The sequence below is a fragment of the Thalassobacillus cyri genome (assembly GCF_900107755.1).
GTDB lineage: Bacteria > Bacillota > Bacilli > Bacillales > Halobacillaceae > Thalassobacillus > Thalassobacillus cyri.
In genome coordinates this window covers 57,672-106,515 of the sequence record NZ_FNQR01000013.1, presented here as the reverse complement: position 1 = coordinate 106,515, position 48,844 = coordinate 57,672, and the positions used below count along the sequence as shown (strand labels likewise).

At 43.2% G+C, this 48,844-nt stretch carries 54 protein-coding genes (1 of these 54 running past the window's edge); all 54 read left to right on the top strand.

Annotated features, from left to right (window positions below; translation table 11 throughout):
* Nucleotides 1–388: 388 nt before the first annotated feature.
* Nucleotides 389–1,549: an ADP-forming succinate--CoA ligase subunit beta gene (sucC, locus tag BLV00_RS15210; protein ID WP_093045828.1), complete on the top strand. Its 1,161-nt coding sequence runs from the start codon at nt 389–391 to the stop codon at nt 1,547–1,549.
* Nucleotides 1,550–1,565: 16 nt separating this feature from the next.
* Nucleotides 1,566–2,468, top strand: a complete 903-nt coding sequence (sucD, locus tag BLV00_RS15205; protein WP_093045827.1) for a succinate--CoA ligase subunit alpha — start codon at nt 1,566–1,568, stop codon at nt 2,466–2,468.
* A gap of 80 nt (nt 2,469–2,548) precedes the next feature.
* On the top strand, nt 2,549–3,421 hold the full coding sequence (gene dprA / locus BLV00_RS15200) for a DNA-processing protein DprA (RefSeq protein ID WP_093045826.1): 873 nt from the start codon (nt 2,549–2,551) through the stop codon (nt 3,419–3,421).
* A gap of 166 nt (nt 3,422–3,587) precedes the next feature.
* Nucleotides 3,588–5,663 carry a type I DNA topoisomerase gene (gene topA / locus BLV00_RS15195; RefSeq protein ID WP_093045825.1) on the top strand — a complete coding sequence of 692 codons (2,076 nt, stop codon included), beginning with the start codon at nt 3,588–3,590 and terminating at the stop codon, nt 5,661–5,663.
* 140 nt (nt 5,664–5,803) lie between these two features.
* Nucleotides 5,804–7,111, top strand: a complete 1,308-nt coding sequence (trmFO, locus tag BLV00_RS15190; RefSeq protein WP_093045824.1) for an FADH(2)-oxidizing methylenetetrahydrofolate--tRNA-(uracil(54)-C(5))-methyltransferase TrmFO — start codon at nt 5,804–5,806, stop codon at nt 7,109–7,111.
* A 64-nt stretch (nt 7,112–7,175) separates the two neighbouring features.
* A complete protein-coding gene (gene xerC / locus BLV00_RS15185) occupies nt 7,176–8,084 on the top strand; it encodes a tyrosine recombinase XerC (protein ID WP_093045823.1) in 909 nt (302 codons plus the stop codon).
* Nucleotides 8,085–8,097: 13 nt separating this feature from the next.
* On the top strand, nt 8,098–8,643 hold the full coding sequence (gene hslV / locus BLV00_RS15180) for an ATP-dependent protease subunit HslV (RefSeq protein ID WP_093045822.1): 546 nt from the start codon (nt 8,098–8,100) through the stop codon (nt 8,641–8,643).
* 14 nt (nt 8,644–8,657) lie between these two features.
* Nucleotides 8,658–10,052, top strand: a complete 1,395-nt coding sequence (gene hslU, locus BLV00_RS15175) for an ATP-dependent protease ATPase subunit HslU (protein ID WP_093045821.1) — start codon at nt 8,658–8,660, stop codon at nt 10,050–10,052.
* Nucleotides 10,053–10,081: 29 nt separating this feature from the next.
* Nucleotides 10,082–10,861: a GTP-sensing pleiotropic transcriptional regulator CodY gene (gene codY / locus BLV00_RS15170; protein WP_093045820.1), complete on the top strand. Its 780-nt coding sequence runs from the start codon at nt 10,082–10,084 to the stop codon at nt 10,859–10,861.
* Nucleotides 10,862–11,304: 443 nt separating this feature from the next.
* Nucleotides 11,305–11,700 carry a flagellar basal body rod protein FlgB gene (flgB, locus tag BLV00_RS15165; protein WP_093045819.1) on the top strand — a complete coding sequence of 132 codons (396 nt, stop codon included), beginning with the start codon at nt 11,305–11,307 and terminating at the stop codon, nt 11,698–11,700.
* Between the two features lies 1 nt (nt 11,701).
* Nucleotides 11,702–12,160 (top strand): flagellar basal body rod protein FlgC, encoded by a 459-nt coding sequence (flgC, locus tag BLV00_RS15160; RefSeq protein WP_093045818.1) that lies wholly within the window; start codon nt 11,702–11,704, stop codon nt 12,158–12,160.
* A 15-nt stretch (nt 12,161–12,175) separates the two neighbouring features.
* A complete protein-coding gene (gene fliE / locus BLV00_RS15155; protein ID WP_093045817.1) occupies nt 12,176–12,481 on the top strand; it encodes a flagellar hook-basal body complex protein FliE in 306 nt (101 codons plus the stop codon).
* Between the two features lie 64 nt (nt 12,482–12,545).
* Entirely contained in the window at nt 12,546–14,147 is a 1,602-nt protein-coding gene (fliF, locus tag BLV00_RS15150) for a flagellar basal-body MS-ring/collar protein FliF (protein ID WP_093045816.1), read from the top strand.
* 12 nt (nt 14,148–14,159) lie between these two features.
* Nucleotides 14,160–15,170, top strand: coding sequence for a flagellar motor switch protein FliG (gene fliG / locus BLV00_RS15145; RefSeq protein ID WP_093045815.1), 1,011 nt, complete (start codon nt 14,160–14,162; stop codon nt 15,168–15,170).
* A complete protein-coding gene (gene fliH / locus BLV00_RS15140; RefSeq protein ID WP_176791598.1) occupies nt 15,163–15,933 on the top strand; it encodes a flagellar assembly protein FliH in 771 nt (256 codons plus the stop codon). Before fliG ends, fliH begins: the two co-directional genes overlap by 8 nt.
* Nucleotides 15,923–17,242, top strand: coding sequence for a flagellar protein export ATPase FliI (gene fliI / locus BLV00_RS15135; protein ID WP_093045813.1), 1,320 nt, complete (start codon nt 15,923–15,925; stop codon nt 17,240–17,242). The genes fliH and fliI overlap by 11 nt, the downstream gene beginning before the upstream one ends.
* A complete protein-coding gene (fliJ, locus tag BLV00_RS15130; protein WP_093045812.1) occupies nt 17,242–17,691 on the top strand; it encodes a flagellar export protein FliJ in 450 nt (149 codons plus the stop codon). Before fliI ends, fliJ begins: the two co-directional genes overlap by 1 nt.
* Before the next feature lie 4 nt (nt 17,692–17,695).
* Nucleotides 17,696–18,277 (top strand): MotE family protein, encoded by a 582-nt coding sequence (locus tag BLV00_RS15125; RefSeq protein ID WP_093045811.1) that lies wholly within the window; start codon nt 17,696–17,698, stop codon nt 18,275–18,277.
* A 30-nt stretch (nt 18,278–18,307) separates the two neighbouring features.
* On the top strand, nt 18,308–19,636 hold the full coding sequence (locus BLV00_RS15120) for a flagellar hook-length control protein FliK (RefSeq protein ID WP_176791595.1): 1,329 nt from the start codon (nt 18,308–18,310) through the stop codon (nt 19,634–19,636).
* Between the two features lie 9 nt (nt 19,637–19,645).
* A complete protein-coding gene (flgD, locus tag BLV00_RS15115; protein ID WP_093045809.1) occupies nt 19,646–20,089 on the top strand; it encodes a flagellar hook assembly protein FlgD in 444 nt (147 codons plus the stop codon).
* Nucleotides 20,090–20,108: 19 nt separating this feature from the next.
* On the top strand, nt 20,109–20,480 hold the full coding sequence (locus tag BLV00_RS15110) for a TIGR02530 family flagellar biosynthesis protein (protein WP_093045808.1): 372 nt from the start codon (nt 20,109–20,111) through the stop codon (nt 20,478–20,480).
* Between the two features lie 88 nt (nt 20,481–20,568).
* Nucleotides 20,569–21,417 carry a flagellar basal body rod protein FlgG gene (gene flgG, locus BLV00_RS15105; protein ID WP_093045807.1) on the top strand — a complete coding sequence of 283 codons (849 nt, stop codon included), beginning with the start codon at nt 20,569–20,571 and terminating at the stop codon, nt 21,415–21,417.
* 47 nt (nt 21,418–21,464) lie between these two features.
* Complete coding sequence (locus tag BLV00_RS15100; RefSeq protein ID WP_093045806.1) at nt 21,465–21,680, top strand: flagellar FlbD family protein; 216 nt, start codon at nt 21,465–21,467, stop codon at nt 21,678–21,680.
* Nucleotides 21,677–22,099 (top strand): flagellar basal body-associated protein FliL, encoded by a 423-nt coding sequence (fliL, locus tag BLV00_RS15095; RefSeq protein ID WP_093045805.1) that lies wholly within the window; start codon nt 21,677–21,679, stop codon nt 22,097–22,099. Before BLV00_RS15100 ends, fliL begins: the two co-directional genes overlap by 4 nt.
* A 35-nt stretch (nt 22,100–22,134) precedes the next feature.
* Nucleotides 22,135–23,139 (top strand): flagellar motor switch protein FliM, encoded by a 1,005-nt coding sequence (gene fliM / locus BLV00_RS15090; RefSeq protein WP_093045804.1) that lies wholly within the window; start codon nt 22,135–22,137, stop codon nt 23,137–23,139.
* Nucleotides 23,129–24,340, top strand: coding sequence for a flagellar motor switch phosphatase FliY (gene fliY / locus BLV00_RS15085; RefSeq protein ID WP_093045803.1), 1,212 nt, complete (start codon nt 23,129–23,131; stop codon nt 24,338–24,340). Before fliM ends, fliY begins: the two co-directional genes overlap by 11 nt.
* A 24-nt stretch (nt 24,341–24,364) precedes the next feature.
* Entirely contained in the window at nt 24,365–24,727 is a 363-nt protein-coding gene (locus BLV00_RS15080; RefSeq protein ID WP_093045802.1) for a response regulator, read from the top strand.
* Nucleotides 24,728–24,746: 19 nt separating this feature from the next.
* Complete coding sequence (locus BLV00_RS15075; protein WP_093045801.1) at nt 24,747–25,421, top strand: flagellar biosynthetic protein FliO; 675 nt, start codon at nt 24,747–24,749, stop codon at nt 25,419–25,421.
* Nucleotides 25,414–26,079, top strand: a complete 666-nt coding sequence (gene fliP, locus BLV00_RS15070; protein ID WP_093045800.1) for a flagellar type III secretion system pore protein FliP — start codon at nt 25,414–25,416, stop codon at nt 26,077–26,079. Before BLV00_RS15075 ends, fliP begins: the two co-directional genes overlap by 8 nt.
* An 18-nt stretch (nt 26,080–26,097) precedes the next feature.
* Nucleotides 26,098–26,367: a flagellar biosynthesis protein FliQ gene (gene fliQ, locus BLV00_RS15065; protein ID WP_093045799.1), complete on the top strand. Its 270-nt coding sequence runs from the start codon at nt 26,098–26,100 to the stop codon at nt 26,365–26,367.
* A 3-nt stretch (nt 26,368–26,370) separates the two neighbouring features.
* Nucleotides 26,371–27,150, top strand: a complete 780-nt coding sequence (gene fliR / locus BLV00_RS15060) for a flagellar biosynthetic protein FliR (RefSeq protein WP_093045798.1) — start codon at nt 26,371–26,373, stop codon at nt 27,148–27,150.
* Between the two features lies 1 nt (nt 27,151).
* Entirely contained in the window at nt 27,152–28,231 is a 1,080-nt protein-coding gene (flhB, locus tag BLV00_RS15055; protein WP_093045797.1) for a flagellar biosynthesis protein FlhB, read from the top strand.
* Between the two features lie 17 nt (nt 28,232–28,248).
* Nucleotides 28,249–30,282, top strand: coding sequence for a flagellar biosynthesis protein FlhA (gene flhA, locus BLV00_RS15050; RefSeq protein WP_093045796.1), 2,034 nt, complete (start codon nt 28,249–28,251; stop codon nt 30,280–30,282).
* On the top strand, nt 30,279–31,409 hold the full coding sequence (gene flhF, locus BLV00_RS15045; RefSeq protein ID WP_093045795.1) for a flagellar biosynthesis GTPase FlhF: 1,131 nt from the start codon (nt 30,279–30,281) through the stop codon (nt 31,407–31,409). The genes flhA and flhF overlap by 4 nt, the downstream gene beginning before the upstream one ends.
* The gene (locus tag BLV00_RS15040; protein ID WP_093045794.1) at nt 31,402–32,274 is read left to right on the top strand and encodes a MinD/ParA family protein; all 873 of its coding nucleotides are present in this window, start codon (nt 31,402–31,404) and stop codon (nt 32,272–32,274) included. Before flhF ends, BLV00_RS15040 begins: the two co-directional genes overlap by 8 nt.
* A 5-nt stretch (nt 32,275–32,279) precedes the next feature.
* Complete coding sequence (locus BLV00_RS15035) at nt 32,280–32,921, top strand: CheB methylesterase domain-containing protein (RefSeq protein WP_093045793.1); 642 nt, start codon at nt 32,280–32,282, stop codon at nt 32,919–32,921.
* Nucleotides 32,922–32,933: 12 nt separating this feature from the next.
* The gene (locus tag BLV00_RS15030; RefSeq protein ID WP_093045792.1) at nt 32,934–34,970 is read left to right on the top strand and encodes a chemotaxis protein CheA; all 2,037 of its coding nucleotides are present in this window, start codon (nt 32,934–32,936) and stop codon (nt 34,968–34,970) included.
* Between the two features lie 30 nt (nt 34,971–35,000).
* On the top strand, nt 35,001–35,471 hold the full coding sequence (locus BLV00_RS15025; protein ID WP_093045791.1) for a chemotaxis protein CheW: 471 nt from the start codon (nt 35,001–35,003) through the stop codon (nt 35,469–35,471).
* Nucleotides 35,472–35,477: 6 nt separating this feature from the next.
* Nucleotides 35,478–36,110: a chemotaxis protein CheC gene (locus BLV00_RS15020; protein ID WP_425441690.1), complete on the top strand. Its 633-nt coding sequence runs from the start codon at nt 35,478–35,480 to the stop codon at nt 36,108–36,110.
* Nucleotides 36,103–36,606, top strand: coding sequence for a chemotaxis protein CheD (locus BLV00_RS15015; RefSeq protein ID WP_093045790.1), 504 nt, complete (start codon nt 36,103–36,105; stop codon nt 36,604–36,606). The genes BLV00_RS15020 and BLV00_RS15015 overlap by 8 nt, the downstream gene beginning before the upstream one ends.
* Nucleotides 36,606–36,914, top strand: a complete 309-nt coding sequence (locus BLV00_RS15010; RefSeq protein WP_093045789.1) for a hypothetical protein — start codon at nt 36,606–36,608, stop codon at nt 36,912–36,914. Before BLV00_RS15015 ends, BLV00_RS15010 begins: the two co-directional genes overlap by 1 nt.
* 49 nt (nt 36,915–36,963) lie before the next feature.
* The gene (locus BLV00_RS15005; RefSeq protein ID WP_093045788.1) at nt 36,964–37,740 is read left to right on the top strand and encodes a FliA/WhiG family RNA polymerase sigma factor; all 777 of its coding nucleotides are present in this window, start codon (nt 36,964–36,966) and stop codon (nt 37,738–37,740) included.
* 21 nt (nt 37,741–37,761) lie between these two features.
* Nucleotides 37,762–38,352 carry a flagellar assembly protein A gene (locus BLV00_RS22700; RefSeq protein ID WP_093045787.1) on the top strand — a complete coding sequence of 197 codons (591 nt, stop codon included), beginning with the start codon at nt 37,762–37,764 and terminating at the stop codon, nt 38,350–38,352.
* A 50-nt stretch (nt 38,353–38,402) separates the two neighbouring features.
* Nucleotides 38,403–39,134 carry a FapA family protein gene (locus BLV00_RS22695; RefSeq protein WP_342722862.1) on the top strand — a complete coding sequence of 244 codons (732 nt, stop codon included), beginning with the start codon at nt 38,403–38,405 and terminating at the stop codon, nt 39,132–39,134.
* 125 nt (nt 39,135–39,259) lie between these two features.
* On the top strand, nt 39,260–39,676 hold the full coding sequence (locus BLV00_RS14990) for a DUF6115 domain-containing protein (protein ID WP_143030734.1): 417 nt from the start codon (nt 39,260–39,262) through the stop codon (nt 39,674–39,676).
* Between the two features lie 154 nt (nt 39,677–39,830).
* Nucleotides 39,831–40,574 carry a 30S ribosomal protein S2 gene (gene rpsB / locus BLV00_RS14985; RefSeq protein WP_093045784.1) on the top strand — a complete coding sequence of 248 codons (744 nt, stop codon included), beginning with the start codon at nt 39,831–39,833 and terminating at the stop codon, nt 40,572–40,574.
* 187 nt (nt 40,575–40,761) lie between these two features.
* A complete protein-coding gene (tsf, locus tag BLV00_RS14980; protein WP_093045783.1) occupies nt 40,762–41,646 on the top strand; it encodes a translation elongation factor Ts in 885 nt (294 codons plus the stop codon).
* Between the two features lie 127 nt (nt 41,647–41,773).
* The gene (gene pyrH / locus BLV00_RS14975) at nt 41,774–42,496 is read left to right on the top strand and encodes a UMP kinase (protein WP_093045782.1); all 723 of its coding nucleotides are present in this window, start codon (nt 41,774–41,776) and stop codon (nt 42,494–42,496) included.
* A 2-nt stretch (nt 42,497–42,498) separates the two neighbouring features.
* On the top strand, nt 42,499–43,056 hold the full coding sequence (gene frr / locus BLV00_RS14970) for a ribosome recycling factor (RefSeq protein WP_093045781.1): 558 nt from the start codon (nt 42,499–42,501) through the stop codon (nt 43,054–43,056).
* A 238-nt stretch (nt 43,057–43,294) separates the two neighbouring features.
* Complete coding sequence (locus BLV00_RS14965; protein WP_093045780.1) at nt 43,295–44,062, top strand: undecaprenyl pyrophosphate synthase; 768 nt, start codon at nt 43,295–43,297, stop codon at nt 44,060–44,062.
* Between the two features lie 14 nt (nt 44,063–44,076).
* Nucleotides 44,077–44,868 carry a phosphatidate cytidylyltransferase gene (locus BLV00_RS14960; RefSeq protein WP_093045779.1) on the top strand — a complete coding sequence of 264 codons (792 nt, stop codon included), beginning with the start codon at nt 44,077–44,079 and terminating at the stop codon, nt 44,866–44,868.
* 30 nt (nt 44,869–44,898) lie between these two features.
* Nucleotides 44,899–46,044 (top strand): 1-deoxy-D-xylulose-5-phosphate reductoisomerase, encoded by a 1,146-nt coding sequence (gene dxr, locus BLV00_RS14955; RefSeq protein ID WP_093045778.1) that lies wholly within the window; start codon nt 44,899–44,901, stop codon nt 46,042–46,044.
* A 15-nt stretch (nt 46,045–46,059) separates the two neighbouring features.
* Nucleotides 46,060–47,316, top strand: coding sequence for an RIP metalloprotease RseP (rseP, locus tag BLV00_RS14950; protein ID WP_093045777.1), 1,257 nt, complete (start codon nt 46,060–46,062; stop codon nt 47,314–47,316).
* Nucleotides 47,317–47,435: 119 nt separating this feature from the next.
* A protein-coding gene (locus BLV00_RS14945) for a proline--tRNA ligase (protein WP_093045776.1) crosses the window boundary here: on the top strand, nt 47,436–48,844 show its 5' portion. Its footprint extends 295 nt past the window's final position; only the first 1,409 of its 1,704 coding nucleotides appear in the window; the start codon lies at nt 47,436–47,438; its stop codon lies off the right edge, out of view.

Sequence of the window (48,844 nt, the reverse complement as noted above, 5' to 3'; positions counted from 1 at the left end):
AGAATTCAATGGGAAGTCCTCCTTTTGATGTTTGTATTTGGTTGTACAAATGCATCATAACGGAGGGCTTTTTTTAATACAAGGACCCCTCTATTGAATCCCACAGGAATCTCCCGCGGGAGAAGGGTCTAGGCGAGATCCCGCAGGGCTTTAGCCCGAGGAAGCTTGCCAGGTCCCCCGCAGGAAAGTGAGTTGTTTCCCGGACCATCCCATTCCTCTCATGGTAACGGACTCAACTATAGGAGAAATTAAGTTAACATAATCATATTATAGTCTTTTCAACGCCGTGTATGTCACTTTTTCGACAAGTTCCCGACGCTTACTGTGGACAATTCCCGACGTTTTTTTATACAATGGTAATGCAGTTAAAATGATGGGAGGATGGAACATGAACATTCACGAGTATCAAGGGAAAGACATTCTACGCGAATTTGGCGTTTCTGTACCAAATGGTCATGTGGCATATACCGTAGATGAAGCTGTTGAAGCAGCTGAAAAATTAGGTTCTGGTGTCACAGTTGTGAAAGCACAAATCCATGCGGGAGGCCGCGGTAAAGCCGGCGGTGTCAAGATCGCTAAAAATGCTGATGAAGTGCGTACATATGCCGATGAAATCCTCGGTAAAACGCTCGTCACTCATCAAACCGGGCCAGAGGGCAAGGAAGTAAAGCGCTTACTGATCGAAGAAGGGTGCGACATTAAAAGTGAGTATTATGTCGGGCTCGTACTTGACCGTGCTACCAGCCGTGTAACGATGATGGCGTCTGAAGAAGGCGGTACGGAAATCGAGGAAGTAGCTGCTGCAACTCCTGAAAAAATATTTAAAGAAGTCATTGATCCGGTAGTCGGATTGACTCCATTCCAGGCACGTCGTCTGGCATTTAATATCAATATTCCGAAAGAGCAAATTTCAAAAGCTGTTAAATTTATGATGGGACTATACAAAGTATTTGTCGAAAAAGATTGTTCTATCGCTGAAATCAACCCACTGGTTACAACTGGTGACGGAAATGTCATGGCGCTAGATGCTAAGTTGAACTTTGACGACAATGCCCTTTATCGTCAAAAAGACATCCAGGAACTTCGCGATCTGGATGAAGAAGACCCGAAAGAAGTGGAAGCATCCAAATATGATCTCAGCTATATTGCGCTTGATGGTAATATCGGCTGTATGGTCAATGGTGCTGGTCTTGCGATGGCTACGATGGACACCATCAAACACTATGGCGGCGATCCTGCCAACTTCCTTGATGTAGGGGGCGGAGCCACTACGGAAAAGGTAACCGAAGCATTCAAAATCATCTTGTCTGACGAACATGTCAAAGGAATTTTCGTCAATATCTTTGGCGGTATCATGAAGTGTGATGTCATTGCTGAGGGTGTTGTAGAAGCTACAAAACAGATCGGATTGACACTTCCATTGGTTGTTCGTTTGGAAGGTACGAATGTCGAGCAAGGTAAGAAAATTCTTGATGAATCCGGTTTGAACATCACTTCCGCGGATTCAATGGCAGACGGTGCACAAAAAATAGTAGAACTAGTGAAGTAGAAAGGCGGGGAATCAGATGAGTGTATATGTTAATAAAGACACAAAAGTAATCGTACAAGGAATTACAGGTTCAACAGCCCTTTTCCATACGAAGCAAATGCTGGAGTACGGTACGAAAATCGTAGGTGGTGTCACACCAGGCAAAGGCGGCACAGAGGTTGAAGGTGTCCCTGTATTCGATACCGTTTCTGAAGCAGTTGAAAAGACTGGTGCCAATGCTTCTGTCATTTACGTCCCTGCACCTTTCGCAGCGGATGCCATCATGGAAGCGACAGATGCTGAAATGGATTTAGCTATCTGTATCACAGAGCATATTCCTGTACTTGACATGGTCAAAGTGAAACGTTATATGGAAGGGAAAAAGACACGCTTAGTAGGGCCAAACTGTCCTGGTGTCATTACTCCAGAGGAATGTAAAATTGGTATCATGCCAGGTTACATTCATAAAAAAGGACATGTCGGGGTTGTTTCCCGTTCTGGTACCTTGACCTATGAGGCAGTACATCAGCTTTCAGAAGCAGGAGTTGGCCAGTCTACAGCCGTAGGTATTGGTGGAGATCCAGTAAATGGAACAGACTTTATTGATGTTCTGCATGCGTTCAACGAAGATGATGACACAGAAGCAGTCATCATGATCGGTGAAATCGGAGGTACTGCAGAAGAAGAAGCGGCAGAATGGGTTAAAAGCAACATGACCAAACCTGTGGTCGGCTTCATTGGTGGTCGTACTGCACCTCCAGGAAAGCGTATGGGCCATGCCGGTGCTATTATTTCCGGCGGTAAAGGTACTGCTGACGAAAAGATTCGTGTCATGAATGAATGCGGTATCCAAGTAGCAGAAACACCATCCGTAATGGGAGAAACATTGATTGAAGTGCTTAAAGAGAATGGACTTTATGACAAGTGTAAAACGCATTAAAAGCTAGGTAATTAACCAAGATCGTGCATGGCAGCTCCGTGCACGATCTTATTTCTAATGGAAAAAAGGAGTGGTTCTGATTGGATGAAACTCGAAAATTGTTGATTTTTCTTCACAATAACCCCCACGCCAGCCGACCTTTACTTCGTAAAATTCTTCAGCAAGATCCCAGTTTAACTACTATTTTCACCCTGTCTCCTCAAAACATTTCTACCAGCTACGCTATCCCCTTGAAACGTGCAACTGCCTTCCATCATCAGCTCCATTCTGAGAATAATAGGTATAAGATTGAACAATTTATGAAAGAATTCTCCATAATGACGATATTAGACAAGGACTACCCGACGCTGTTAAAAAATATACCAGATCCTCCATTAGTCCTGTACCTGGCTGGAAATCGGGCACTGCTCAGTCATCGACCTGGTTTGAGCGTGGTCGGGACAAGAAAACCGACGGAATCAGCATTTCCGGCAATGGACAGGGTTCTTGCCCCGCTTATTAAGGCGGGGTGGGTAATAGTAAGCGGACTTGCGGTTGGGATAGATAGGTTTGCACACCTGTTGGCTATACGCTATCATGGTACAACAGTTGGAGTCATAGGATCGGGTTTCCATCATATTTACCCGAAACACAACATATCTTTATTTCAACAAATGGCAGAAAACCATCTGGTCATTTCCGAATACGCACCTGATATTCGACCTCAAAGGTACCATTTTCCTGAGCGGAATCGTATCGTTAGTGGATTGACGGAAGCTACCCTTGTGGTGGAAGCGAAGGCGAGGAGCGGGTCTTTGATCACCGTGGATCAGGCACTGGAGCAAGGCAGGGAAGTTTTCGCATTTCCGGGTTCTCTTTTGCAAGAGAACAGTGAGGGATGCAACCATATGATCCAGGAAGGTGCTAAAATGGTTCTAAATGCCCAAGATATTATGGATTCCTGGCCGGAATAGCACCTCTTACATTGTCGAAAATTGACAAATGTTATTTATTATCTCTTTGTTTTGAAAAAATTCTGACCAATGAAGTTTGACAAATGAAAAGAAAGTATTTAATAATAGGGAAAGTTTATCAATGAAATATGCATAAGGTGCACACACCTCTATGGGAGGAACAGTTATGGCAGATTATCTAGTTATCGTCGAATCACCCGCAAAAGCCAAGACTATCGAAAAATACTTAGGGAAAAAGTATAAAGTAAAGGCTTCACTTGGACATGTCCGTGACTTGCCTAAAAGTCAAATGGGTGTAGATGTCGACAAAGAATATGAACCTAAATATATTACGATACGCGGGAAAGGTCCCGTACTGAAAGAATTGAAAACCGCAGCAAAAAAAGCGAAGCGCGTTTATCTCGCAGCCGACCCCGATAGAGAAGGAGAGGCAATCGCGTGGCACTTAGCGCATAGCTTAGATATTGATGATAAATCAGAATGCCGGGTAGTCTTTAATGAGATCACTAAAGACGCAGTCAAGAATTCATTCAAGAATCCGAGAACCATTGACATGGACCGCGTCGATGCCCAACAGGCAAGGCGTATCCTGGATAGGCTGGTGGGATATAATATCAGTCCTATTCTATGGAAGAAAGTTAAAAAAGGGCTTAGTGCCGGCCGTGTACAATCGGTAGCCGTCCGTTTAATCATTGATCGTGAAAATGAAATCAATAATTTCAAGCCTGAAGAATATTGGTCAATAGATGGCACCTTCCTGAAGGGGAAAGAAAAATTCCCGGGTGCTTTTTATGGAATCGATGGAAAAAAACAAGAATTAAAAACGAAAGATGATGTCGATAACATCTTGAATAAGATGAAGGGGAAGGAATTCCGAATCGACAAAGTCAATAAACGGGAACGTAAGAGAAATCCTTCTGTCCCATTTACTACCTCATCCTTGCAACAGGAAGCAGCCCGTAAGCTTAACTTCCGGGCGAAGAAGACAATGATGATCGCCCAGCAGCTATATGAAGGGATCGATTTAGGAAAGAAAGAGGGAACTGTTGGTCTGATCACGTATATGCGTACCGATTCTACACGTCTGTCAGACTCCGCAAAAGGTGAGGCCCAAAGCTACATCGAAGGTCAGTTCGGTAAGGAATTTCTCGGTGGCAATAAGAAAAAGAAACAAAAGGAAGGCGCTCAGGATGCTCACGAAGCAATCCGTCCTACCTCTGCCAACCGGGATCCTAAAGCAATGAAAAGCATCTTATCCCGCGATCAATATCGCCTGTACAAATTAATCTGGGATCGCTTCATTGCCAGCCAAATGGCCCCGGCAGTGATGGACACCATGACAGTGCATATGACCAATCAGGGTGTCGAATTTCGTGCCACAGGCTCAAAAGTGAAATTCAAAGGATTCATGAAAGTATATATCGAAGGAAACGATGATAATAAAAAGGAAGAAGATAAAATGCTTCCTGAACTGGAAGAGGGAATGACCGTAAAAGCGGATGCGATTGAACCTAATCAGCACTTTACCCAGCCGCCTCCTCGATATACAGAAGCGCGATTGGTTAAAACCTTGGAAGAATTAGGAATCGGAAGACCTTCCACCTATGCTCCTACATTGGATACGATTCAGCGGAGGGGCTATGTCGCGCTCGATAATAAACGGTTTGTACCGACTGAACTTGGAAGTATTGTACATGAGTCAATTGAACAATACTTTCCTGAAATTATAAATGTGGACTTCACCGCAAAAATGGAAGAAGATCTCGATGCTGTTGAAGAAGGAAAAGTAGAATGGGTAAGGATCATCGATGATTTTTACAAAGGTTTTGAACCACATTTAGAAAAAGCAGAACAAGAAATGGAGAAAGTCGAAATCAAAGATGAACCCGCAGGTGTGAGTTGTGAAAATTGCGGGCATGAAATGGTCTACAAAATGGGCCGTTATGGAAAGTTTTTGGCTTGCTCAAACTTTCCTGACTGCAGAAATACAAAACCGATCCTTAAGAAAGTTGGTGTCACCTGCCCGAAATGTAAAGAAGGGGAAGTGGTGGAGCGAAAGAGTAAAAAGCGCCGGACATTCTACGGCTGTGACCGTTATCCTGAATGTGATTTCATATCGTGGGATAAGCCGATCAGCAGACCTTGTCCAAAGTGCAGCTCACTCCTGGTTGAGAAGAAATCGAAAAAAGGGGTACAAATTCAGTGTACCGAATGTGATTATAAAGAAGAGGCCCAAAAGTAAGCGCGAAATTTGCGCTTGCTTTTTCTTTTTGTTATGTATGATAGGAGTGAAAAAATTTATTGACACTTTCAGACCGTATCGATATAATTACCGAATGGTAAGTAGATATACTTGACACGATTTTGAAAGGAGCATGCCTGATGAGCGCACAACATGTAACCGTGATCGGAGCTGGTCTGGCTGGTAGTGAAGCTTCCTGGCAGTTGGCGAAACGGGGGATACAAGTACATTTATATGAAATGAGACCTTCTAAACAGACACCGGCCCACCATACTGATAAATTTGCGGAGCTCGTTTGCAGTAATTCGCTTCGTGCCAATTCCCTTACCAATGCAGTAGGGGTCATTAAAGAAGAAATGCGTACATTAGATTCCATTATCATACAAGCTGCCGATCAGTCCCAGGTTCCAGCAGGTGGAGCGTTGGCGGTCGATCGCCATGAATTTGCAGGATTTGTAACAGAGCATGTAAAAAATCACCCGAACGTAACCGTATATAATGAAGAAATTGGGGAGATCCCTGTAGACGGACCTGTAATCGTAGCCACCGGACCATTGACTTCAGAATCACTATCCACTCATCTGAAGGAAATGACAGGAGAAGAATACTTATATTTTTATGACGCTGCGGCACCAATCATAGAAAAGGATTCCATCGATATGGACAAAGTCTACTTAAAGTCACGGTACGATAAGGGAGAAGCCGCTTATCTCAACTGCCCCATGACCGAAGAAGAGTTCAATCGTTTCTACGAGGCATTGATCTCAGCCGAGACCGTTCCGTTGAAGGAGTTCGAGAAGGAAATTTTTTTTGAAGGCTGTATGCCAATCGAGGTAATGGCTCAGCGTGGTAAAAAGACAATGACATTCGGGCCGTTAAAGCCTGTAGGTTTAGAAGACCCTAAAACAGGAAAAACTCCATATGCGGTCGTTCAATTACGCCAGGATGATTCTGCGGGGACTTTATATAATATGGTAGGTTTTCAAACCCATTTGAAATGGGGGCCGCAAAAAGAAGTTTTCCGTTTAATACCTGGCCTGGAGAACGCTGAAATCGTACGTTATGGTGTCATGCATCGCAATACATTTATCAATTCACCTAATTTACTAAAAGCGACCTATCAATACAAAGATAGAGACGACCTGTTCTTTGCTGGTCAGATGACCGGAGTGGAAGGCTATGTAGAATCAGCTGCAGCCGGATTGATCGCAGGCATCAATGCAGCACGCCTGCTGCAAGGAAAAGAGCCGGTTGTTCTTCCCCATGAAACGATGATGGGAAGTATGGCAAACTATATAACGACAACCAGCCCAAAACACTTTCAGCCGATGAATGCTAACTTTGGTTTGATCAAACCTCTCGAGAATAAAATAAAGAATAAGAAAGAAAGAAATGATGCATATGCTAATCGGGCATTAGAAACAATTCAGAATTTTGTTACAATTTAGTTAAAAGGATTGCGTAAATTGATTGAATTGTGTTAAAATTTAAACGCCTTGAAGAGGTGGATATATGGACGATTTACAAACAGAAAAAGTTCTTTATCTGGAATACCTGCAAATTGAAAAAAATGCATCTTCACTAACCATCAAACACTATGAAAAAGATGTAGAGGCATTTTTTCTTTTTATGCAAACAGAAGGGATACCCAGTATCAGAGACGTAGATTACCCTTTGATCCGCATATTTCTGACCCGGTTGTACCAGCAGAAGCTTTCCAGGAGAAGCGTTTCTCGTAAGCTGTCCTGCATGCGGTCGTTCTATCGTTTTCTTGAACGTGAAGGGAAAGTGAACCATAATCCATTCATCAACGTATCCTTACCGAAGGAAGGAAAGCCGATTCCAGAATTCTTTTATGAAGAAGAATTGGAGCGGTTATTTTCTGTGAACGACTTGTCTACTCCGCTTGGACAACGTAATCAAGCTTTGCTTGAGTTAATGTATGGTACAGGAATCCGTGTCAGTGAATGTGTAGGCACCAAAGTGGAAGATATAAATTTCACAATCGGTACCATCCTGGTGAAAGGTAAGGGCCGGAAGGAAAGGTATGTCCCATTTGGTCAATTCGCTGCTAAAGCGATGAAGATGTACATCGAGGATGGCCGCTCCAGGCTTCTTAGAAATAGTGACAAAAAGCCGGATCACCTTTTTCTCAATGCGAAAGGAGGCACACTATCCGATCGAGGTGTACGTCTTATCCTGGATAAAATGGTGGAAAAAGCAGCCATGACCGTAAACATCCATCCACACAAGTTAAGGCATAGCTTCGCCACCCATATGTTGAATCAGGGTGCAGATTTACGGGCAGTCCAGGAGCTGCTGGGTCATGAAAATTTATCATCCACACAGATTTATACTCATGTGACGAAGGACCATTTACGTAAGATATATAGGGATAGTCACCCGAGAGCAAATAAATAGAGGTGAGAATAGGATGAGTCAACAGTTTCATGCAACAACTATTTTTGCTGTCCACCATAAAGGGCAGTGCGCGATGAGCGGGGATGGCCAGGTTACACTTAGCAATCAGGTGGTTATGAAACATACAGCGAAGAAGGTGAGAAGGCTGTTCAAAGGTCAGGTACTGGCGGGATTTGCCGGGTCCGTTGCGGATGCCTTCACTTTATTTGAAAAGTTTGAATCAAACCTGGAAGCGTATGATGGAAATCTGGCTCGCGCGGCGGTGGAATTAGCCAAAGAGTGGCGAAGTGACAAAGTATTAAGGAAGCTGGAGGCCATGTTGATCGTCATGAACAAGGACGCTATGTTTCTTGTCTCCGGTACAGGGGAAGTAATTGAACCGGATGATGGCATTCTGGCTATCGGTTCAGGCGGTAATTATGCCTTGAGTGCTGGGCGTGCGTTAAAACGGTATTCTTCTGATAAAAGTGCTGAAGAAATTGCCCGTGCCGCATTAGAGATCGCAGGAGAAATCTGCGTTTTCACGAATGACCAAATTACACTCGAGGTCATCGAATAAGGAGGCTGGTATGGATGTCATTTGAGTTGACCCCAAGACAAATTGTCGAGAGACTCGATCAATATATCATTGGTCAAAAAGATGCAAAGAAGTCGGTTGCGGTAGCATTGAGAAATCGATACCGGCGGATGCAGCTTGATGATCATCTGAGGGATGAGATCGTACCCAAGAATATTCTGATGATCGGGCCTACCGGCGTCGGAAAAACAGAGATTGCACGCCGCCTGGCAAAGCTTGTAGGGGCTCCGTTTGTCAAAGTGGAAGCCACTAAATTCACCGAAGTCGGTTATGTTGGCCGTGATGTAGAATCAATGGTGCGGGATTTGACAGAAACAGCGGTCCGAATGGTTAAAGAAGAACAGATGGAAGCAGTGAAAGACCGGGCTGAAGAACAAGCGAATAAACGCCTGGTCAAACTCATTGTTCCGTCAAAAAAGAAGCAGACGAATTTTAAAAATCCTTTCGAAATGATTTTCAATCAACAGCCTAACCAGGATACCCAGGAACAGACGGGTGATGACGAGGTTGAAGTAGAAAATAAACGGAAACGGATTGCCCAGCAGCTTGCTATGGGAGAGCTGGAAGATCACATGGTTAACGTAGAAGTCGAAGAACAGCAGCCTTCGATGTTTGATATGCTCCAAGGTTCAGGAATGGAACAAATGGGGATGAATATGCAGGATGCCATGAGTCAGTTCATGCCGAAGAAAAAGAAAAAGCGACGGCTTCCTGTTTCTGAAGCTAGAAAAGTACTTACTCAGGAAGAAGCACAAAAATTGATTGATATGGATGAAGTTACCCAGAAGGCTGTTCAGAAGGTCGAGCAATCGGGTATGATTTTCATCGACGAAATTGATAAGGTGGCAGCTAAAAGTGATAACCAGGCCAATGTATCCAGGGAAGGGGTGCAGCGCGACATCCTGCCGATCGTGGAAGGTTCCACAGTAGTGACAAAGCATGGCCCTGTCAAAACGGATCATATCTTGTTCGTTGCTGCCGGTGCTTTTCACATGGCCAGACCTTCTGACCTCATTCCGGAACTGCAAGGCCGTTTTCCGATCCGGGTGGAATTAGAGAAGCTCACCATTAGTGACTTCAAACGGATTTTGACGGAGCCATCCAATGCATTATTGAAACAATATAGTGCATTATTAGAAACAGAAGGTATAAAGGTTGAATTTTCTGACGAAGCTGTAACTAAGCTTGCAGAAATCGCCTTTGAGGTTAATCAGGAAACAGATAATATCGGTGCGCGGAGACTGCATACGATTCTCGAGAAACTGTTGGAGGATTTATCGTTTGAAGCCCCCGATGTAACGATGGATACGATAAAGATCACCCCACAATATGTCGACGAGAAATTAAGCAGTATCGTGAAAAACAAAGATTTAAGCCGATTTATCCTTTAGAAGCGAGTACAGTTAGGAGGAAAAAACAAATGCAATTATTAGAACGTGCCAGAAAAATCAACTCTATGTTGCAGAAAACAACAGGGAAATCAGTCAATTTCAATGACATGTCCGCAACATTGCGTGATGTCATTGGGGCCAATATTTTTATTTTAAGTCGTAGAGGTAAGCTGTTAGGTTTTGCGATCAAACAGGAAATCGAGAATGAACGTATGAAAGCGATGCTTTCTGAACGTCAGTTTCCGGAAGCGTATACGCAAAACTTGTTCACCATTCAGGAAACAACTCCCAACATTGATATTGACAGTGAGTATACAGCTTTCCCGATAGAGAACAGAGAGCTATTTGAAAATGGCCTGACTACCATTGTACCTATCATTGGTGGTGGGGAGCGTCTGGGAACATTGATCCTAAGCCGTCTCAGCGATAGTTTTGAGGAAGATGACCTATTGCTTGCAGAATACGGGGCAACTGTTGTAGGGATGGAAATTCTTCACGAGAAGACAGAAGAAATCGAACAGGAAGCAAGAAGCAAAGCAGTCGTGCAAATGGCTATCAGCTCACTATCCTATAGTGAATTGGAAGCTATTGAACACATTTTTGAGGAACTGGAAGGCAATGAAGGTCTGCTCGTAGCAAGTAAAATTGCCGACCGTGTCGGTATTACCAGATCGGTGATTGTCAACGCTCTTCGTAAGCTGGAGAGTGCAGGTGTTATCGAGTCTCGCTCCCTCGGTATGAAAGGGACTTATATCAAAGTGTTGAATAACAATTTCTTGCTGGAACTGCAAAAATTACGTACCAATTAATCAAAAAAGCTGTCGGGAGAGTCTCGACAGCTTTTTTTGGTATAAAAATAAGGGCTAACCGTTCTGTTATAAGTGAGTAGGAATGGGTTGAATAAGAACGTATAAAAAAATGCAGAAAAACCAATGGTTTCTCTACAAGCGGAGTTTCATGCAGCTGCATGAGACTTTTTTGATAATAAAAAATTAGTTGATTCCATTACCCTGGATAGTATGTAATAATAAAAGCTAGATGTTCATTATTCGCCAAAATGCTACATATTTCCCAGTAAGATGCGCACATGTAAAACACTGTCTAATAAAGAGGGAAAAAGAACTAGGCCTATAGTCATTTTTTGTAAGATTTCGTAACATAATGACGAATTCGCATAGACAACCAGGCGCTATTTTCTTACAATGTGTTGGTAGGTTATGGGGCCATGCCCATTAATCAGGAGGTAGAGGAAATGAAGTTATTCGGCGGGACAATGCAGACTCTGGAACATTCGCTCAACTATGCAACACAGAAAAATAAGACCATCTCCAATAATATCGCAAATGTCGACACTCCAGGATACAAGGCTAAAAAAGTAATCTTCAAAGACATCTTAGCGGAACAAACCACAAACAGTATCGAAGGCTTTCGTACCCACCCCAGACATCTTCCCATCGGGGATGGCGCTCTGACTCCATACCAGGTTGTCACCGACAGAGGAACTACATATAACCACAATGGCAATAACGTCGATATTGATAAAGAGATGAACGAACTTGCCAAAAACCAATTGTATTATCAATCCATGGTAGACCGAATGAACGGAAAATTCCGCAGCCTGGAAACTGTAATCAAAGGAGGCAGATAACGTGAGTATCTTTCATTCGATGAATATCAGCGCAAGTGCTTTGACAGCCCAGCGTTTGCGGATGGATACTATTTCATCCAATATCGCCAATGCAGAAACAACTAGAGCTGAATTGGATGATGACGGGAACTGGAAGCCTTATCGCAGAAAGCAGGTAGTATTTGAGCCTGGAGAGAACGACTTTGGAACCTTTCTTAAGCAAGCGAAAGCTTCTTCTGCCACTTCAGGCCAGGGTGTACGGGTGAGCGAAATACGAGAAGACAATTCCGAACCCTTCAAACTGGAATACAACCCGAATCATCCGGACGCAAATGAAGATGGGTATGTCCAACTTCCCAATGTGGACCCACTGAGGGAAATGGTTGATTTGATGAGTGCCACCCGCTCTTATGAAGCGAATATCACGTCAGTCAACGCCTCTAAAACAATGCTTATGAAAGCATTGGAAATAGGAAAATAAGGCAGGTGACTTAATATGGTCAATTTAAATGCAATCAATGGTGTATCTACCCTGGTACCTAAATCTCAAAATAATCTCAATATGTCCCCGGGTGATGCACAAGCAGATTTTGCCGCTGATTTGAAGCGGGCAATTGCTAATGTGAATCACAGCCAAAAGCTTTCTGATCGAAAAACGGAGGCTCTTGCTAAGGGAGAGATCGATGACTTGCATGATGTGATGATTACTGCACAAAAAGCGAGTGTTACCTTACAAACCTCTGTAGAAATACAAAACAAAGTCATCGAATCGTATCGTGAGATCATGAGAATGCAAGTTTAATCGCATTCCATTCCATTTCGACATTATAGTATTCTTTTGAAGTGTGTGTTTTATGGGGGCAATTATGAGAAAAAAAATAATTATTTTTAAAGAAAACATAGCAAACTTTTGGAAAGAACGTACAAATGCCCAAAAAAGCACCTTGATTGGCTCTGTATTAGCTTTAGTCATTGTGCTTTTGGCAATCAGCATCTTATCTTCAAAAAGTAACATGGTCCCCCTTTACCAAAATTTATCGTTACAAGAAATCGGTCAAATGAAAACGGAATTGGATGCCCGTAACGTAAATTATGAATTGACCCAAGGTGGACAGACCATCCTTGTACCAGAGTCGCAAGTGGATGGCCTTTTAGTAGATTTGGCAGCGTCCGGGCTTCCGAAAAGTGGAAACATTGATTATTCTTTCTTCAGTGAAAACACATCATGGGGAATGACAGATAATGAATTTGACATGATTAAATTGGACACGATGCAGACGGAATTGGCGAATTTAATGAAGGGGATCGAGGGAATCAAGGATGCGCAGGTAATGATTAACCAGCCGCCTGAACCGGTTTTTATCGGGGATGAACAGCAGGAGGCGACAGCTTCCATCGTATTACATACATCACCAGGTTATCAATTCAAGGATAACCAGCTCGAAGGTCTTTATAACTTAGTTTCAAAATCAGTACCTAATCTTACTACAGATAATATCGTCATCATGAACCAATATTTTGAATACTTCGATCAAAAAAGTTCATATTCTCCTGGCAGCGGAAATACATATACCCAGCAGCAGAACATCAAGAAAGATATTGAACGGGACATTCAACGGCGTGTTCAGCAGATGCTGGGAACCATGATCGGGTTGGATAAGGTAGTAGCATCTGTTACCACTGATATCGATTTCACTCAAGAGAATCGTATAGAAGAACTGGTCGAACCGGTAGATCCTGACAGTATGGAAGGACTTCCGGTAAGCGTCGAGCGGCTGACAGAGACTTATACAGGGAACCCGCCTATGGCTGGCGGTGCTCCTGCAGGAGAGGACGATCCGGCAGCCTATAACGCGGAAGATGCGAATGATGATGGGGAATATGAAATGGTCAAGGAAACGATCAATAATGAATTCGACCGTATCCAACGCGAAATTGTAGAAAGTCCGTATAAGATAAGAGATATCGGAATCCAGGTGGCGATCGATACATCAAAAGGATTAGATGATGCCGGTGAAGTTCAGCTTTTATCCCAGCAGGAACAAGCGACGGTGGAAGCGAGTGTCAGCTCTATCCTCGATTCGATCATCGCTACCTCTGTCGCTGCTCCTTATGAAGGAGAGGCTGTAGGTGAAAATGTTTCGATTGTGTTTCAGGAATTCAACGGAGCAGAAGAGCAACAGCCTGCACCAACAGGTATCCCGCTCTGGGCATATATTGCAGGTGGCGTATTACTGGCTGTAATCCTTACACTGCTCTGGGCAGTGTTACGCAGGAATCGGGATCAAGGTGAGGATGAAGACAGTTATCAAGAATTCATGCAGGAAACCGCAGCGTATGACATTCCGGAGCTGGAAGAAGAAAAAGATACCGAAGGCACTGTTAAACGCAAACAACTCGAGCGTATGGCAAGAGAAAAACCGGAAGATTTCGCGAAATTATTACGGTCCTGGATAGCTGAAGATTAGGGGGAGTGACACATGCCGAAAAAACAGGCACTGACAGGGAAACAGAAAGCGGCCATTCTGCTGATTTCTCTTGGTCCGGACGTGTCCGCGCAAGTATACAAACATTTGACAGAGGAAGAAATTGAAAAACTCACCCTGGAGATTTCTTCCGTGCAAAAAGTGAATTCCAAACAAAAAGAAGAAATCCTCGAGCAATTTCACCAAATTGCTCTCGCTCAGGATTATATAACCCAGGGCGGGGTGGGCTATGCGAAAACGGTATTGGAAAAAGCTATGGGAGAACAGGAAGCAGCAAATATCATCGGACGCCTTACCTCTTCGTTGCAGGTTCGTCCTTTTGACTTTGCACGTAAAGCGGATCCTGCTCAAATTTTGAATTTTATCCAAAATGAACATCCGCAAACGATTGCATTAGTATTGTCTTATCTGGATTCCGCTCAATCGGCCCAGGTTCTGTCTGAACTGCCACAGGAAATGCAAGCGGACATCGCTAAACGAATTGCATTGATGGACTCTACTTCACCTGAAATCATCAGCCAGGTGGAACAGATTTTGGAAAGGCATCTATCCTCCACAGGAACACAGGATTATACCCAGACCGGTGGTATCCCTGCAGTTGTGGAAGTATTGAACGGAGTGGACAGAAGTACAGAACGAACGATTCTGGACGCGCTTGAAATTCAGGATCCAGATTTGGCAGAGGAAATCAAAAAGCGGATGTTTGTGTTCGAAGATATCGTCACGTTAGATAACCGTGCGATACAGCGTGTCATCAGAGAGGTGGAAAACGATGATCTCCGCCTGTCGCTGAAGGTAGCGAGTGAAGAAGTGAAAGAGATCGTATTCAACAATATGTCCCAGCGTATGGCGGAAACCTTCCAGGAAGAAATGGAATTCATGGGACCTGTCCGGCTAAAAGATGTAGAAGAAGCACAAACACGTACGGTGGCGGTTATCCGGCGATTAGAAGAAGTAGGTGAAATAGTGATTGCACGTGGCGGAGGTGACGATATCATTGTCTGATATTGTTGGTAATCAAAAAGAAAAGACCAGGCTTATCCAGCTTAGACCCATTCAGGTAGCTGAACAAGAAATGGAACGAGCTACAGAAACATCCTTTTTTATAAAAGAAGAGGAGATTGCACAGAAGCTCCAAGAAGCGGACAGAAAACTGAAGGAAGCTGAGCTTGAGACCGAAAAACGGCTTCAAGAGGCTGAAAAGATTATTGAGCAGCAAAAACAAGCATGGGAACAAGAAAAGTCCAATCTGGTGGAAAAAGCCCGGAAAGAAGGGCTCGAAGCAGGATATAAAGAAGGCAGGCAACAGGGTTATCAAGAAGCGGAAGGTCATATCAAAGAATCGCGCCAAGTGGTTGAGCAGGCAAAAGAAGATTATCAGCAAATCATTGATTCAAGCGAGACCACCATCCTTGAAATCGCTTTGCGCATTGCTGAAAAAATAATGAAACATCAATTGACAGAAACGCCGGAGGATTTTCTCCCACTAGTTAAAAGGGTGATCGCGGAAGTCCACGGTCAACCGGAGGTGATTGTTTCTGTCCATCCAGATCAATACTCCCTTGTCTTAGCTCAAAAAGATGAATTGGAACTATTCACCTCAAGCAAATCGGTTTTGACAATCTATCCGACAACTGAACTTGAACCATTCAGTTGCAAGGTCGAATCATCATTCGGGAGTATTGATGCTTCTATCGATAGTCAATTGACCGAGCTCAGAAAACAATTGCTGGAAGTTTCCCAGGAGGGCGGTTTCATTGAATCTTAAAAACTATCTGGAAGCCATTGATCAAATGGATACATATAAAAGGTATGGAAGAATCCACCGGGTAGTCGGGCTGATGATTGAATCAAAAGGACCGGAAGCTTCGATCGGGGATGTATGCCTTATCCATACGCCCTCCCATACCAGCAAAACTATCCAAGCGGAAGTAGTGGGATTCCATAATGAGAACATATTATTGATGCCTTTCAAAGAAGTGAGGGAAATTAGTCCGGGAAGTCTGGTCGAAGCTACCGGCTCCCCGCTGCAGATAAAAGTCGGGCCAGGTTTAATTGGATCAGTCGTCGATGCTATGGGAGAGTCCTTGGATGATCACCTCCTGCCGAAAGGGCTTCGGTCCTATCCAACGGAACAGTCTCCGCCGAATCCTTTGTCTCGACCGACAATTAAAGAACCTCTCCATGTCGGAGTACGGGCTATTGATACATTGCTCACTGTAGGGAAAGGTCAGCGAATCGGCATATTTGCCGGAAGCGGAGTTGGAAAGAGCACGTTAATGGGAATGATTGCCCGCAACAGTTCGGCGACAATCAATGTCATTGCTTTAATCGGTGAACGAGGCAGAGAAGTCAGGGAGTTCATAGAAAATGATCTAGGTGAGGAAGGACTGAAAAAATCCATTATTGTAGCCGCTACCTCCGATCAGCCAGCACTGATGAGGATGAAAGGTGCCTATACAGCGACCGCTATCAGTGAGTATTTCCGTGACTTAGGCTATCAGGTCAATCTGATGATGGACTCGGTGACAAGGGTAGCGATGGCTCAGAGGGAAATCGGGCTCGCCTCGGGAGAGCCTCCGACCACTAAAGGCTATACCCCTTCTGTATTCGCTGTCCTGCCTAAATTATTGGAACGGACAGGTACGAGTAAACAGGGAACCATCACGGCTTTTTATACGGTTCTGGTGGATGGCGATGATATGAATGAACCAATCGCTGATACAGTAAGAGGGATATTGGATGGCCATTTCGTGCTGGATCGAAAGTTGGCGGAACAAAATCAGTTTCCAGCCATTAATGTGCTGAAATCAATCAGCAGGGTGATGAATCAAGTAGTGGATGAAGAGCACAAACAAGCTGCCGATCGTTTGCGATCGCTGCTCGCTACATATGAAGAAAATAGTGAATTGATTCAAATTGGCGCCTATAAAAAAGGAGCTAACCGCGAAGTGGATGAAGCGATTCGTGCGTATCCGAACATAATCAGTTTTTTAAAGCAAGGCACCCATGAACAGGCACCATTCACAGAAGCGCTGATTCAACTGAAAGAGCTTAATCGTGGGAGTGATAACTGATGGCAAGTCTACATGCTTTCCATAAAATTCGGGATATCCATGAAAATGATAAATTGACTGCGCAGGAAGCTTACCAGCAAGCGATGAGTAAGTTTGAGGAAGCTGCAAAACAATTATATGAAACATTGAAAAAGAAAGAAGCCACCGAACAATTGCTGCATGATAAATTAGCAAACGGAAAATTGTCCGCGCATTACTTTGCTCAAATGCAAGATTTTATAGCGCGACTTGATCAGAGAGTAATGCAGCTACAGCCAAAAGTGCAAAAAGCAAGAAGTGAAATGGAGCATTGTCAGCACAAATTGACAGAAGCCTATGTGGAAGTAAAGAAATTTGATAAATTGATCGATAAAAAAGTGGAAAAATGGCAAGTTCGACAGAAGGAAGCAGAAAAAAGACAAATGGATGAGCTTTCTTTACGTCAATTTTTAATCAAAAGAAACAGGTGAAGTTATGGCAAAATCACGTCCGAAAGAATCAGTCAGCACAAATCGTCTCCAATGGTTCTTTTTTGTCATCATCATTCCCGTCATCTTTGCTGTCACATTGACATGGATTGTATTGATGATAGCAGGAATCAACCTTGGTGATATGGCAGCCAAGTATGGGAAAGATGTTCCAGTTGTTCAATCTTTGTTTCCTTCCGAGGAAGAAAAGAGCAAAGAACAGAGGATCAATAAGTTGCAGTATAGCTTAGATGAAAAAAACGACACGATTGACCAGTTGGAGCAAGACATAGCAGGGAAAAACGCAACCATCGAGGAGTTAGAACAGCAAGTCGGCGATTTAGAAGCAAAGCTGTCAATGGAAGAAAGCACAGACGAAAATAAAGATGCACAAGTCAAGCAGGTTTCCTCTTCGTTTAAAGATATGGATCCCGGGCAAGCTGCAGCAATCATCGGCAACTTAGATCAGCCGGTTGCAGTTACCGTGCTTCGTAACCTGCCAAATAGCGAGCGGGGAAATATCCTTGGAGAATTGGATCCAGAACAGGCTGCCACATTGACAAGCTTATTGATAACGAGAGGAAATTAATGATAGGACCCGATGAAAGGAGGTGATTACGTGAATACCAATGCAATAAAACTGGCTTTCTTTACATCCTCATCACAGAATGGGAAGGTACAAAAAAACACGGTTCCCAACGGGGATGCAGGTACCTTTGAACACGTATTGGCAGCTCTTCCTTTAGAAAAAGGAGAGGGAGAGGATTCCGGAACAGCTACCCCAGCCGGAATGAGCCGGCAATTGTTGTCGGCAATCGAGGATTCTCAAGGAACCGAGATGACAGACCTTCAAGATAAACTTCAAAGTCTCTTGCCAAAAGCAGTAATGGAAGATTTCGAACAGCTTTCATCGGAAATTTCCGTCGAAGATTTACAGTCATTAAAACTGTTAATTAGAGGGGATAACACTGAGACAAAAGAACAATCTGCGGGAAACCACATATTTTTTCCTGCGCCTTTATCTTTAGCTTCGACTCCCGCGACAGGCACAGCGGAAGGGGAAGTAATGGAACAGGAGAACTTGACATTAGCTATACATATCAAAGATTTAATACAACAAGCACAGCAATGGAGTGGCTCAGGTACAAGTAGAACCCAATTCGGAACACTACCAAAACAACTGCTTCAATCATTAGAACAATGGATAGCTCAACAAAATGGAAGTAATAGCACTTCTCAGCAAGCAGCAGCACAGGGTCAGAAGGTGGCAAACATCTCGGACGAGCCTCTCCTGCGGGACTTGATTAAATGGTACCAATCCCGTACAGCTATACAAAATCAGGCATATCAAAGTCAATCCCAGGTGACGACAAAAGATATGACGAAATGGCTGCAGCACGCTTTGAACAGGTACAGTGCGGATGACAAGGGTACGAAGCAGCAAACCTCGCTTCCTACAGGAGCTTTGACCAAAGTGGAACAATTCATGATCCATATAGATCAAAACAAATCGACTGAAGGGATGCAAAAACAAATGATGCAGGAGTTCGATCGTGTCTTGAAATCCAGTAATCTTCAGCTGTTGAAAAATGGTTCTATGGAAATGCAGCTGAAACTCAGACCCGCTCAGCTTGGAGATGTTGTAGTTAAAATGACACAGTTGAATGGAGAAATGGCTGTAAAAATCATCGTGACCTCTCAAGCCGCTAAAGAAATGCTGGAGGGTAATATGCAGCAGCTTCGTCATATGTTCTCACCGCAACAGGTGGTCGTTGAAAAGGCGGATATGAATACTGCACAGCAACAATTCCAATCGAAAGACCAACAAACCAACGGCAGTGATGAACAATCCCGTCAACAACATACTGCTAAGAGGCAAGATCGAGAAGAAGAGAATAATGAAAACGAAGATAGTTTCCAGGAAATTTTATTGAACGAGAAAGTGTAGGTGAATGGAATGACCAAAGTCGATGCTTCACTTTATTTAAACCAGCAGCCATCGAGAGGATCAACGAATTCCACATTGGATAAAGACGATTTTATGAAAATTTTGATGACGCAGCTTCAAACCCAGGATCCGATGAATCCAATGGAAGATAAAGAATTCATCTCCCAGATGGCGAGTTTTTCAAGCTTAGAGCAGATGATGAACATGTCAAAGGCGATGGAGAAAATGACCGAATCACAATCTTTTGCACCAGTGGTTCAATATAGTTCTTTGATCGGAAAAGAAGTTACTTACCCGATAGATGAGGCAGAGAATGGCGATGGTAGCCGCCAGGAGAATGCAGTAGTTACTGCTGTCAGTCAAAAAAACGGCGAAGTCCTGCTGGAATTGAAGAATGGTAAGACGGTCGATGTCCAGTCTATTTCAAGAGTGAGTGATCTGACGACAGAATGATATAAAGGAAGGGGATGTCATGGAACCACGTATCCACCAGCTGCACCAGCCGCTGCCTTTACCTAAAACACAATTGAAATCGCAAGCAGCAGCATCAGGTGTTTCATTCAGGGAAATCTTAACAGATGCCCAAAAGCTGAAGGTAAGCAAACATGCCGGAGAGCGGCTGAAGGAAAGAAACATCGATATTTCTCAAACTCAATGGGAAAATATCGCCCATAAAATGAGTGAAGCAAAGCAAAAGGGGATCACAGATTCATTGGTATTGCTACCCGATGCCGCGATAGTAGTCAGTACCAAAAATAGCACAGTCATCACAGCAATGGACCGCAAGGAAGCGGCAACAAAAATATTTTCGAATATCAATGGAACGATTTTGATGGATAAATAGGCTGGACCCGGAAAGGGAGGCCTGCAGGACTGCTGACTGATTGAAGTAGTTCACAAATACATGCGAATAGGAAAGGAATGTCAGTCTCATGTTACGTTCAATGTACGCTGGAATATCAGGAATGAAAGGTTTCCAAACCAAACTGGATACAATCGGTAACAATATTGCCAATGTCAATACATTCGGCTACAAGAAAGGCCGTACCACTTTTCAAGACATGATGAGTCAAACGATTTCAGGAGCTCAGGGTCCTTCAGCTGATGGATTACTTGGTGGGAAAAACCCTTCCCAAATAGGGCTGGGTTCCAAAATGGGGTCGGTAGATACGATTCATACCCAAGGCAATCGCCAGACAACCAATCGACCACTTGATTTAGCTATTGAAGGTGATGGGATGTTTGTATTAGCAGAAAACTTAGGTACAGACGGTACAGTACAGGATTCAACTTTAAGTTTCTCAAGAGCCGGCAACTTCTACCTTGATACAGAAGGGAACATCGTTAATAGTAACGGACAATATCTCGTAGGTGTAGATGACAATGATGCACCAACGACTCTCAATATTCCTGCCACTGCTCAAAGCTTCAGTGTGCAAAGTAACGGTGAAGTGACTTATGTAGATCAAAATAATGAGGCTCAATCTGCAGGAAGTGTCAGCCTTGCTAACTTTGCTAACCCGGAAGGTTTGGAGAAAATCGGAGGCAACATGTACCGGGCGACTAATAATGCTGGAGCATTTGATGTATTGCAGGATTTATCCGCGCCTGGTGAAAATGGCACAGGCCAGACAGTAGCTGGCGCGCTTGAAATGTCCAACGTAGACCTTTCAGAAGAATTCACAGAGATGATTACAGCGCAGCGTGGTTTCCAGGCTAATACCAGAATCATCACGACATCCGATGAAATCCTGCAGGAGCTTGTCAACCTGAAGCGATAAGTAAGGGAGGGAGGAGGATTCAACCAGTGGTTTGAATCCTCCCATATATGATTAAACTGACACGGTTGAACGGAGAAACGTTCCAACTTAATGCTTTATACATAGAACAAATACAGTCCTGCCCGGATGCAACCCTAACTACGACTACCGGAAAAAAACTGGTTGTGAAAGAGGATGAAGAAGAAATCAAATCGCGTATCACAAAGTTCTATCAGGAGATTGGTCTGGCAGGCCGATGGAAAGAAGTGGGTGATAAAAAATGAATTCCAAACTACTCAAATCAATGGTGATTGTACTATCGAGTTTGACGGTGCTTGGAATCGTAGCACTTATTATCGTACTGAACATTGGTGAGCAACAAAAAGTGGAAGGGAAGCGATCGATCGATGAAATTATCGAGACCTCCTATGAAACAGAAGAAATCACAACGGATTTGAAAGATAATCGTTTCGTACGTATTCAATTTCGAATTGTAACAGACAGCAAAGATGCCAATGAAGAATTGCAGAAACGCGATTTTCAGTTACAGAACGTCCTGATCAAAGAACTTGCTTCCATGGAAGTGAGTGAGTTCAAGTCAGGCCTCGGTCAGTTGGAAACTACGGTGAAATTGAAGTTGAATGAAATGATGACAAAAGGCGAAGTCACAGATGTATATACCATTAAAAAAGTTTTGCAATGATAAAAAGGTTCTACACCTGAACGGAGGTGACATTATTGGCAGAAGAGGTTCTTTCCCAAAGTGAAATTGATGCCCTTCTTTCCGCTATTTCCACAGGGGAGATGGATGCGGAAGAATTGAAGGAAGAAGAAAAAGAAAGAAAGGTAAGAGTATATGATTTCAAACGTGCGCTCCGGTTTTCAAAAGACCAGGTCCGAAGCTTATCGAGAATCCATGAGAATTTCGCGCGTTTATTAACCACTTATTTTTCAGCGAAGCTCCGTACGTATGTGAATATTTCAGTTGCTTCTGTCGATCAGGTCCCATACGAAGAGTTCATCCGTTCGATACCAAAAATGACGATTTTAAACATTTTCAGCCTCCCGCCATTGAATGGAAGGATCCTCTTCGAAATCAACCCTAATATCGCTTATACGATGCTTGACCGGGTGCTGGGGGGAAGTGGGGCAAGTGTAAATAAGGTGGAAAATTTGACGGAAATCGAGACGACGATTATGAGCCAGTTATTTGAACATGCCGCTGACAATTTAAAGGAAGCATGGAGTTCTATCGTTGATGTGGATCCAATGATGGAAGAATTCGAAGTCAACCCTCAGTTTCTCCAAATGGTGTCACCTAACGAGACAGTGGTTGTCATCTCTTTGAATACGACAATCGGCGATTCGAGTGGCATGATCAATATTTGCATCCCACATGTAGTCTTAGAACCAATCATTCCTAAGCTCTCTGTCCATTACTGGATGCAGAACCAGCAACCGAAAGAAAGCAAGCCCGAAGAATATCAGGCACTTTCCAAGTCGATAAAAAAGACGACGATTGAAGCGAAAGCGATTTTAGGAGAAGCGGATATTTCGATTGAGGAATTTCTTCACTTGAATCGTAATGACGTCATCCAACTTGATCAATTAATCAGTGAACCAATGCTGCTATGTATTGATGAGGAACCTAAATTCTATGTACAGCCAGGAAAAAAACGTAAAAAAATGGCCGTACAGATTCTCGAAGAAATCAAAAGGGGGGAAGATGACGATGATGAATGATGATATGTTATCTCAAGATGAAATTGATGCCCTGTTAAATGGCAGTGGTATCGATGAGGAAGATAGCAATGAACAAAGCAGTTCAAACCAACATGTGAATGTGGATGAGTATTTGTCGGAATTAGAACAAGACGCCCTGGGCGAAATTGGGAATATTTCCTTCGGGAGCTCTGCCACCGCATTATCATCGTTGCTGAATCAAAAAGTAGAAATCACCACACCTACTACGAGGGTGGTCGATAGGAATCGGCTGCATGAAGAGTTTCCTAAACCGAATGTGGCAATCAAAGTGACTTATACAGATGGTTTCTCCGGAGAAAATCTATTGATCATCCATACCGAAGATGCGGCCGTTATTGCTGATTTGATGCTTGGCGGAGATGGATCTTCACCAGCAGATGAATTGAATGAAATACATCTTAGTGCCGTGCAGGAAGCGATGAACCAAATGATGGGTTCAGCCGCGACCAGTATGTCGACGGTCTTTGAGAAGCGTGTCGATATCTCTCCGCCGGTCATTGATATGTTGGATATTCCGGAGGATGAAGGACTTGATTATATACCGGATGAAAATATTTTAGTTAAAATCTCTTTCAATTTGAAAGTTGGTAATTTAATAGATTCTAATATCATGCAGCTTTTGCCATACCATTTTGCCAAAGAACTAGTCGATCAGTTATTAAATCCTGCAGCGCAGGAAAATCATGCCGGAGTTCAGCAGCTTTCTGATAAAGGACAAACACCATCTCCAATGAGTTCAGGAGAAGAAAGCCATTCGTCCCGCCCAACCTCCCACTCCAGGCAGCATCCGACTACAAAAGCCGAAGCATCCAGGCAGGACGCTCAATTGTTAGGAGGAAATGGACAACCTAATCCGGATACAGCTATCCAGTCTGCTCAGTTTTCTGATTTTGGTAATAACCAAATGGTTTCCAATGAACAAAGGAATTTAGACATGCTGTTGGATATACCTTTGAAGGTGACTGTGGAACTGGGCAGGGCAAAACGTACCATCAAAGATATTTTAGAATTGTCTTCAGGATCTGTAGTTGAGCTGGACAAGCTTGCTGGTGAACCAGTCGATATTCATGTCAATAATAAGTTGATCGCCCAAGGCGAAGTAGTCGTCATCGATGAAAACTTTGGCGTCCGGGTGACTGATATATTAAGTCCTAAAGATAGGCTTAAAAAAATTAAATAGCAGCATGGAGAGGAGAATTTTTAGATGGCTAATAAAGTATTGATTGTTGACGATGCCGCTTTTATGCGGATGATGATAAAAGATATTTTAACTAAGAATGGATTTGAAGTGGTGGGTGAAGCTCAAGATGGCCAGGAGGCTATTGATAAATATGAAGAGACTTCGCCAGATCTGGTGACTATGGATATAACAATGCCCGAAATGGATGGCATCACTGCTTTGAAGGAAATCAAACAACGTCATCCCGATGCCAAAATTATCATGTGTTCAGCTATGGGGCAGCAGGCGATGGTCATCGATGCTATCCAGGCAGGTGCAAAGGACTTTATCGTCAAGCCATTCCAGGCAGATCGAGTTATTGAAGCAATTCAGAAAGCATTAGATTAAGTGAAGAAGTGAGGCTGCTATGATTAACAAAGTGATGATCTTCACCCTGGTCATCCTGGCTTCTGTCACCACCGTTTTATCGCCGAATTTGGTAATAGCAAGCCCTTCCGTCATCGATTGTACGAAAAATCCAGCTTTGGAGGGCTGTGCAGAAGGTGGGACAGGAGCTGGTGAAGCGCCGGGGGATTCAGAAGGACAGAATAAAGAGGCTGCCCCGTCAAACGACTCAATGGCCTGGAACCTGGTCCAGTTATTATTTTCACTGTTATTGGTTCTGGGGTTGATTTATGGGCTGCTGAAATTTTTCAATCGAAAAAATAAGATGTTTCAAAAAAATCGTAAGCTGGAAAACATAGGAGGCCTTTCGCTCGGACCAAACCGCTCCCTTCAGCTTGTCCGAATTGCAGATCGTGTATTAGTGATCGGAGTGGGTGAGAATGTGGAAATGGTGACAGAAATTACGGATGAGGCTTCTAAACAAAATTTAATGCAGGCAGATCAGGAAGAGACGCTGGATAACCAGTTGATTTTCCGCTTTTTCAAAAAGAAAGACAATGAGAAACCGGAAACCTACCAGCAATCTTCTTCCGTGCAATTCCAACAATTGTTTGAGGGTGAACTTGGAGACCTGAAAGAAAACCGGCAACGACTTTTACATAACAAGAAGCAGCGAGAGGATCATCACGATGAATGAATTCGTAGAAATCTTTTCAAGCTCTGATCCTGAAAATGTCTCGACAGCTGTGCGTCTCCTGTTAATGTTTACCGTTCTTTCATTGGCACCAGGTATTCTTATTTTAATGACCAGCTTTACGCGAATCCTCATTGTCCTGTCATTTGTACGGACATCTCTTGCGACCCAGCAGATGCCACCCAACCAGGTATTGATAGGGATCGCCCTGTTTCTAACCTTCTTCATCATGGCTCCGACATTGCAGGAAGTGAATAATGAAGCATTGCAGCCACTCTTCAATGAAGAGATTACATTAGATGAAGCTTATGAAGAGGCGGCCGCTCCTATGAAGGAATTCATGGCGAAGCATACGCGACAAAAGGACCTTGCTTTGTTTATGAATTACGCACAAATGGAACGGCCGGAAGCCATTCAGGATATTCCAATGACAACGCTCGTGCCTGCTTTTGCTATTAGTGAATTAAAAACTGCTTTTCAAATGGGGTTCATGATATTCGTACCGTTTCTTGTCATTGATATGGCAGTGGCCAGCGTCTTAATGTCAATGGGGATGATGATGCTCCCCCCTGTAATGATTTCCCTGCCGTTCAAAATATTATTATTCGTACTGGTTGATGGATGGTATTTGATTACGCATTCCTTATTGGAAGGCTTTTAGGGATAGGAGGTAGGTTAGATGAACAGTGAGATGGTCATCTCTCTGGCAGAAAGAGGGATTTATACAGTATTGATGGTAACCGGTCCATTGCTAATATTAGCACTCGGTGTCGGTTTACTGGTCAGTATTTTCCAGGCGACCACCCAGATCCAGGAACAGACACTTGCCTTCATCCCGAAAATCGTTGCAGTTTTGCTTGGACTGATCTTTTTTGGGCCATGGATGCTGACGCAGGTAGTAGAATTCACCGCGGATATCTTCAAAAATCTTAATATATTGGTAGGTTAGATTATGCTCGAAACTATTAATCTGGCAAGCATTCCTGCATTTTTATTAATTTTAGTCAGGGTTACAGCTTTTTTTGTAACATTGCCACTCTTTTCCTACCGCAATGTACCGACTCAGCATAAAGTCGGGTTCAGTTTCTTTTTAGCACTATTGATGTTTTTTACGATTGATATTCCACTCGTTTTGCCGAACGGTACATACATACTCCTTTTATTAAAGGAAGCATTTGTTGGAATTATGATCGGCTTGATTGCCTATATCATATTAGCTGCTGTCCAAATTGCAGGAGGATTCATCGACTTTCAAATGGGATTTGCGATCGCTAATGTCATTGATCCGCAGACAGGAGCCCAAAGCCCATTGATTGGTCAATATCTTTATACTTTTGCTTTATTGTTCTTATTAGTGGTGAACGGTCACCATTTAATGCTGGATGGCATCTTTTACAGCTATGAATTGATTCCCATGCAGACCTGGATTCCGATTGGAGACAGCAATATAGCCGCGTTCGTCATCCAGGCATTCAACCAGATGTTCATCATCGCTTTTTTGATGGCAGTGCCTGTTGTAGGCTGTTTGTTTCTTGTGGATGTCGCGTTAGGTATCGTAGCCCGGACCGTGCCGCAATTGAATGTATTCGTTGTCGGCCTTCCTTTGAAAATACTAGTAGCCCTGGCCGTTTTGTTCCTATCGATGGGAATATTCATGATGTTGATCGAAAACCTATTTGAAACTATGCTCGCCACAATGAGAGGCTTGATGCAGCTGTTTGGAGGCGCCTGATATGCATCTGAAACTCGACTTGCAGTTTTTTGCCGGGGAAAAAACAGAAAAAGCAACACCGAAAAAGCGACAGGATTCCCGGAAAAAAGGCCAGGTCGCAAAAAGCCAGGACGTAAACACGGCTATCCTGATGCTGTTTATGTTTGCGTTGTTCATGGTTTTAGGGAATTACCTTAAAAGTGTCATGACCGGTATGTATCAACATGCTTTCCAGGAATACTTGCACTGGGAAGTCACGGAAAAAAATGTCTTTCAGGTATTTAATGAAACGACAGTTGAATTAAGTAAAGTCATCGTGCCGATTATGGGGACAGCAGTAATAGCCGGCCTTGCTTCCAATTGGCTCCAGGTAGGCTTTATGTTCACTGCCGAACCGTTGAAATTCAAACTGAACAAAATTAATCCGATTGAAGGTGCCAAGAAAATCTTTTCAGCCCGTGCTTTAGTCGAGCTGGTGAAATCGTTATTGAAAATAACCATGATTGGGACGATTACTTTTACGGTCATCTGGCTGAATAAAGACGAAATGATGATGATGTCGCAACGATCCCTCGATGGAGCACTCGCGTTTTTTGGACATACGACCGTGATTATGGGGATTGCTTCCGCTCTGGCTCTTCTTTTGATTTCCGTCCTGGATTACAGCTATCAAAAATACGATTATGAAAAAAGTATCCGGATGTCAAAAAACGATGTCAAAGATGAGTATAAAAATATTGAAGGAGACCCGCAGATCAAGTCCAAAATCAAAGAAAAACAGCGTCAAATGGCGATGCAGCGGATGATGAGTGAAGTACCTGAAGCAGATGTTGTCATCACTAATCCGACACACTATGCGATTGCCATTAAGTACGATGAAAATAAATCAGATGCCCCTTTTGTATCGGCAAAAGGCATCGATTTTGTAGCTCAGAAAATAAAAGAAGTGGCCAAGGCGAACAAAGTGGTCATGGTAGAAAACCGTCCGTTGGCAAGGGCTTTATACGCTGAAACAGAAATAGGGAATAACATCGACGAGCAGTTTTATAAAGCAGTAGCAGAAATATTGGCATATGTATACCGGATTCAAAAGAAAGTCTAGAGTAAGGGGAGAAGACAATGGCACCGAGAGATTTATCGGTTTTATTAGGGGTTATCATGATAATCGTAATGTTAGTCATCCCCTTACCGGGCTGGCTGCTCAGCTTTTTAATACTGATCAATATTTCACTTGCATTGATGGTCATTCTCGTTTCTATGAACATGAGGGAAGCTTTGCAATTTTCGATATTTCCTTCCTTATTATTATTAATGACCTTGTTCCGATTAGGATTGAATGTTTCCACAACCCGTTCCATTCTGTCAAAAGCAGAAGCGGGAGGTGTCGTTGAGACATTCGGAACGTTTGTAATCGGCAACAATCCGCTTGTTGGTTTCGTTGTATTCATCATTTTAGTAATCATTCAGTTTTTAGTCATTACCAAGGGTGCTGAACGTGTATCCGAAGTCGCGGCCCGATTCACCTTGGATGCGATGCCAGGTAAACAGATGAGTATCGATGCAGACTTGAATGCCGGCATGATTTCAGAGCAGCAGGCCAAAGAACGCCGGGAAAAGATTGAACAGGAAGCCGACTTTTATGGAGCGATGGATGGGGGAAGTAAATTCGTCAAAGGGGATGCCATCGCAGGGATAATCATCGTATTAATTAACATCATTTTTGGTTTGATTATCGGAATGGTCCAGATGGATATGTCTTTTGCAGAAGCGGTGGATGTATACATGCGTCTCACTGTCGGTGACGGACTCGTCAGCCAGATACCTGCCTTATTGATTTCAACGGCAACCGGGATTGTAGTAACCAGAGTAGCTTCCAAAGGGAACCTTGGGACCGACGTATCCGATCAATTGTTACAGGATCCGAAGTTATTATATATCGCCGCTGGAACGATCTTTTTCTTAGGATTGACACCGATTAACTTCTTTTTGACTACCTTGATTGCTTCCGTTCTCGCCTTCGGAGGCTACTGGTTGTCACGCCCTGCAAAAGCGGAGGAATTCGAAGTGGATGAAGAAGAAGAGGAACAGGAAAGCAATCAAATGAAGTCTCCTGAAAATGTTGTCAATTTGATTAGTATGGATCCGGTGGAATTCGAATTCGGCTATGGGCTTATTCCGATTGCGGACACAAATCAAGGCGGAGACCTGCTGGACCGCATCGTCATGATCCGGCGCCAGCTTGCGATTGAACTAGGCATCGTGATTCCGGTAGTCCGCATCAGAGACAATATTCAATTGAGCCCTAACGAATACCGGTTGAAAATCAAAGGCAATGAAGTGGCACGGGGGGAACTTATGCTGGATCATTATTTAGCGATGAGTCCGGGGCATGAAGAAGACGACATCGATGGAATCGACACGCAGGAGCCTGCTTTCGGTCTGCCGGCCAAATGGGTGACAGAAGAAGTGAAGGATGATGCGGAGTTGTCCGGTTATACGGTGGTTGATCCACCTTCTGTCGTCTCCACTCATATTACTGAAGTCATCAAGCAGCATGCCCATCAGTTGCTGGGGAGACAGGAAACACAGCAATTGATTGATCATTTGAAGGCTTCTTACCCAATTCTGGTGGATGAGGTTACACCTGAACCACTTAGTGTCGGAGACATCCAGAAAGTGCTGGCTAAACTGCTGCGTGAAAATGTTTCCATTAAAAATCTGCCAATCATATTCGAAACCCTTGCAGATTTCGGCAAAATGACCACCGATACAGAACTGCTCGGAGAATATGCCAGGCAGTCACTTTCACCGCAAATCACCCGACAGTTCACCAATGACGGCCAATCGATGAAAGTGATTACGGTTTCCGGCAAGGTGGAAAAACTGCTTGCGGATCATATTCAACAAACAGAGCATGGCAGCTACCTCACCCTGGATCCGGAAACGCAGCAAACGATCATCCAATCCGTTGCGGAACAGGTGGAGCAGCTTTCTTTACAAGAGGAAACAGCCATTGTCCTTTGCTCGCCTGCAGTGAGAATGTATTTGAAACAATTGCTCGAACGCTTCCTGCCGCAAGTGAATGTGTTGTCTTACAATGAGCTGGAACCGACAATTGAAGTCCAAAGTGTAGGGGTGGTGAACGTAGCATGAAAGTGAAAAAATTCGAAGCAGAATCTATGCCTAAAGTAATGAGCCTGGTAAAAAAAGAAATGGGAAACGACGCAGTAATCTTAAATTCCAAAGTAGTTCATCGTGGTGGTTTCCTTGGCCTTTTCAAGAAGAAGAACATCGAAGTGATTGCTGCTATCGACCCGGCAGATAAGCAGCCTCACAGGAAGCAAGCCTGGAAAATGGAGAAGAAACAGCAAGTAGCAGCGGCCACTTCCGATCAACTTCACGGCTTAGTTTCTGATCAAGCAGTCATCACCGAAATTAAAGCGCTGAAAAAGTTGGTGGAGAAACAGCAGTCTGTCCAGCCTACAGGATATCCACCACCCTATCAGGAACTTTATGATCACCTTGTTGCTCAGGAAATTACGTCAGAGTTAGCTGATGATCTGCTCGCCAGGCTGAAAGCAAACGAGGAAAAGGTATCTGTCTCTATCAATGGTTTGAAATCTATCCTACTTGATTCTCTTGAAAATAGAGGAAGCTCCTTTACCTTTGGAGGGGTAGATTACAGCCGCCAGTTCGTTCATTTCGTCGGCCCAACAGGCGTGGGAAAAACTACTACGATCGCAAAAGTAGCCGCCCGTGCAGTACTGAATGATCAGAAAAAAGTAGCGTTCATAACTACGGATACCTACCGCATTGCAGCAATAGATCAATTGAAAACATACGCAAAATTATTAGATGTGCCTATAGAAGTAGCATATTCGCTGGATGATTATATGGAAGCAAGGAATAAATTCACAAATTATGATTTGGTCCTGGTAGATACTGCGGGCAGGAATTTCCGGGACCCACAATATGTCTACGAGTTAAGTAAACTGATTGATTTCCGTACTGATATGGAAACCTATCTTGTGCTGTCTTTGACCTCCCGTTATAAAGATATGCAGGCAATTTTTGATCAGTTCAGTGATATTCCTATTAGGAAATTGATCTTCACCAAATCTGATGAAACTTCCACATATGGAAGTGCATTGAATATGTTGCTTAACAATCAGGTCGGGGCCGCTTACATTACCAACGGTCAAAATGTACCGGATGACATACAGACAGCGTCAGCGCAATGGATAGCTTCCCGAATCGCAGGTGACCGACGTGATGCATGATCAGGCACAGAAGCTTCGAGACCGCTTATTGGCTAAACAGGTCACCCAACAATCCGCTCGCGCAAAAACTTTAGCAGTGATTAGTGGAAAGGGAGGAGTCGGTAAGTCGAACTTTGCATTAAACTTTGCCTTGGCGTTGTCCCAGCGACAGCAGCGGGTGTTGGTCTTTGATCTCGATATCGGCATGGGTAACATTGATATATTAACAGGCTCGTCAGCTAAATATAATTTAGTCGATTTATTCAAGGAAGGTTTGTCGATGCAAGACCTTCTTACTCATGGACCGGAATCACTGACATACATAGCAGGGGGCTCGGGGTTGAGTGATTTTTTTCAGCTGGATGCCGAAAGGTTCGAGTATTTCTTGTCCCAATTCGATCAGATTACCAAAGATTATGACTATATCATTTTTGATATGGGAGCAGGAATCAGCCAGGACAGTTTAAGTTTCATTCTTGCTGCAGAGGAAGCAATATTGGTCACTACTCATGAGCCTACATCAATGACTGATGCTTATGCCATATTAAAACATATTTATCGAATGGAAAAGGAGATCAAAATATACACACTGATCAATCGTGCATACAGCCGGCAAGCCGGTAAAGAAGCAATGGAACGACTCCAAAAGGTAGTGCAGCAGTTTTTGACCAAAGAGTTGCACCCGATGGGGATTCTTCCAGACGATAATCAGGTAATGAAAGCTGTTGCTCGTCAGGTGCCGTTTTTACTTCTTAACCAGAATTCTCCTGCTTCAAAGGCGGTACAGCATATAACCGATCAATACTTGGAGAATAAGCTTGATATCACTCGACCCCCAGCCACAAGCTTTGTCACAAAACTTAAGCGGCTGGTTACAGAAAGGTAGAACGTATGGCTAAGACATTATTTCAGGACAAGGTGCCTCACCCTTTTAATGACAGTCACCTTTCACAGTCGAAACCAATTGTTGTTATCGGCACTTCCACCGGGGGACCAAGGGCCCTGCAGTATGTATTAGGCAGTCTTCCTTCAGAATTCCCTGCTCCTGTGCTCATCGTCCAACATATGCCGGCAGGTTTTACTAATTCTCTTGCACATCGGTTGAATATGGCTGCTCCAATGAGAGTGAAGGAAGCTGAACATGGAGAAATACTCGAGAATGGTACGGCATACATAACTCCCGGTAATTATCATCTCAGATTAAAAGCAGCAGGTAAGACGTTACTAGTGGACCTGAACCAAACCGACCGTGTTAACGGGCACCGGCCTTCGGTCGATGTGTTGATGGAATCGGTTGCCCGGCTAACGGATTACCAACCGGTAGCTGTCATAATGACAGGAATGGGAACAGATGGATGGAAAGGCATCGAGAAACTGAAACAAGCTAACCGGCACGCTTATGTCATTGCCGAAGCGCGGGAATCCTGTGTAGTTTATGGGATGCCAAAGGCAGTTGTGAGCCGCCGATTGCACAATGCCATGGTTTCAGTGGATGCAATTGGAAAAACAATCTTGGACGTTATCAGGGTGTAGGGGGAAATTTAAATGGAAGTGAATCAATATTTGGATATTTTCATCGAGGAAAGCAAAGAAAATCTCCAGACGGTAAATGACCAGCTGCTTGAGCTGGAACGCAATCCGAAGGATTTAACCATTATCCAGGAAATTTTTCGTTCAGCCCATACATTGAAAGGGATGGCAGCCACCATGGGATTTCAGGACCTGGCTGACTTGACCCATAAAATGGAGAACGTATTGGACGCTTTACGGAATGGTGAGATTATTGTTGACACACTGGTGGTTGATGTCCTTTTTGAAGCGGTTGAATATTTAGAAGCTATGATCATGGATATTTCGGATGGTGGACAAGGAAGAAGTGATGTTACGGCGATCGCATCCAAGATAGAAGCGATCGAATCAGGAAAAATGCCAGTGGGGGCAGATACAGAACGTGTTCAGTCTGATTCCCAAGAGAAACCCATAGAATACTATTTGGATGAGTTCGAAACAACTGTGTTACAAGAAGCGGAAGCGACTGGGTATCACCTCCTGGATATCACCATATCACTGCATGAAGATTGCCTTTTGAAAGCAGCCAGGGTTTATATGGTGTTCGAAGTTTTAGAGCGGGCAGGCGAAGTCATCAAGGCGTTACCTTCTATTGATGAATTGGAAAATGAGCAATTTGAAAGTAGTTTTTCTGTTCTTTTAGTTACCCAGGAAAAGGGAGAAAACGTGCAAAGCAGTATCAGTAAAGTGTCTGAAATCGAAGAGGTCGTTGTCACCCCTTTTTCCTTAACTGGAACAGGAGGAGACTCTCCTTTACCTGAACAATTTGAACAACCGGAAGATGATAGCTGCCATCCCATCGAAAAGCCTGCGGAAGCAAACGGAGTAAAAGATCAAGTGCCTGATACATCAGGAAAACGTGCCTCTGGTAACAAAACCATTCGTGTTAACATCGATCGGCTCGATATCTTAATGAATTTATTTGAAGAGCTGGTTATAGACAGGGGCAGACTGGAACAGCTATCAAAAGAATTAGAGCACAAGGAATTACAGGAAACGGTAGAAAGAATGGCCAGAACTTCCGGAGACCTGCAAGATATTATTTTAAACATGCGAATGGTTCCAGTCGATCAGGTTTTCAATCGTTTTCCTCGTATGGTCAGGCAGTTGGCAAAAGACCTGGGAAAACATATCAACCTTGAAATTTCAGGCGCAGATACGGAACTGGATCGGACGGTAATTGATGAAATTGGAGATCCTATTGTTCATCTGATTCGAAATGCCATTGACCATGGGATTGAATCACCGGACGAAAGAGCAGGAAAAGGAAAACCTCCGGAAGGGACACTGAGACTTCATGCCTACCATAGCGGCAATCATGTATTTATTGAGATATCTGATGATGGGGCTGGAATCAGTCGTGAAAAAGTTCTAAGCAAGGCAATCCATCATGCAGTAATTACCCAGGAACAATCAGCAAAGCTTTCTGATAAGCAAGTCTATGAATTACTCATGGCAAGCGGTTTTTCTACGGCAGATAAAATCTCAGATGTTTCCGGGCGTGGTGTCGGATTAGATGTGGTCAAGAATACGATAGAGTCATTAGGCGGGACGATAGATATTTCTTCTGTTTTTGGGGAAGGCAGTAAATTTTCTATCCAATTGCCACTAACCCTGTCCATTATCTCTGCCTTACTGGTGAAGCTGGAGTCAGACACTTTTGCGATTCCTTTATCTTCTATTATCGAAACAGCTATGATTACCCCTGCTGATATGAAGGATGCCCACAACCAAAAAATGATTGATTTTCGTGGTAGGATGATTCCGTTGATCTTTATTAAGCAACTATTTGACTTAAAAGGAAAGGGAGAAAACGACAACTATCCGGTAGTGATTGTTCGAAAAGGTGATAAGTCAGCAGGAATCGTGGTAGATTCTTTTATTGGGCAGCAAGAAATTGTCCTGAAAACTTTAGGAGAGTATCTATCGGAAGCCTTCGCAATTTCAGGGGCTACAATACTTGGAGATGGTCAGGTCGCACTGGTATTAGACAGCGATACGTTAATCAAGTAACGGTTTAGATAAATAAAGGAGGGCTAATAGGTGAGCACAACGGTTGAAGAGGATTTAAAAGTGATCGTGTTTGAATTGAATAAAGAAGAATATGCAGTTCCGGTACAACAAGTAGGGTCGATAGAGCGGACACAGGCGATTACACGTGTGCCGAATACCGCTGATTTTGTTAAAGGGGTCATAAATCTTCGAGGTGTGGTTACTCCAGTCATCGATTTACGGACCCGTTTCGGGATGAAAGAAAGTGATCAATCAGAAAATACCAGAATCATCATTGTATATATGGATGACATCAAGGTGGGAATGATTGTTGATGCTGCTAACGATGTAACCGACATACCAGGGGCTATGGTAGAACCCCCTCCGTCCGTTGTCGGTACGGTAGAAACAGACTACATAAGAGGAATTGCAAAACTAGAAGACAGGTTGTTAATACTGCTGGATCTTCACAAAGTACTTCACGAAGATGAGATAGAAGTCATTAAGACAGTAGAAGGGTAACGTTGAATGATGAATGAATTCAGTGAGTTGGACTTAGATGTATTAAAAGAAATAGGTAATATCGGGGCTGGTCATGCAGCGACATCCCTATCCTTATTATTAGATAGAAAAATTGAAATGCATGTACCAGCAGTGAAAGTAGTAGATTTTGATGAAATGATGAATTTGGCAGGCGGTCCGGAAGAAAGGGTAGTTGCTGTTTACCTTCGCATCCATGGTGATGCCCCGGGGAATATGTTTTTCGTATTGTCCCCAATGCAGGCTGGCATGTTTGTCAAGCAAATGACCGGTGTCGTTTCATGTCAATTCACAGACCCCCCCTATGATGATATGGCAGTCTCTGCTATGCAGGAATTGGGCAATATCCTTACTGGCTCTTACTTAACATCATTAGCTGATTTTACAAACATGAACCTCCAGCCCTCGGTGCCTGCATTAGCGATCGATATGGTGGGTGCTGTATTAAGCTATGGATTACTTGAATTATCTCAGTATAGCGATCAGGCGATAGTCGTGGAAACACTGCTAGTGGATGAAACCGGGTCCACGCAAGATATCCGCGGTCACTTTTTTCTATTGCCTGACCCCGATTCTTATCAGAAGATATTCACTTCACTGGGAGTAAACGCCCATGATTAAAGTGGCGAAGGTCGTGAAAGTGGGTATTGCAGACATGAATTTTGTAACAACACCCGACATGCTCAAGACCTCAGGGCTGGGTTCCTGTGTGGCTGTCATATTATTTACCAGACATAGACAAGTGGCAGGGATGGCCCATGTCATGCTTCCAAGTAGCAGTTTAAACCATAGTCCGTCGCTCAATCAGGCTAAATATGCCGACACAGCCATCCAGGCATTATTAGCGGGTTTTAAGAAACACCATATTGCCGGGTACATGTTAAAAGCTAAAATCGCAGGTGGAGCACAAATGTTTCCGTTCGCTTCACAAAAAGATGATGGGTTGGCTCGCATAGGACCGAGAAACGTAAAGGCTGTCAGGCAGCAGCTGGAAGCTCACCGGATTCCGTTGGTAGCGGAGGATATTGGTGGCACAGCTGGCCGGACAGTGGTGTTCGACCCTGCTACCAACATACTGCAGGTGAAGACGGCGGATAGAGGGGTGGCTGAAATATAATGGCGGGAAATCTTTTGTGGAACTTATCCTTTGCTGTGTTCGGTTTTTGTTTATCATTAATTTTATCACTGCAAAATAATTCACTTGATACATCTATGATTCGAGCCGCTTCTGTATTTATTTTCATGTACGTACTCGCTTTTTCATTCCGATGGGCATTTCACTATATTAATAGAACCAATCACCAAAAAGTAGATCACAATACGGAGAAAACGTCAAAAGTCGAAAAAGATAGAAACTTTACCCGGGAAGAGCCGGTCGCCAAACAAGCTTCGGAAACGATCAGGCAGCTCTTAAACGAAGATTAATAGTTTCATCTTACGTATGAATTACCTTGTTAGAAGAAGGAGGGGTTGTATGGCAAACTCGTTATCTGCAAAGGAACAAGAACTATGGAGTCAGTGGCAGCACGAAGAAGATATGGAAGCTGCAAATGAATTGATTGAAAAACATCTTCATCTTGTAAACTTTCATGTGCAGCGAATATCTGCCCATTTGCCTTCAAGTGTAAATAAAGAAGATATTAAAAGTTTAGGACTGCTGGGGTTATATGATGCTCTTAAAAAATTTGATATCAATCGCGATTTGAAATTTGATACATATGCGTCATTCAGAATTCGCGGAGCCATCATGGATGGATTGCGTAAAGAAGATTGGCTGCCTCGGTCTGTAAGAGACAAGGCTAAAAAAATCGAACACGTATCAGAATGTATGGAGCAGCAGTTGCAGCGCCCCCCTTCCGCAAAAGAAATAGGAGAAGCATTGGACATGGGAGAAGAAGAGGTAGCTGAAGTCATTAAAGATTCCTTATTTGCCCATGTGCTATCCATGGAAGATAAATCTAAGGATGGCGACAGTGAACATAAGGAAGGGATAGGTTACACACTCCCCGACACGAAAACATTGACCCCTGAAAAAAATTTGGTGCAACAGGAAAACCATCAGGATCTGGCAGAAGGAATAAAAAAGTTGAAAGAGAAAGAACAACTTGTTATCAGCCTGTTTTATTATGAAGAACTTACTTTGACCGAAATCGGTCATGTGCTAGGATTGACGACTTCCCGGATTTCACAAATTCATGCAAAGGCATTATTCAAATTGAAAGATGGACTTGCAGGGTTATTGTTGGATTGATGATCAGCTAGAGGTGATAGCATGGAAATGGATCACGATTATTTAATGATAAGAATAGCAAAAGATAAGATGAAGGTGGAATTGGACATCAGAAAAGATGATGATCTGCCATTTCCGCTATCAAGGGAAGTGCTATTGGAATTTTTGCAACACCATCATGTGCAGTTCGGTATTAATCTCGAATTGATTGAACAAGTGGCAGCAGCAGAAGATACCACGTTGTTTCCAATCTTAGCCGCTGTAGGAACGGAACCTATTAAAGGGGAAGATGGACAAGTATTATTCGATAAGCCCTACACCCATACGATTAATGATAAAGAGAAAGTTAGTTTCAGGGATATCATCCATATCCCTTCCGTAGAAGCAGGAGAACGGATTGCAGTCATTGTACCTCCTGGACCAGGAACGCCTGGGGAAAATATACTTGGTGAAATAATACAAGGAAAACCAGGACGTGCCGCACGTATGATTGCTGGAGAAAACGTTCAAATGAACCCGGCGGATAATGCTTTTTATGCCAGGGCTTCCGGACAATTAAATATTAGGGGCCATGCACTAAACGTGCTCCCTTCTTATGAGGTTAACGGTGATTTGGATATGCGTACAATTTAGACTTTGTCGGTTCGGTCACTGTAAGAGGAAATGTTCCAACAGGTTATCAAATTAAAGCAGAAGGCGATATCACAGTGAAAGGGCTCGTAGAGGGAGCGAAACTGGATGCTGGGGGAACAATTACGATAACAGAAGGAATAGCTGGACAGGGAAAATCGGAAATCACTGCTGGGATGGACGTTCGTCTTGGGTATATCAATCAAAGCATGGTCGAGGCTGGAGGAAACCTTTTTGTAGAAAAATCCATACTCCACAGTGAAGTGATTGCCAAAGGGGATATTTATTGTCAACAAGGTCATATTATTGGCGGTGTATTATCGGCCGGACGCGCAATAGAAGCGAAAGATGCTGGAAACCGTATGAGCACCATCACTGAATTGTATTTAGGTGTGAATAAAAAGGTGAAAGCAAGAGAAGAAACGTTGCAGGATGAACATACGATACTTGAAGATAATATAAAAAAATTACGATTGATTGGTAATCATCTGGATAATAAGAAACATAAAACCGGAGAATTAACCCCAAAAGAACGGGTGACGATGCTGCGTCAAAAAAATTCATTACATAATTATGAACTTAGAAGGCAAGTTCTTTTAGAAGAGTTAAGTGAGCTGAAGAGTGATATTGGGGAATTAAAAGATACAAGGCTTTCCATTAATGGCACATTGTACTCTAATGTGGAAATCGGTTTCGGCATGTATCATAGGAAAATCTTCCGTCCGATTACTAATGTATATGCTACACTTACGAAAGGAGAAATCGTGATTCGCTCTCTGGGATAAGGAAAGTATATATTTGAAAGGATTTTGGAAATAGCGGGGGTTGTTTAATGGTTACTTTTTTATTGATCATTAGTTTTATAGTACACGGCGTTCTGATACTGAGCATGGTTATCCTGTCCACGAGGGTGAAGAGAGCAGAAGAACTCGAGACTCGCCAAAAGCAAGTAGCAGAGGATATAGAACAGATGTTTACCGCATATCTGCTTGAAATCAAAGAAGAAAATGAACGTTTACAGCAAATGCTTGATATGGAAGGAAAAACAGAGCCCCATTTTTCCCCTTCACACCCGGGGCGAAATCGTGTTTCTGGAGAAGAAAATCCTGTCCGTACCCGTGGACAACAGAACTTTGAGAAACAATCAAAGCCGGTTTACCAGCCTCTTATGCCGGGAAATGAACAAGTAAACTATGAACCTTCTATCTCGACCCAGGTATTTGCACTGGAAGACCAGGGTTACGCTGTTGAGGAAATCGCCCGCAAATTAAACAGGGGTAAGACAGAAATTGCCTTGATTTTGAAATTCAATCAACAAAATATGTGATTATACTTGATTGCACCAATGGCTTATGATATATTTACTTTTGGTGTCAATACACACGGTTGCAGATTCCTGCCGAGGGTGCTCTATACATGAGTTTCGGAAGGAAGATGAAGTGGCCGGAGGATACTAAAAAAACCAAACAGGAGGAATTAACATGTCTGTAATTTCAATGAAACAGCTGCTTGAAGCTGGTGTTCATTTCGGACACCAAACTCGCCGCTGGAACCCGAAGATGAAAAAATACATCTTCACGGAGCGTAACGGCATCTACATCATCGACCTTCAAAAGACGGTCAAAAAAGTAGATGAAGCATTCAACTACGTCAAGGACGTAGCTGCTGACGGCGGAAACATTCTTTTCGTCGGTACAAAAAAACAAGCACAAGAAACAGTACGCGATGAAGCTACCCGCTGTGGTATGTATTACATCAACCAACGCTGGTTGGGTGGTACATTGACAAACTTCCAAACTATCCGCAAGCGTATCAATCGTTTGAAAGATATCGAGCGCATGGAAGAAGACGGAACTTTCGACGTACTTCCTAAGAAAGAAGTAGTCGGTCTTCTTAAAGAAAAAGATCGTCTAGTCAAATTCTTAGGCGGTATTAAAGAAATGAAGAGTCTTCCTGATGCAATGTTCGTTATTGACCCGCGTAAAGAGCGCATTGCTATTGCTGAAGCTCATAAACTGAACATTCCTATTGTCGGAATTGTAGATACAAACTGTGACCCGGACGAAATCGATTATGTCATTCCAGCAAATGACGATGCGATTCGTGCTGTTAAATTGCTTACTTCTAAAATGGCTGACGCTGTTCTTGAAGCGAAGCAAGGGGAAGAAACTGAAGTTGCAGAAGAGTCTGCTCCAGCTGAAGAAGCAGAAGCTGCAACCGAGTAACAAAGGTTTCAAAGGTGATAAGAGGGTGAACCTTTTATCACCTTTTTTAAAGAGGATGTTCAGAGGCCTTAGGACGCAAGTGTATGCAATCTAGCTTCCACCCGAAGCCGGACTTCCTTTTCTTCTTTGTTTAAATTTAACTAATAAAGCATACGTTGAATGCTAAATTTCTAAAGGAGGAAATAACATGGCTGTAACTGCTAAAATGGTAAAAGAACTGCGCGAAAAAACTGGTGCAGGTATGATGGATTGTAAAAAAGCACTAACGGAATCAGATGGAGATATGGACAAAGCGATGGAATGGCTTCGCGAAAAAGGTATCTCTAAAGCACAAAAGAAGGCGGATCGTATCGCAGCAGAAGGTTCTGCACACGTTGAAGTTGATGGAAACACTGCTGTATTGCTTGAAGTCAACTGCGAAACTGACTTCGTCACAAAGAACGATCAATTCAAAGCTCTTCTTCAGGAGCTTGGCAAGCACTTACTTTCTCAAAAGCCTGCTACAGCAGAAGAAGCTTTGGAGCAAAAGCTTCATGGCGAAGGCGATACTGTAAACGAATATATCAATTCCACGATTGCTAAAATCGGTGAGAAAATTTCTCTTCGCCGTTTCACCATTCTTAACAAAACAGATAACGACGCTTTCGGTGCTTACATTCACATGGGTGGAAACATCGGCGTACTAACTCTTCTGGAGGGTACGACTGATGAAGCTGCAGCTAAAGATGTAGCGATGCATACCGCTGCTGTCAACCCTCGTTATGTATCCCGTGATGAGGTCTCTGAAGAAGAAGTAAACAAAGAACGTGAAATGCTTAAGACTCAAGCGTTGAATGAAGGCAAGCCTGAGCATATTGTTGAAAAAATGGTAGAAGGCCGCTTAGGTAAATTCTTTGAGGAAATTTGCCTGCTTGAACAAAGCTTCGTAAAAGATCCAGATCAAAAAGTTAAAAAGTTCGTCGAATCTACAGGCGGTTCTGTAAAAGGTTTCGTACGCTATGCAGTAGGCGAAGGCATGGAAAAGCGTGAAGACAACTTTGCTGAAGAAGTTATGAGCCAAGTTAAAAAATAAGCATGCCTGAAGAATAGGGGACACACATGGTGTTCCCTATTTTAAAACATGCTACATATCTTGAAACCAGCTTCTTTTTAAGAACGAATAACAAACATTCAGATAAAATAGGTATATGGAGGTTACTATGACTGCAGCTCGTTACCGACGAATCGTATTGAAACTAAGTGGTGAAGCCTTAAGTGGAAAGCAAGGATATGGCATTGACCCTGCTATCATCCAATCTGTAGCCAAACAAATCAAAGAAGTCGCCGAACTAGGAGTAGAAATTGCCGTGGTAGTAGGTGGCGGTAACATTTGGCGAGGGAAAGTCGGAAGTGAAATGGGCATGGACAGGGCAAATGCTGATTATATGGGAATGCTTGCTACTGTTATGAATTCTCTTGCATTGCAAGACAGCCTGGAAAATAACGGCATTCCTACCCGTGTACAAACTTCGATTGAAATGCGCCAGGTGGCTGAACCTTACATCCGTAGAAAAGCAATCCGTCACCTAGAGAAAAAACGAGTCGTCATTTTTGCGGCAGGTACGGGTAACCCTTATTTCTCCACGGATACCACTGCGGCGCTTCGTGCTGCAGAAGTAGAAGCAGATGTGATTCTTATGGCTAAGAATAATGTGGATGGTGTCTATAATGCAGATCCTAAAATCAATAAAGATGCTGAAAAGTACGATCAGCTTTCTTATATGGATGTTTTAAATGAGGGATTAGGCGTTATGGATTCAACGGCATCATCTTTATGTATGGACAACGACATTGCTTTACTGGTATTCTCGATTACTGAAGAGGGTAATATCAAAAAAGCAGTTCTAGGTGAAAATATCGGAACGATTGTAAGGGGGAAATAAACATGTCCAATGAAGTGATCAAAGAAACGAATACGAAAATGGAACAAGCTGTGCAAGCCTATTCCCGTCAGTTGGCGACAGTACGTGCGGGTCGCGCGAACCCTAACCTATTAGATAGTGTCCATGTTGACTACTATGGCGCTTCTACCCCTTTGAACCAACTGGCTCAAGTTTCTGCACCAGAAGCGAGATTGCTGGTCATCACACCTTATGATAAGTCTGCGATTGCGGATATTGAAAAAGGAATTCAGAAAGCCGATCTTGGCTTATCTCCTTCAAGTGATGGAAACATCATCCGTATCAATATCCCCGCTTTAACAGAAGAGCGTCGTAAAGATCTTGTAAAAGTAGTAGGGAAGTATGCGGAAGAAGCAAAAGTACAAATCCGTAACATCCGTCGTGAGAGCAATGACAAATTGAAAAAGCTTGAAAAGGACGGAGAACTTACAGAAGATGAATTACGTGGATTCCAGGACGATGTGCAAAAAGCAACGGATAATCATGTTGCGAAAGTCGATGAGCTTTCCAAAAACAAAGAAGCAGAAATCATGGAAGTTTAAACACAAGCGCAAGCGTCCCTTTCAGTGACGTACCAATTGGACGCGGAATGAACTGTTTCCTTTTAATAGTACTTTAAAGTAAAAAAGCCGCGCTGCAACTGGCGCGGCTTTCTATTTTGCCGTTATTATTAAGAAAAAGTAATCGAATCTTTTCGTGTTTTGCTTTATGTCATTATACTCATGGTGTAGGATTATAGTATAATAAATAAGATAAGTATCCTTATTGGAGGATGTCGAAATGCCAATCAAATTTCCATTTACTAAATCAAAATCAAAACCTGAACCCCAAACTCCTGGGTTAGATTATAAGCAATTGCCACGTCATGTCGCTATTATCATGGATGGAAATGGAAGATGGGCAAAAAATAAAGGACTGCCTAGAATCGCAGGGCACAAAGAAGGCATGAATGTCGTCAAAAAGGTTGTCAGGCATGCCTCGAACCTGGGAATTGATGTGCTGACTCTTTATGCTTTCTCCACGGAAAATTGGAAGCGCCCGAAAACTGAAGTGGAATTCCTGATGAAATTACCCATGGAGTTTTTAAATACATATCTCCCGGAACTGATTGAAAAGAACGTACGCGTCGAAACAATCGGTGATTTCGAGAGATTACCTGAACATACAAAAACGGCCGTCCAAGAGGCGAAGGACCGTACCAAAAACAATACTGGACTTATATTAAATTTTGCTTTGAATTACGGCAGCCGGTACGAAATGGTAGAAGCTGTCAAGGTAGTAGCTGATGAAGTGAAACAAGGGAATCTGGATGTGGATGAAATAGATGAAGGCTGTATTTCCAGGCATTTGTATACAGCCGATTTAAAAGAACCAGATTTATTGATACGTACAAGCGGGGAACAGCGTCTGAGCAACTTCCTGCTCTGGCAGCTGGCCTATAGTGAATTTTGGTTCACCGATGTATACTGGCCGGATTTTAACGAAGCATACTTTGAAAAAGCGCTGTACGATTATCAAAACAGAAAACGTCGTTACGGCGGAGTATAAGGTGTTGAAGTAGCATGAAACAAAGAACCATTACAGCAATTGTGGGAGCGCTTATCTTCCTTCCCTTGATAGTACTGGGGGAATGGCCTTTTAAAATATTCGTTTACCTGATTGCCAGTATAGGAATTTTTGAATTGATACGAATGAAAAAGATATCCCGTTATTCTTTTCCTTCGATTATTACCCTTCTTTTGTTATGGGCGCTAATGTTTCCGTTTGGAGAAGTCTTCGGAGTGGAAGAGGTGGAAGTCACCAAGTCTGAATTGACATTGCTGGCAGTATTGATCCTGCTAAGCTATACCGTGCTGGTGAAAAACCGTTTTACTTTTGATGATGCGGGTTTTTTATTAATTTCCGCCATTTATGTAGGGATGGGCTTTCATTATTTGATTGAGACGCGCGAGAGCGGATTGCATTTCGTTTTTTATGCGCTGTTTGTCATTTGGGCAACGGATACAGGGGCCTATTTGTTTGGACGGGCATTCGGCAAGCATAAGCTCTGGCCGAAAATCAGTCCTAAAAAGACGGTCGAAGGGGCCGTAGGTGGTATTGTCCTGGCATGTATCGTGGCGCTCGTCTTCCAGATCTTCTATCCAGTGCACTCTTCAACAATCATCGTAGTGATCGTTACGATTGTTGTATCTTTTTTCGGTCAAATCGGCGATCTCGTCGAATCTGCATTTAAACGGCATTACGCTGTAAAGGACTCTGGAAATATCCTTCCTGGTCATGGCGGTGTACTTGACCGGTTTGACAGCTTGATTTTTATTTTACCGGTATTACATTTCATAAATTTCATTTCATAGCATTCAATAGAAGTGGGAGAGATTTATCTTATGAAGCAAATAACACTCCTGGGAGCCACCGGTTCGATTGGTATCCAGACGCTTGATGTCATTCGTCTGCATCCCGATCATTTTTCCGTCTATGCGCTTGCCTTTGGGAAAAATATCGAAAAAGCATTCCCCTTGATAAAAGAATTTGAACCAGAAGTAGTGGTGGTACAAGATCACACAGTCAAGCAACAGGTAGAAGGCGAGTTTCCGACTATTAGGGTATTGCAAGGCACAGGGGGAATGATTGCTGCCAGTACGGCGGAAAAAGTCGATGTCCTGGTCAATGCAGTGATGGGGAGTGTAGGACTGCCAGCAACAATGGCAGCAATTGAAGCGCGTAAACTGATTGCCATCGCTAATAAAGAAACTCTTGTTACAGCAGGGCATCTTGTCATGGAAGCAGCGAGAAAATACCAGGTAGACTTATTGCCGGTAGACAGTGAACATTCCGCTATTTTTCAAAGTTTGAATGGAGAGAAAAATGAATCGGTAGAACGACTGATTCTTACAGCATCCGGCGGAAGTTTCCGCGACAAAACCAGGGAGGACCTTGTAGGTGTCACTGTCGATGATGCTTTGAACCATCCCAATTGGAGTATGGGTGCTAAAATTACGATAGATTCTGCCTCGATGATGAATAAGGGCCTGGAAGTGATTGAGGCGCACTGGCTATTTGATATCCCTTATGAGCAAATAGATGTTATACTTCATAGAGAGAGTGTCATACATTCCATGGTGGAATATAAGGACAAAAGTGTCATCGCCCAGTTAGGGACTCCTGACATGAAGGTACCGATTCAGTATGCCCTCACTTATCCGGACCGGCTTGATTTATCGATGACAAAACGGTTAAACTTAGAAGAAATTGCCACTTTGCATTTTCAGCCGATGGATTATGAACGGTTCCGCTGCTTGAAATTAGCATATCAGGCAGGAAAGGAAGGTGGTTCCATGACCACTGTACTTAACGCCGCTAATGAACAAGCTGTCGAATTATTCCTAAAAGGGGAAATATCATTTTTAGACATAGAAACATTGATTGAACAAGCTTTAGAGCGTCATCAAACGATCCGAAAACCTGATTTAGATACAATCCTCACTATCGATCAGGAAACCCGGCAGCAGGTACGCTCGTATTTAAAATAAAGGAAGGTGCTTCTTTTGACGACTGTTATTGCTTTTATACTCATGTTCGGTGTTTTAGTATTTGTACATGAGTGGGGGCATCTGATCTTTGCCAAGAGGGCAGGGATGCTTGCAAGAGAATTCGCGATCGGTTTTGGTCCGAAAATCTTTGCCTTCACAAAGAATGAAACACTTTACACAATCCGCCTGCTTCCTGTTGGGGGATATGTCAGAGTGGCCGGGGAAGACCCGGAAATAATTGAATTGAAAGCTGGACACCATGTCGGATTGGAATTCAATGATCAAGGCAAGGTGAACAAAATCATTGTCAATAACAAGTCCAAACACCCTAATGCACGAGTGATCGAAGTTGAAAGAGCTGACCTTGATCATCGTCTTCTCATAGAAGGTTATGAACTAGACGAAGATGAGAAGCTGGTTTTTGAAGTAGATCCTAAAGCCTACTTCGTTATGGATGAGAAAGAAACGCAAATTGCTCCGTATAATCGCCAGTTCGCTTCTAAGTCGATAGGGCAGCGAGCAATGCAGCTGTTTGCAGGTCCAATGATGAACTTTGTATTGGCTATCATCGTCTTTTTCATTCTAGGATTCATTCAGGGTGTTCCAGTTGATGAAGCCCAAATAGGGAACGTTGTCGACGATACCCCAGCTGAACAGTCCGGCCTCCAGACCGGGGATGAAATTATCGAAATCGATGGTCAGCAAGTAACTACCTGGGAAGAGTTTACGGAAATTGTCCGCAATCACCCGGATGAGGAATTAGACTTTACAGTCATGAGAAACGGACAGGAACAGGAGCTTTCTATAACACCTGCTTCGATTGAACAACAGGATGTGAAAATTGGTCAAATCGGAGTGGAACGTGCATTTGATGATTCATTTGTAAAAACGATCCAATTTGGCTTTACCCAAACTTATGACTGGACAAAGCTTATCCTGGTCAATTTAGGGAAGCTGGTGACAGGTCAGTTTTCCTTAGATATGCTTTCCGGTCCAGTTGGTATCTATGATGCTACAGATAAAGTGGTTCAGACAGGATTCATCAACTATTTGATGTGGTCAGCGATTTTGAGTATCAACCTCGGGATTGTCAATCTCCTGCCATTACCTGCACTAGATGGAGGACGGCTATTGTTCGTAGCAATTGAGGCAGTTAGAGGCAAGCCGATCGATCCACAAAAAGAAGGTGTCGTCCATTTCATTGGCTTCGCATTACTTATGCTGTTGATGCTAGTGGTTACCTGGAATGATATCCAGCGCCTTTTCCTATGATAACCCGACAAGTTATAATAAAGATAAATCAGTATCTTTTAATAATGAGAACTGGAAGTAAAATGTACAGCGATTACTTCCAGTTTTCCTATCAGTAGTATGGAATAGAGGTGTCGACTATGAGACAAAGTGAAATGTTATTGCCAACCTTGCGAGAAACCCCGGCAGATGCAGAAATTAAAAGCCATCAGTTATTGGTCAGAGCGGGGTATATCCGTCAGATTGCTTCTGGGGTCTACAGTTTCTTGCCGATTGGCCGCAGAGTATTACGGAAAGTTGAAGAGATTGTAAGAGAAGAAATGGAAAAGGCTGGAGCTCATGAAATGTTAATGGCAGCTTTGCAGCCAGCAGAGTTATGGAAAGAGACGGGACGCTGGGATACTTTCGGACCTGAACTCATGCGTCTGCATGATCGCCATGAGCGGGAATTCGCTCTCGGGGCGACCCATGAAGAAGTGATTACAAGTATCGTGAGAGATGAAGTGAAAAGCTACAAGAAACTGCCACTGACTGTCTATCAGATTCAAAATAAATTTCGTGATGAAAAACGTCCGCGTTTCGGTTTATTACGAGGTCGGGAATTTTTAATGAAGGACGCTTATTCGTTCCATGATTCTTTTGAAAGCCTTGATGGTACATACCAAAGGATTTTTGACGCGTATTCCAACATCTTCCGACGCTGCGGTTTGAATTTCCGTGCGGTAATTGCTGATTCAGGAGCAATGGGTGGGAAGGATACCCATGAATTCATGGTGTTGTCAGAAGTAGGAGAAGATACAATCGCTTATTCTGATACTTCCCGCTATGCCGCTAATATTGAAATGGCGCCTGTCATTACAGAATATACAAAGTCTGAAGCAGAACCGAAGGACATGGAGAAGGTGGAAACTCCTGATCAAAAGACCATGCAGCAGGTTGCTGATTACCTTGGCCATACCCTTGAAGAAGGTCTTAAATCGATCATGTTCAAAGTGGACGACCGCTTTGTGATGGTTGTAACCAGGGGCGACCATGAAGTTAATGATGTAAAACTGAAAAATCTTTATGATGCCAGCTTGATTGATCTTGCTTCTGAAGAAGAAACAAAAGAAGTAATCGGTGCCGGTTTTGGTTCACTCGGACCTGTCGGTGTACCGGAAAAGGTAGAATTAATCGCTGATCTTGCTGTGGAAACAATGGTCAATACAACATGCGGCGCCAATGAAGAGGGTTATCATTATAAAAATGTAACACCTGGCAAAGACTTTACCGTGGATAAATATGCGGACCTCCGCTTCATTAAAGAGGGCGATCCATCTCCCGATGGAGAAGGTACCATTAAATTTGCCAGAGGTATTGAAGTAGGACATGTATTCAAGTTAGGTAAATTCTATGCGGAAAAGATGGACGCTTCTTATCTGAATGACCAGGGCAAGTCCAATACCATGATTATGGGTTGCTATGGTATCGGTGTTTCAAGAACATTGGCATCGATCGTGGAGCAATACCATGATGAAGACGGAATTACCTGGCCGGCAAATGTCGCACC

What these genes read in the sequence shown, in the direction of transcription:
- BLV00_RS14965 (WP_093045780.1), top strand. Translation starts at nt 43,295, where the DNA reads ATGCCAATCAAATTTCCATTTACTAAATCAAAATCAAAACCTGAACCC.
- trmFO (WP_093045824.1), top strand. Translation starts at nt 5,804, where the DNA reads ATGAGCGCACAACATGTAACCGTGATCGGAGCTGGTCTGGCTGGTAGT.
- flgB (WP_093045819.1), top strand. Translation starts at nt 11,305, where the DNA reads ATGAAGTTATTCGGCGGGACAATGCAGACTCTGGAACATTCGCTCAAC.
- fliG (WP_093045815.1), top strand. Translation starts at nt 14,160, where the DNA reads ATGCCGAAAAAACAGGCACTGACAGGGAAACAGAAAGCGGCCATTCTG.
- BLV00_RS15075 (WP_093045801.1), top strand. Translation starts at nt 24,747, where the DNA reads ATGATTAACAAAGTGATGATCTTCACCCTGGTCATCCTGGCTTCTGTC.
- BLV00_RS15040 (WP_093045794.1), top strand. Translation starts at nt 31,402, where the DNA reads ATGCATGATCAGGCACAGAAGCTTCGAGACCGCTTATTGGCTAAACAG.
- flgD (WP_093045809.1), top strand. Translation starts at nt 19,646, where the DNA reads ATGACCAAAGTCGATGCTTCACTTTATTTAAACCAGCAGCCATCGAGA.
- dxr (WP_093045778.1), top strand. Translation starts at nt 44,899, where the DNA reads ATGAAGCAAATAACACTCCTGGGAGCCACCGGTTCGATTGGTATCCAG.
- hslU (WP_093045821.1), top strand. Translation starts at nt 8,658, where the DNA reads ATGTCATTTGAGTTGACCCCAAGACAAATTGTCGAGAGACTCGATCAA.
- fliF (WP_093045816.1), top strand. Translation starts at nt 12,546, where the DNA reads ATGAGAAAAAAAATAATTATTTTTAAAGAAAACATAGCAAACTTTTGG.
- flhF (WP_093045795.1), top strand. Translation starts at nt 30,279, where the DNA reads ATGAAAGTGAAAAAATTCGAAGCAGAATCTATGCCTAAAGTAATGAGC.
- BLV00_RS15110 (WP_093045808.1), top strand. Translation starts at nt 20,109, where the DNA reads ATGGAACCACGTATCCACCAGCTGCACCAGCCGCTGCCTTTACCTAAA.
- BLV00_RS14960 (WP_093045779.1), top strand. Translation starts at nt 44,077, where the DNA reads ATGAAACAAAGAACCATTACAGCAATTGTGGGAGCGCTTATCTTCCTT.
- BLV00_RS15100 (WP_093045806.1), top strand. Translation starts at nt 21,465, where the DNA reads ATGATTAAACTGACACGGTTGAACGGAGAAACGTTCCAACTTAATGCT.
- tsf (WP_093045783.1), top strand. Translation starts at nt 40,762, where the DNA reads ATGGCTGTAACTGCTAAAATGGTAAAAGAACTGCGCGAAAAAACTGGT.
- flhA (WP_093045796.1), top strand. Translation starts at nt 28,249, where the DNA reads ATGGCACCGAGAGATTTATCGGTTTTATTAGGGGTTATCATGATAATC.
- hslV (WP_093045822.1), top strand. Translation starts at nt 8,098, where the DNA reads ATGAGTCAACAGTTTCATGCAACAACTATTTTTGCTGTCCACCATAAA.
- fliJ (WP_093045812.1), top strand. Translation starts at nt 17,242, where the DNA reads ATGGCAAGTCTACATGCTTTCCATAAAATTCGGGATATCCATGAAAAT.
- fliP (WP_093045800.1), top strand. Translation starts at nt 25,414, where the DNA reads ATGAATGAATTCGTAGAAATCTTTTCAAGCTCTGATCCTGAAAATGTC.
- BLV00_RS22700 (WP_093045787.1), top strand. Translation starts at nt 37,762, where the DNA reads ATGGAAATGGATCACGATTATTTAATGATAAGAATAGCAAAAGATAAG.
- topA (WP_093045825.1), top strand. Translation starts at nt 3,588, where the DNA reads ATGGCAGATTATCTAGTTATCGTCGAATCACCCGCAAAAGCCAAGACT.
- fliL (WP_093045805.1), top strand. Translation starts at nt 21,677, where the DNA reads ATGAATTCCAAACTACTCAAATCAATGGTGATTGTACTATCGAGTTTG.
- fliE (WP_093045817.1), top strand. Translation starts at nt 12,176, where the DNA reads ATGGTCAATTTAAATGCAATCAATGGTGTATCTACCCTGGTACCTAAA.
- BLV00_RS15015 (WP_093045790.1), top strand. Translation starts at nt 36,103, where the DNA reads ATGATTAAAGTGGCGAAGGTCGTGAAAGTGGGTATTGCAGACATGAAT.
- BLV00_RS15020 (WP_425441690.1), top strand. Translation starts at nt 35,478, where the DNA reads ATGATGAATGAATTCAGTGAGTTGGACTTAGATGTATTAAAAGAAATA.
- flhB (WP_093045797.1), top strand. Translation starts at nt 27,152, where the DNA reads ATGCATCTGAAACTCGACTTGCAGTTTTTTGCCGGGGAAAAAACAGAA.
- rpsB (WP_093045784.1), top strand. Translation starts at nt 39,831, where the DNA reads ATGTCTGTAATTTCAATGAAACAGCTGCTTGAAGCTGGTGTTCATTTC.
- frr (WP_093045781.1), top strand. Translation starts at nt 42,499, where the DNA reads ATGTCCAATGAAGTGATCAAAGAAACGAATACGAAAATGGAACAAGCT.
- BLV00_RS15005 (WP_093045788.1), top strand. Translation starts at nt 36,964, where the DNA reads ATGGCAAACTCGTTATCTGCAAAGGAACAAGAACTATGGAGTCAGTGG.
- BLV00_RS15010 (WP_093045789.1), top strand. Translation starts at nt 36,606, where the DNA reads ATGGCGGGAAATCTTTTGTGGAACTTATCCTTTGCTGTGTTCGGTTTT.
- BLV00_RS15030 (WP_093045792.1), top strand. Translation starts at nt 32,934, where the DNA reads ATGGAAGTGAATCAATATTTGGATATTTTCATCGAGGAAAGCAAAGAA.
- flgG (WP_093045807.1), top strand. Translation starts at nt 20,569, where the DNA reads ATGTTACGTTCAATGTACGCTGGAATATCAGGAATGAAAGGTTTCCAA.
- pyrH (WP_093045782.1), top strand. Translation starts at nt 41,774, where the DNA reads ATGACTGCAGCTCGTTACCGACGAATCGTATTGAAACTAAGTGGTGAA.
- xerC (WP_093045823.1), top strand. Translation starts at nt 7,176, where the DNA reads ATGGACGATTTACAAACAGAAAAAGTTCTTTATCTGGAATACCTGCAA.
- sucD (WP_093045827.1), top strand. Translation starts at nt 1,566, where the DNA reads ATGAGTGTATATGTTAATAAAGACACAAAAGTAATCGTACAAGGAATT.
- BLV00_RS15035 (WP_093045793.1), top strand. Translation starts at nt 32,280, where the DNA reads ATGGCTAAGACATTATTTCAGGACAAGGTGCCTCACCCTTTTAATGAC.
- sucC (WP_093045828.1), top strand. Translation starts at nt 389, where the DNA reads ATGAACATTCACGAGTATCAAGGGAAAGACATTCTACGCGAATTTGGC.
- fliQ (WP_093045799.1), top strand. Translation starts at nt 26,098, where the DNA reads ATGAACAGTGAGATGGTCATCTCTCTGGCAGAAAGAGGGATTTATACA.
- BLV00_RS15125 (WP_093045811.1), top strand. Translation starts at nt 17,696, where the DNA reads ATGGCAAAATCACGTCCGAAAGAATCAGTCAGCACAAATCGTCTCCAA.
- fliR (WP_093045798.1), top strand. Translation starts at nt 26,371, where the DNA reads ATGCTCGAAACTATTAATCTGGCAAGCATTCCTGCATTTTTATTAATT.
- codY (WP_093045820.1), top strand. Translation starts at nt 10,082, where the DNA reads ATGCAATTATTAGAACGTGCCAGAAAAATCAACTCTATGTTGCAGAAA.
- BLV00_RS15080 (WP_093045802.1), top strand. Translation starts at nt 24,365, where the DNA reads ATGGCTAATAAAGTATTGATTGTTGACGATGCCGCTTTTATGCGGATG.
- fliY (WP_093045803.1), top strand. Translation starts at nt 23,129, where the DNA reads ATGATGAATGATGATATGTTATCTCAAGATGAAATTGATGCCCTGTTA.